Genomic DNA, 57,671 nt, shown 5'->3' on the forward strand with positions numbered 1-57,671 from the left:
CTACGCTGATGAATATCATCGGATGCCTCGACGTGCCGACCTCCGGCAGTTACTTGCTGGATGGGGAAGAAGTTCATACGCTGAATGAAGACGATTTGGCCCGAGTCCGTAACCGGAAAATCGGGTTTGTGTTCCAGAGCTTTAATCTGCTGGGACGGCAGACGGTGCTGCAAAACGTGACGCTGCCGATGATGTACGCGGGGACTTCCAGGGAGAAGCGTCAGGAGCGAGCGCTTGGCCTGCTGGACAAGGTCGGCCTGAAGGATCGCGTGAAACATCGCCCCAATGAACTGTCCGGCGGGCAAAAACAGCGGGTGGCGATCGCCCGGGCATTGACGATGGAAGCTCCAATTTTGCTTGCGGACGAACCGACCGGGAATCTGGATACGAAGTCCTCCCAGGATATCATGGCCTTGTTCAAAGAGATTCACCGGGAAGGAACGACGATTGTACTCGTAACGCATGAACCCGAAATCGCCGAACATGCGGATCGCGTGCTTCTGTTCGGGGACGGCAAGCTGCTCAAGGATACGCGCAAAGGGAGTGTCCGCCTATGAGCATTTGGGAGAGCGTATGGGTTGCTCTGGACAATTTGCGGATGAACAAGCTCCGTTCCTTTTTGACGATGATCGGCATCGTGTTCGGGGTTGCTGCGGTCGTAACGGTAGTGTCGATCGGGCAGGCCGGACAGTCGTCCATCATTTCGATGGTCTCCAATTACGGGGACGGCTATTTCGTGATTTATCCGAATTATAACGATGAAACCAACGTGGAAAAGGCCGATTTCCGGCAGCGGGATATGGCTGAAGTCCGCAAGGTGCCCGGCGTTCGTTATGTTTCAGCCTCCATGGGCTATGGGGTGACGACCATGCTAAAGCAAGAGAAGCTGCGCTTCACCGTAACGGGCACCACCTCGGAGATGCCTAAAATGCAAAAGATTGATATGGAGGCAGGAAGGTTTTTTAAAGCGGAGGAAGAAAGAGGCAGGCAGAAGGTCGTCGTAATCGACGCTAAATATGCTGAAAAGGCATTTGGGTCGGCCAAAGGAGCCGTTGGCAGAAGAGTCGTTCTGGGGAACGATACCTTCCGCATTGTCGGCGTATACAAAACCCAGGATAATATAATGAGCGGAATGGAGGGCGAACGGTATACCGGGTATGTGCCAATCACGACGCTTTCCTATGGTGATACCGAGAATGACGGGCGGCTCGGGATGCTGCAGATTATAGCCTCCTCTCCCGATCAGATGGATGAGACGATAAAGACGCTGAAGGATTGGCTGGCGGAACGGAAGAATGTGGAACCTGACTCGTATATCGCCGAAACCGGCAAAGATGCCGAAAAAATGGTATCCAGCACCTTCTCCATTCTTCAAACGATTATTGGATCTATCGCAGGAATCTCCCTTCTGGTCGGGGGCATCGGCGTCATGAACATCATGCTCGTATCGGTGACGGAACGGACACGGGAGATCGGAATACGCAAAGCGATCGGGGCGACTCCGGGGACGATTATGCTGCAGTTCATGATCGAGGCGGTCATCCTCTCGTTTATCGGCGGAACGCTGGGTGCGCTGCTGGGACTGTTTGCGGCATATATGTTCGCCCTCATCTCGGGATGGCCTTTCGTCATTTCGATTTGGGCTATCCTGCTCGCGTTCGGATTCTCGGCCGCGGTCGGCATTTTCTTCGGCCTGTATCCAGCGAACAGGGCTTCCAAACTGCATCCGATCGAAGCGCTTCGCTACGAATAGTGCAAAATAAAAAGAAGGGCCTTCCGCGGGGGAAGGCCCTTCTTTTTATTTTGCTTCCGCTGGTTGAACCGGGATGTAAATGTCAATTTGCTTGCCTTCCTTCGGCCAGCACCGCTGATCGTACCATTCGAAGTCGGGAGCGCAAGCCTGCTCGTAACCGGAGGAAGGGAACCATTCACTAAAAATTTGGTTCCATGTTTCCTGAATGGACGACGTGAAATCTTCCTGGCTTACGGGCGGAGTCGTGAAGATGGCGTAGGTGGCTTCCGGGATTACGTAGTCTACCATTCCTTCAGGCACCTCGGTAACGTTATCCGTCTCAAAACCGATGATGTAACGGAACATTCCGTCCTCGTCCATGGCGGTGCAAATGCCGAGCTCTACATCGGGACGCTTTTTGCCGGGCACTTTTTCGCCTAACCGATCCTTCATGTAAGCTTGCCAGAAGGCCGGAATCTCCGTGCTGTTCTGTCCTTCTACCGTGGTCGTTTGAATCCCATAACCGATAACTCTCATAGCTTGGCTAGTCTCAATCCGATATTCCATGTTAACTTCTCCCCGTTCCAAATAGATTTTTTCATCGAATAAAGGTTGCAGCTCGGCCTTGGCGACGATGTATGGAGGGCGTCCCAGCCTGCGGCAGGCCGACGGCAAAATACCGTACATTTTCCGGAATGCCCTCGTAAAAGCCTCATGGGAACCGAAGCCGCATTCCAGCGCGATGTCGAGCAGCTTTTTGTTGCTGAAGGCAAGCAACTCGGCCGCTTTGGACAGCCGCCGTTTCCGGATGTACGAGGTCACGGTATCGCCTACCATATACAGGAAGGTACGATGGAAGTGGTACTCCGAATAATGCATGGCCTGGGACACTTCCTTTAACGTCAACTCCTCGTCAAGCCGCGATTCGATATATTCGATGCTTTGCTGAATGGTTTCAAAATTGTTCATGAACTTCCTCCAGACCGGTCTATGGAATAAGTATAGCGGACGGGGGAGCGGTAAACTTGATCAATCTTGCTTTCCGTCATGGTGGGGAGATGATGACGCGCCAACGGTGGCTGCAATGAAGGACTGAGTGGCCTGGAGCGCCTCCGAGAAGGATTCCGTAAACCCTTGAAACGGATGGACGGTGCCGAAAGTATGATTGCCCCCCTGGATTTGGATCAAGGAGATATCCGGACGCAGCTTGACCAGTTCCGCCGATCCTTTGCGCAAATGTGCGCCGTCTTCCGAGCCTTGAATCAGGACGGCGGAGAAATCGGAACCGGAGCCGAGTGCCATACGGCCCAAAATATCGTATCGATCCCGCTGTGAATCCAGATCCTCAAGGATGACCCGGTCGAGAGGCATTTGCTGCCCGGTCCGCCCGTTGAGTACATAGCTTCGTCCGGCTTCGCGCATCTCTTCTTTCTGCTTGTCACTGAACAGGTTAAGGTTCGTAATTCCGTTCCAGGAGATGACCCCGCGGACCTGGCCGGGATGATCGAGGGCATAGACGAGGCAGACTCCGGCGCCCCGGCTGTGACCGAGCAAAAACAGCGGAAGCCCGTGGAACTGAAGATCGCTTTGTAAGTGAGCGATAAGGCTGTTCAAATCGGACAGTTCCCGGTCATAGGTGTTTACGGCGAATTTCTCCAGTTCGGTGAATTGGTCCGGTTCGTCGCCGATTCCGTTATGGGAGAAGTTGAACGTGACGATTTCATGATTGCGGCTTAAATATTCGGCGGCGTGCGGAAACATGCCCCAGTCCTTGAATCCTTTATATCCGTGCGCGATGACAATCAGGCTTTTGGAGGTGCCGGGGGATTGTGCCGGAAAGCGGGAACATCTCAGCACGGCCCCGTCTTTAAGCGGAATTTGGAAATCGATCGCCATATGTGATCCATCCTTTCGTAAGACCGTCATTATGCGCTAATTATAACATAGGAAATTTTACCGGACTCGCTTCATGAATGCTTCCCTGTTACAATGTGAATGTGTGATGCGGGGTAAGCAAACAAGCCGATCGGTGAATTTGTGAAGCAGTAAATTACTGGCTTACGTATGCGAATTACGAATAGAGAATTTGTTGAATAGCGGCCAAAGAAGACAAAGAGGAAGAAGGGCAGCCTTTTGATATATGGAATTGGTCATGATGTAGTGGAAATCGGACGCATGCACCGCATACTGGAAGGGGCAGCCGGTGAAAAGCTGAAGCAGCGGATATTGACACCTGCAGAGTTGCTTCTTCCTGGATGCGCGGCGCGGCCCGCGGAATTTCTGTCCGGACGGTTTGCCGCGAAGGAGGCGGTAAGCAAGGCGTTCGGTTGCGGTATAGGACAAGTGCTTGGATTTGCCGACATGGAAATTTTGCCGGACGACAAAGGCAAGCCCTCAATCGTGCTGTCTTCAGGGGCATGGGGCCGTCTGGGATTATTCCCTGGGGAATACGACATCCATTTGAGCATCACCCATGAGCGCCAGCTAGCTTCGGCTTTTGCCGTGGTAGAGCAATTGCGGTGAAATTCAATTTTTGAACAGGTATTTAAAGGAGAAACCGATGCAGGAAAGCATAGATAGCAAAAAATATTTCAGTACAGAGTTGCTTGAATGGTACGAACGTTCCAAAAGGGATTTACCCTGGCGCAGACAGCGTGATCCCTACTATATATGGGTATCCGAAATTATGCTGCAGCAGACGCGGGTCGACACGGTGATTCCGTATTTTCAGCGGTTTATCGAGCGTTTCCCGACGCTGAACGATTTGGCCGAAGCGCCGGAAGAAGAGGTGCTCAAATGCTGGGAAGGGCTCGGGTATTATTCCCGGGCCCGCAATTTGCAGGCGGCTGCGCGGCAGGTAGTGGAGCGCCACGGCGGGGTAGTTCCGGCGAATAAGGCGGATGTGGCCGCGCTTAAGGGAGTCGGTCCGTATACGACCGGCGCGATTCTCAGCATCGCCTTCAACCAGCCGGAACCGGCCGTTGACGGCAATGTGATGCGGGTGCTGTCGCGTTATTTTCTGATTCGGGACGATATCATGAAAACAGGTACGCGCACCTTGATGGAAGAATTGGCCGCCGGGCTGATTCCGCGGGGAAGAGCCGCGGACTTCAATCAGGCACTGATGGAACTGGGCGCGCTGGTGTGCACACCCAAGTCCCCGCAGTGCCTGGTCTGCCCGGTTATGGCTCATTGCGCGGCCCGAATTGAGGGCGCGGAGGATATCCTGCCGGTGAAGAGCAAGGCGAAGCCGCCGCGGCCGGAGTACCGGCTCGTCGCCCTTGTGGAGGGCGACGGGGAGCACGCCGGGCGCGTGCTCGTCCGCCGGCGGCCGGATGCGGGGCTGCTCGCACGGATGTGGGAGCTGCCCCACATCCCCGCAGCCGCGGTCGCCGGCGAAGGCGCCGGCCTGCCGGACGGGCCGGCGATGGACCGGCTCGCCGCGGGCCTTGCCGCCGCGGGCGTAGCCGCGGAGCCGGTGGAAGCGTTCATGGACGCGGAGCATACGTTCAGCCACATCCACTGGAACCTCCGCGTCTTCCGCTTCCGGGAAGCGGAAGACTCCAGTGTTAGCTCCGGCCTCGGCGCCGGGCTCGCCGCCGCCGAGGCATCGGCCGCCTACGAGTCAGACCCGGTTGCTGTTGAAACAACAACCGCCGAGGATTCTGCGGAATATCGCTGGATCACTCCGGAAGACATGGAGGAGCTTGCATTTCCCAATGTATTTCTGCGGATTTTGAAACAATACGCTCCATTATGGAAGTGAATCTAACTATAAAAAGGCTGGATGAGAGGCAAGTCTCTCGTCCAGCCCTTTTTTGCATACGTTAGCCATTCATTCTGCCTGAATTAACTGTAAAACCTCCAGTTATTTATCGGCGATTTTCTGCTTTCGAGAATTTAACTGTAAAACCTCCAGCTAAAATACTGCTTTATGTCCTCCAAGTGGGAGAAAGCTAAAATTAACTGCAAGTTTTCCATCTAATTTGCTCCACTGGCCCATACAGGGGAAATTAGATGTAGGAAATCCAGTTATTTTTGCCAAAACGGATGCTGCCCGACGCAACACTTAAAGTTGTGCCGGGCAGCATCTCTCAGCGAAGCGGTCTCCCACCTACGTGGGCTCAGATCATCCGGTTTTCCGTATCCTTCATGTTGTTTTGCTGATCGGGTTCATGGTGTTTGTCCGGCGAAACCTGACCATTGTCGACCGGAGTAGTGCCGCTGACGCTGCGCGCAAAGTTCGTGAATTGCTGCTTTTGCTTGTCGGCTTCATGTTTGTGCTTGAGCAATTCTTGCGGGTCGTTCGTCAATTCGTTTTGATTGTCCGTAGTCATGGAAATCCCCTCCAGAGTTTATTTTTTCGCGGCCTCATAACGTTTATTCACTTCATCCCAATTGATGATGTTCCAGAACGCGCCGATGTAATCGGGACGTTTGTTTTGATACTTAAGGTAGTAGGCATGCTCCCATACGTCGAGTCCAAGCACCGGAGTAAGTCCTTCGGATAGCGGATTATCCTGATTCGGCGTGCTGGTGACGGCGAGCTTGCCGTCTTTGCCGACTACCAGCCAGGCCCAACCGCTGCCGAAACGAGTCGTCGCGGCTTTGGTGAAGTCCTCCTTGAACTTCTCGAATCCGCCCAGTTCGCGTTCTATGGCTTCGCCGATTGCTCCGGTAGGAGTACCGCCTCCGCCCGGTCCGATAATCTGCCAGAACAAAGTATGGTTGGCATGTCCGCCACCGTTGTTCCGAACCGCCGTACGGATGCTTTCCGGGACACTGTCCAGGTCCGAGATGAGGTCTTCCACGCTTTTCTGCTGCAGATCCGGTGCGTTCTCAAGGGCTGCGTTCAGGTTGGTAACATAGGTATTATGGTGCCTGTCGTGATGAATATTCATCGTCTGTTCGTCGATATGAGGTTCCAATGCGTTTGCGGGATAGGGTAGGGCCGGGAGTTCATGAGCCATGTTTAAAATACCTCCGTCAATTTTGTTTTTTATTACCTTTAGTATTATTAACCTTTTAGAGGTTGATCAAAAAGTTACCGAGAAATCACCCGAGCGGTAATCATCCGTGGATTCCGAAAATGTTGTCGGAAAAGTCAACATAATGTAAAGCCAAGATTAACAATCCTATTATTGGAAGAGAAGCTGTTTTTATGCATTTACATTTCCAATATTAGAAAATTTTTTTAAAATAATAAATGTAAACGCTTCATATTAAGCGCTTTCAGAAGAAAAATGATGTATTCTGGAGATATATATGGTTTAATGGACAAGGAAGCAGTTTTTTTCTCGTTTTTGTCTGGATTCAACTATTCGGTTGGTGTAAAAATCATCGATCGTACATTTTACATGAATCTATCATATGTAGAAAAAAGGGAGATCATAGCATGCGTATTCGTTCCTTCCAGTTGAGCGATGTAAATCAAGTGATGGAGCTTTTGCAGGAAGCCTTAATGGAGGATTGCTACGAAGACACGAAGCGGGCGTTTGCCAGACAGCTGTCTTGGGATTCGGAATTAATTATGATAGCTGAGGTAGACGAGGAGATTGTGGGCATTTTGATTGGAACGATCGATCAGAATAATACAGGTTTCATTTACCGTACCGCAGTTCATCCGGATTACCGTCGTCAAGGAGTAGGCAAAAATCTCGTAACTGCTATGGAACAACGGTTTGAGCAGCGCAATATTCGTCAAATTATGATTGCCGGAGACCCGCACAACAAAGCGATTGCTCCGTTGTACGAGGCTATGGGCTATGGAGCCAGCAAATTTTTAGAGGCATTCCAGAAGCTCGGCATCGCTGCTGTAAGTTCGCTATCCGGATCCAGATAAAGAAGGAACACTTTAGTGCATTGCTTATTTTTGCAGATCTTAAGCATATCTTCCGCCCGTTGCAAATGGGCGCAGGATATGCTTTTCTATTATTAGACTGTTTTAAATTTAATGATAAGTTATTTTTTGATTTTTTTAAAACGCTACAGATGAGGTGCTTCATGGAGCCAGTATTTCCTTCCCGGCATGAGGAGGACTTGATAAATAATGAGCAAGTAAATAACAGCCCTGCAGAGAAACCGGTACTACCCAAGAAAGGCTGGGTGACCGAGCTTTGGGATATGCTCAAGACCGTGACGATCGCTTTTGCGGTGATGCTGCTTTTGAATGTATTCGTGTTCAATCTGTCCATGGTAAAAGGGCAATCGATGGAGCCGACGCTGGAAGAACAGGAGCGGCTGTTCGTTGATAAGATTGTCTATCGGTTTACAGAGCCGCGAGCGGGCGAGGTAGTTGTGCTTAGAGATCCAAGTACGGGTAACGACAAAAAACCGTTCCTTGTCAAACGGATCGTTGCCGTACCAGGACAAACGGTGGAAATCCGGGATCATCAGCTGCTGGTCGACGGACAGTCGCAGAGCGAGCCCTATACGGACACCGCAATCGAAGATAGCGATTTGGCCCCTGTAACTCTCGGGAAGAACGAGTATTTTGTGATGGGAGACAACCGCCATGCGGGGCGGAGTAAGGACAGCCGCTATTTCGGCAGTGTGAAAAAGGGGAGCATTGTGGGCCGGGCGGAATTCGTGTTCTGGCCGATTGCGAAGATACGAGGTCTGTAGTGGATTGTAGTCGAATATTGGAGGTAGCTAACTTGAAAGAAATTATGATTTACACGGATGGGGCCTGTTCGGGTAACCCGGGACCGGGGGGATGGGGCGCCGTGCTTCTATATCAAGGTCACCGCAAGGAAATGTCCGGCGGAGAGCCGATGTCAACGAATAACCGGATGGAGATCCAGGCTGTGATTTCGGCGCTGAGCCAGTTAAAAGAGCCATGCAAGGCGCAGGTCTATAGCGATTCCGCCTATGTGGTCAACTGCTTTCAGAAAGGCTGGATTCACGGATGGCTAAAGAACGGCTGGAAGAACAGCAAAGGACAACCGGTCGAGAATAAAGAATTGTGGCAGGAATTATGGCGGCTTATGGGCATTCATCAGGTGGAATATGTAAAGGTCAAGGGCCATAGCGATAACGAGCTTAACAATCATTGCGACCTGCTCGCGCGGGAAGCGATTAAACGCCTGTCCCTGAAATGATGGACAGCTACACCACGATTTACGCAAAAGGAGGAGAGAGCGATGGCGAGGGCCAACAACTTAACGAGCGAAACTTGGAAGCCGGGACAATCCGTATGGGACGAATTGAAACGGGAAATCAAGGCAGCCGCGCCATCGTTCGGTATTGATGATATCGGGTTTGCTTCCGCAGACCCGTTCTTGTCGCTGAAGTCCATTTTGCTGGATCGGCGCGAAAAGGGATATGAATCGGGCTTTGAAGAGCCGGATCTGGACAAGCGAATCTATCCGGAATTGTCTTTGGAACAGCCGGCATCGCTGATATCCATCGCCGTCGCCTATCCGTCCAAAATGGATAATCCGCCGAAATCGGAGCCGGGACGACGTCGCGGCATTCTCGCCAGGTCGGCCTGGGGACAGGATTATCACCAGGTTCTCCGGCAAGCGATGGCCAAACTGAAGGGATTTATTTTGGAACGGGTGCCGGACGCGCGGATCGAAGATATGGTTGACACGGGGGCTTTATCGGACAGAGCGGTGGCTCAGCGTGCGGGAATCGGGTTTCATGGCAAAAATTGCGCCATCATTTCTCCCGAATGGGGCTCTTGGATCTACCTGGGTGAATTGATTACGAATATACCGTTTCAGCCGGATACACCGGTAACAGAGGATTGCGGCGATTGTACAAAATGTTTGGATGCCTGTCCCACGGGTGCGCTGGTCGGTCCGGGGGTGCTCAATGCGCAGCGCTGCATATCTTTTTTGACTCAGACAAAGGGTTTTCTCGAAGAAGAATTTATGGTGAAGATCGGGAACCGGCTCTACGGATGCGATACTTGCCAGGTTGTCTGTCCCAAAAACAAAGGGAAGTCATGGTCACACCGCACGGAGCTGCAGCCCGATCCTGAAACGGTGAAACCGCTGCTTCTGCCCATTCTCGATTTGAGTAACCGGGAGTTTAAAGAGAGGTTCGGCGATAGCGCGGCGGCCTGGAGAGGAAAAAAACCAATTCAGCGAAACGCGGTTATTGCGCTCGGGAACTTCAAAGATCTCTCTTCCGTACCGAAATTAATAGATATCATGGTAAACGATCCGCGGCCGGTCTTGCGGGGAACCGCAGCCTGGGCTTTAAGCCGCATCGGCGGGGAGGAGGCGTTGGCGGCTGTCGCGAAAGCGGCTGAGAGTGAGGCTGATCCCGAAGTGCTCGAGCGCATCGAATCCGCCCGCATTAAACTGGAAGAAATCGTTACCTAGGGGGAGAAGGTATGAGATTTATCAGCATTGAGGATATCGAACCGGGTCAACTATTGGGAAAGACGGTATATTCATCTAACGGAACGGTGCTCTTGTCGTCGGGAGTTCAGCTTACGGTCTACATGATCAGCACGCTGAAACGGATCGGCGTTTCGATGCTTTACATCAAACACCCCGATTATGAGGATATCGAAATAGAAGACGTACTTAGCGAATCGACGAAACAGGCCGTATTTCGGGATATGAGCGAGACGCTGGAAGCGGTCCGGTCAGGCAAGGAATGGAGTCCACGGAAAATCAGCGCTTCCGTCGACAGTTTGCTTACGGACGTATTGAATCATAAAGAAGTGCTGGTTCAACTGAGTGAGATTCGTACGGCGGATAATGCGGCTTATCTGCATGCCGTAAATGTTTGCCTGATAGCTTCGATGATGGGGCTTAATCTGGGGCTGAATTACGGACAGCTCAAAGATTTGGCGATCGGGGCACTTCTTCATGATATAGGCAAGAACATTCCGCTGCCGGAGGACGCCGATCCCCAGGACGCCAAAAACCACCACACCTGGCGGGGGTTTGAAATCTTGAAGCATAAACGAGAGTTCAATTTGCTCATTGCCCACACGGCGTTCCAGCATCACGAGCGTTTGAACGGGACAGGCGTGCCGCGCGGTTTGAATGGTGAAGCGATCCATCAGTTTGCTAAAATCGTTGCGGTAGCCAATATGTACGATAATTTCATTGCCGATGGGAATGGGACCGGACGCGCAATGCTGCCGCACGAGGCATGCGAACAATTGATGGCCTGCTCCGAGCAGGTGCTTGACCGCGACGTGCTGGTGGAATTCACTCGCATCGTTTCCGTGTATCCGACCGGTACTGCGGTTCGGTTGTCAACTAAGGAGACGGGCGTCGTCGTACGCCAGCACCGCGGTCTGCCCGGACGTCCTGCCGTGCGCGTCGTTCAAGGTTCCGGGGAACTACTGGAAGTCAAAGAAGTAGATTTAGCCAACGAAACGACGGTGTTTATCGAAGCGGTTCTGGCTTGAATCGCATCTGCTTGAATGCTATGATATGTTGAGTGCGCTAGCTGTATGGCTTGACGCAAGGAGATTTTATACAGGGGTGGCTTAAGCATGGATATCGTAATTCCTATTATTACGTTAATCGTCGGTTTGGTCGGCGGCTTTGCGATCGGCGTCTTTTATTTGCGCAGACAAATGACGAAGATGCAGAATGATCCGCAAATGCTGCAAAAGATGGCGAAACAAATGGGGTATAATTTAAACGGCAAGCAAATGCAGCGTGCCCAGCAGATGATGAAAAATCAGAATCCAACGCCTCCGGCAGGGGGAAAACGCAAAAAGAAATAAGCTGCTTCAGATTGCGGCATAATTACTTGAAAGGAGGAGGCGCTAATGGCTGGAGTAAAAGATTATGTCAACACCCGGGTAGGGGATAACAGGGAGCAGATCGAGCATCACGTCCGCGAAATTCTCAAGCTCATCGGGGAAGATGTGGAACGTGAGGGACTGCTGGATACACCGGCGAGAGTAACCCGGATGTACGAGGAAATTTTTGGCGGATATGAAGTCGATCCCCGGGATGTTCTTGGAGTTACGTTTGAAGAGAACCATGAAGAGCTCGTAATTGTAAAAGATATCGTGTATTACAGCCAATGCGAGCACCATATGGCGCCTTTCTTCGGCAAGGTGCATATTGGATACATTCCAAGCGGCAGAATCGCCGGACTCAGCAAGCTGGCACGTCTGGTGGAAGCCGTGACCCGCCGTCTGCAAGTGCAAGAGCGTATCACGTCGCAAATCGCCGACATCATGGACGAGGTGCTTAAGCCTCAGGGAGTTATGGTCGTCGTCGAAGGGGAGCATTTATGCATGTGCGCACGAGGCGTCAAAAAGCCTGGGAGCAAAACGGTGACCTCGGCGGTAAGAGGAACCTTCCGCAAAGACGCCGCTTCACGGGCCGAGTTCCTTTCTTTGATTAAAGAGTAAGCAAAGAGAAATGGATTTAAAGTAAAGCCTTTGTTAAAGAGCGGTTGCGGCCGTCTTTAACAAAGGCTTTTTGGCGCACTTTCTTGAATTTCAGATCATGGGGACGGCGAGTAGTTTAGCGTCGCCGGGGAAATCGGGACGATGCTGATCGGAAAACCGTCCAATTGACCGGCTGCCAAAGGGACATATCGCGTGGGCAGCCGTTAAAACGGTTGCCATTTCAATTTTTTCGCCTTTTCGTAACGTTCCGCAACGGCCGGCCAATATACGACGTTCCACCAATCGGCGATGTAATCTTTGCGGTTGTTCTGATGCTTCAGATAATAAGCGTGTTCCCAGACGTCCAGCGGAAGGAGCGGCACGACGTCCCATTGCGACAGGTTCTGATGCTTCTCGGCCGTGAGAATTTCAAGGCGATGGCTGCGGGGGCTCCAGACCAGGATTGCCCAGCCGCCGCCTTCGACTTTTTCGGCAGCGCTGGAAAATTGCTTATGGAAAGCTTCATAGCTGCCAAAATCGCGTTTGATTTGCTCAAGCAGTTCGCCTTCCGGTTTGCCGCCGCCCTTAGGATTCATGATGTCCCAAAAAATCGTGTGCAGATAATGTCCCGCCCCGTTAAAGGCAAGCTCTCGTTCCCAGTGTTTGACCAACTCAAAATTGCCTGATTTGCGCGCTTCTTGAAGCTTTTTTTCCGCTTTGTTCAAATCGTCGACATAAGTTTTATGATGTTTGTCGTGATGGATGCGCATCGTCTTTTCGTCGATGTAAGGTTCAAGCGCGTTGTAGGGATAAGGAAGCGGGGGAAGCGTGTGCCCGCCGATAGGTACGGGGCGATTGTTGATCCGGTCTTGCTCCGATCCCGCGGGTTCCGCGGAATTTTCGATTTCGCTGCGGTCGTATTGCAATTGTTTCTGGGCGCCTGAAATGGTGAAGTAGGCTGGCTGCTGGCCGGAGACAAGTAGTGTTTCTGCTTGAGTGGAGAACGATGAAACCTGTGAGCCGGCATCAGGCCGATAAGGATCGATAACCGGAACAGCACCCTTCATAAGGTCAGCGAGCTTTCCGGGGTGGTTGAGAGTTTCCAATACCCCGAGAAAATACTCCGACTCGCGAATGATGTGAAGCAATACGGTTTTGGCCAACGGGATGGATTTCGCGGCCGCGCTTTGGTCAAGGATGAAGTACAACTGCCGGATAAACTCCTTGGACTGACGGAACGAAGCTTCCAGGATTCGCTCCGTTTCTTTGATCAGCTGGGGATCGCACGCCGCATCTTCAGAGGTGACCCCGTGTTGGAGCAAGCGGTCCGCCGCCTCTTGGGTGGAGGAGAAGACCTGCTTCCACTCATCCAGCAGCTTGACGAAGTTTGGCTCCAAAGTGGGGATGATCGCTTTAATAACATCGGTGTGTTCCGCTTCCTGCTCTTTCCAGAAGCGGATTTCTTCCAGAATGCGGACAGGCAAATAGGGCCCGTAAACGAACAGCATCGGGAAATACCTCCTCGGAATGTAATCGTTGTAACCAGTCTATTCCGGGAATGGGTTGACCTATGCCAATTCGAAACGGGCCTTGATGGTCAAGCGTAGGATACGTCCGACTGCCATTTGCCGAACGTTTGTCGAAAGATTTAGTTGCTGTTTCCCGCGGAGCTTTGGCCTCCGGCCGGGCCTGTTGCCTGGAACTGACCGACTTGGCTGAGGAACGTAGATACGATGCGCAGATATTCTTTAGGATGTTCGCGGAAAATCAGCTCATGATGCGATCCCTTCACAATCCAGACCCCGGATGCAGGATTGGTCTGGTTTTCCGCCAGTTTTTCGGCAATCGGGTAAGGGGCTTTTTCATCCTCCGTTCCGTGGATAAAGAGAACCGGGAACGGATAATCCTGTGATTTAACCGCGGGATATGGAATTTGCCGCAGACTCGTACCGTTTAGTACCGGCAGCAGCATTCCGATAATCTCCAGGGACGGATGCCGGGGGAGATCGATATGTTGGCGGATATTATGATACATCGTATCGGGCTCCAGCAGGAAGGTGCTATCCAGAATCATTCCGTCAATGTCTTTGCTGGTCAAGGCGGCCTGCAAGGCCGTACCGGCCCCCATGGAGAATCCCCAGACGATGATTTCCTGGCTGCCCTGCTGCTTCGCGAACTGAATGGCTCCCAGCAGTTGCTTTGCTTCCTTTTTACCGCCGGTGGCTACCTCTTTGCTGTTTTGAGAGGCGAATCCGTAATCGAACATCAACACATTGAAATTCAGGCGATGGGCGTAATGGGCAAGATCGTACATCGGAATCCAGGTTTCCTCGCGGTTAGCTCCGTAACCATGGCTGAATACGATCGTTTTGTTTGAATCTGCGGCGGGGATATACCAGCCCTGCATCACTCTGCTGCCGTCGGCAGCGGGGAAGGCAACATCTTCGTACTCCAGGTTCTTCGACAGCTTCGGGTTGGAATACAGCGGGGCCACCGTCGGATTGGACAGTACCCAGGCGATATATCCGTGCAGGGAAACGAAACAAAAGATCAGGAAAAACAGAACCGATAATAGCAGAGCTACGATGATATGTTTAAAGCTGATGTGCTTGATTTCGAGCGCGGGGGTCTCGTTCCCTTTTAGTCCTGCGGACAGGGGAAGATCGCTTTGGCTGCTCTGGCTCATGGTTCCCCCTCCTTATTCAAATCGTGTTTTATTATATGTTCGGGCAAGCAAGGCTTCCCCTTCAAAAAGAAATGTTCAAATATAATAATTAATACATAACCGAATTCAAACGAAATAATCGGAAAATGTCGAAACAGAACGAATGATGCATAAAAATATCCTATGACGAGGATGTCAATATGTCAATGCAGGGGGTATATTTGGCTAGGCTTTCATTGACGGAACCCCGTCTTGTTCATTATAATTTATGGTAACCGCGTTTCATGTAGTGAAACTTATAGAGGGGTGGTTTCCTGATGGAAGATCGGAAGCTGACTGTACGCGCCGTAGAAAGGGCGATTGATATATTGATGTGTTTCACCAAGGCTGACGATCTTGGTTTAACCGAGATTGCGGGGGAAATAGGGCTGCATAAAAGCACGGTATACCGTTTGTTGACCACGCTGGAGGAAAAAGGGTTCGTCATCCGCAATTCGGCGACGGAGAAGTACCGCCTCGGGCTGAAAATATGGGAGCTTTCGGCTCACTTGTCCCATAATGACGACCCGGCGATTTTGCTCTTGCCGCAAATGGAGCAGCTCCGCGACCGGCTCGGGGAGACGGTCAGCCTGTATTTGCGGGACGGGACCGACCGGCTGCGGATCCAGGCGGTGCAGAGCAACCAGGCGATTCGCCGGGTTGCTCAGGTCGGGGCCCGGCTGCCGCTGTATGTCGGGGCGTCCAGCAAGGTGCTGGTCGCCTACGAAGAGGAGGCGGTCATCCGCGCCGTGCTCGAGGTTGCCGACTGGCCCGCGGCGGTGGACCGGAATGCGTACGTGGCGCAGCTCCAGGAAATCCGCAAGCTGGGCTACGCCACCAGCTATGAGGAGCGGGAGCCGGGCGCTGCCGCGGTGTCGGCTCCGATCTTTGACCGGACCGGCAAGATTGCCGCGGCCCTGTCGGTTTCCGGGCCGGTCAGCCGGTTATCGCCGCAGACGCTGAAGGAATTCGCCCCGGTCCTGATCGAGGCGGCCCGGGAAATGGGAATGATGATTCATACTTAAACAGAAGAAGCAGGTTGTCCCTGGCGGCAGGTTCGGAGACAGCCTGCTTTTTGCATGCGTTCGTTGGCTGAACGGAGCGGTAGTGCGCGAAGCTTTTTGAAAATGCACGTTGGATAATCATCGCGGTTATCGATGACGAACTAGCCTGGATTCCAAATTTTTAGTTAAATTTACTGTATTTTCTACAGGTATTTTCCCTGAAAGTCCCCGAATCGGATAAATAGATAGAAAATATACAGCTAATTTACCGGATTTCATTCGAAATGGTCCCATACTTTGGAATTACCTGTAGGTTCTACAGTTAATCTTTAAAAAGGGACTTTTAGACGGGAATTAGCTGGAGGTTTTCCAGTTAATTTGACAAATAGTTAGTTGGCAGTAGTTGGTTTAGCAGCACTTGGGAAATGCTAGGAATAGTTGAAAAACGCAGCTACGAGCTTGGTGTTGTCAGGGGACGGAAAACAGACTGTTGAGTGGTCGATTTTACTGTCAATTTTGAAGTGCTTTATTAAACAGTAACCAAAGAAGCCCCGTTCGCGGGGCTTCTTTGGTTACTGAATGCTTATTTCGTCTTCTTCACCCAAGCGGCGATATCGTCGACGATTTCTTTGGAGACGTTGGATGGCTGATAGTACTCCGTACCGGTTGAGATACCGTCATACTCGGCCAACAGATGGTTGACCTTCGGGTAGGACTTGTATTCCACGCCGGTGCGGCTCTTCAGCGCTTGCTTCCAGCCGTCGAGCTGCTTGAGCGGAACCTGCCAGTCATTCTCTCCTTGCAGGATGAGAAGAGGCCCGGATTGCTTCTTGGCGAGCTCGGACGGCTTGTAATTTTTCTGCTCAAACCACCAGTATGCCGGTTGGAGCGGGAAGTTTGCGGGCATGTTATCGACCGTATATTGCGGGTCGTTCACCATGTCGGCGATCGCCGTATATTGGGCGGCTTGCTGTTCGTAAAGCGTGGCGTCCTGCCCGGATTGCTTAACGCGGGACACCAGTTCTTTCTGCTGCTCCGCCAGAATATCGGCAAATTTGCCGCTTGGGCCGGACAGCAGGATTGCGCCGGTGATATCACCGGCTTTGTCGCCGTCCAGAATCAGCGGCATCACGAACGCGCCTTGGCTATGACCGGCCACGAAAATCCGGGAACCGTCGATCTTGGCCGTTTCCTTCAGCAATTGCACCGCGGATAATGCGTCGTCCGCGCTTTCCCGCTTCAGGGTAAACTTCGGATTCGTCGACACCTTCAGGGAGTGCTCGTAAGTTACCTTGTCATAGCGCAACACGGCGATTCCTTGCGAGGCAAGGCCCGCGGCAAGATCGCGGAACGGCTTGGCGCCACCGATGGATGAATCGCGGTCATGCGGCCCGGAACCTTGCACGAGTACGACCGCAGGGAACGGTCCGTCTCCCTTGGGCAGAGTGAGCGTGCCCGGCAGAGCCAAGGTGCCTTCGCCTACGATGACTTCTTGCTCGGTATAAGCATCGCTGTTGTCATAAACCGGTTTTTGATATGGCGAAGGAGTGGCGGCTTCAAGATAGAAATCATCAACTTGTCCTTCCGGATTCATTCTCAGGATAAAGTTGAACGGAGCGGCGGCCGCTTGGAAAGTGTAGGTCACGTTCCGGTGAATGGCGTTTGTCTTTTCGGTCCGCGTGGTTTGCTCGCCGATTTGGCCGAATACGTTAGCATAATTGGACCAAAGTATGTCGAGGAGCTGAGGCGAAAGAACCGAAGCCGAGGATGGGCTGACATATTCCGCTGCTTTGGCGCCGTTGCCGGATTTAAGCAGCTCCATAAAGGCATCGGCAGGATCACCCGGCGTTTCGGCGTCCGCGAGTACTTTTGTGATAAAAGCGGAATCAACCAGCACATGGCCGGATGCTACCCGAACTGCTTCATTTAAATTTACTGCTTTTCCATCCAGCAAAGCCTGCTTTTTACCTACATGAAGAACAAGAACATAGCTTCCTTTCTTAACGGTAACGGTTTGTTCATGTTGATTCCATTCGACAAGCGCTTCCAGACCGGCAGCCGTCTCCCGGACAGGGACAAGGGCTGTTCCGCTTTGAGAAGCGGCGACAGGGGAAGCCGCAAGTGCCGATGCCCCTGGAAACGCCAGGCTCAGTGCCAGCGTTACCGCGGCCGCAGAATGCATCTTTTTCTTTCTGGACATGAAATTTCCTCCTAAAATATAAATATATGAATGTTGGTTTAAACCGAAAAAATAAGGGAGGCTACGACGGCGATCAAAATACCGCCAAGGATGATCCAGCCAGCCGGATGAGCGAAGTTCATCGTCCAGCCGATGCCCGACCTTTTTTCAACGAAGATCGAAGGATCTTGGGGATTAAAATAAATGCTGCCCAATTTCCAGTTGTCGTCGTCGTTTACCGGTTTTACATTGGAGCCGGGGCCTGTCTTGGAGCGGCCGATCCGGCTGCCCCCTTGACCCGTATTAAAAGCGAGAATTACTGCGAACAGCACGACAAACACGGGAATGAGGATGCTGACGAACAGCATGACGTCCGTGTCCATCGGATAGAGCATATTGAGCTGGATGAAGGAGAATAACAACACCATGGCAAACCCGGTTAAAATCGTATACAATGACCATCTTCGACGAAACAGGGTGTTTTGACGGATGGAACGCTCCGGATCTCCGGCGTAGGTCTGTTGTTTACTTCTCAAAATACTCCAGTTAATGAACAAAAACAATAAGGTCATAACAATCTGCGTGACATTAGGAAAAAGAACAGTCCAGTACGATTTGGTCGCGCTATTGACGATGTGTCCCTGGAAATCGAACTTCAGCGCGATCGTGGCAGGAAGCTTTTCGTAATTCAACAGCACTAGTAGCATGCTGGCCACAATGACGGTGCCATGGATAAGAAACCAATAGTGGGACAAGATCAGCTTGTTCCGCCGGAAGCCCGTATCCACGGCAAGCACGGATTTGACTGTCGGGGCCGATGGAAGGGAGGCGCGGAGGTTTTTCATTTTAAAGTGAAAAATCAAGTTTAAAGCGATGGAGACGGCGACCATGATCGAGATATAAATACCAATAGCGTCGTTTTGCGCCAAGCTTTCTTTCGAATCAACCGTATTGAAAATGCAAAGCAGGAACAGGACGGTATAGATGCCGAGGCTGGTCAAAGCGTATGCTTTGCGCATACGGCGCAGCGGCTCGCTGCGGTAGGTTTCTTCACTGACGGAAACGCCGAAGCTGACCGTCTCCCTCGTCAAATAGGGCATAAACGACAGGGAAGCCAGAACAGGCACGAACATCAGGGCAAGCAGCAGGACGGATAAAATTTGCATTATTTATTCCCCTCTCATTGTTGTGTAATATCGTTATAGAGGTGATTTACAATGTCCAGCAGTTGCTCTTTGCCCATCCCTCGGCAGATCGCTTCGGCAATGATGGGTCTAAGTTCACGGTGCTGTTTATCGGAAAATTCCTTCGTGACCGGCGGCATTCCGTCTGGATGAACGACGACGCCGCGCTGGCGGTGAATCTGGATGTAGCCGTCCTGTTTAAGCAGGGTATAGGCTTTATTGACCGTATGGAGATTCACTCCTATATCGGAGGCGAGGCTGCGTACCGAAGGTAAAGGTTCACCGAGCTGAAGCCGCCGGCTGGCGATTCCCTCGATAATCTGGTTGACGAGTTGCGTGTAAATTGGGACCTCGGCCTGTAAATCGAGCTCGATAATCAAGAGAATCCTCCCTATTCGTGTTCTATCTGTTATACATGTAATATAACAGTTGAAGATAAAGGTGTAAAGTGCTTAATATTAAATCAGCGAATTATTAATATGGGGTAGGATAGAACATATTGACGCTTCCATGATTAGTAAAATAAGAGATGCCGTGAATAAAATGATCACATCCTTACGTGGAAAGGAGAAGGGACGAGCGAGACAAGCGAGACAAGCGGGTGATTTTGATCCGTCTGACCGAAAAGGGAGAGCAACTGGGGTCGTCGTTTCACGCGGTTTTAAATCAATTGAACGAGGTCATCTACGGCGGTTTAACATTGTACGAACAGACACAAGGCTGCACCGTTCTTGGAAACCGGGCAGCCTTGTTATATGTTACCTGACGAGACAAGTGAATTACATTCTTATAATTGGAGAGGCTCTCCGCTGTATAGTTTCGCTTCCATAGGCGCGGCCAGAAATTCTTTAGCTTTTTGCGTAAAGGCAGTGAAGTGTTCACTCGCGTTATGCATCCCTACTGCTTCCGTGTTTTTCCATAATTCAACCATGGTATAGCGGTTCTCTTGCTGAGTAGATTTCAGGAGATCGTAACTGATGTTACCCTCTTCCGCTCTGGACGAAGCCACCAGTGAGCGTACTTCTTCCAAGAAGGCCTCTTCCTGTTGCGGTTTTATCTGCATGTGCGCGTGTATAATAATCATGATTAATTACTCCTTAGTAGTTAGAGATCTTTCAGGTTGTCATGCATACGATTAAGCATGTCCGTGAGAGAAACCAATTCCTCGTCATTAAAGCCTTGAAGCATCTGCTGGACAAAACTTCTCCGTTCTTCATTGTAATTGACGATATGACTGCGACCTTCGTCGGTCAAGCGGACAAAGGTAACCCGCTGATCTTCGGGGTTTCGCCTTCTCGCCACCATGCCGTCCACCTCAAGCTGCTTCAAGTGACGCGTAATTGCGGCACCATCAATATGAATAGCTTTTTGCAAGTTGCTCTGGGTTACTTCGTCCGTGATATAAAGTTGATACAGTAAATCGTATCTTGAAGAGCTGATACCCGTACATCGTTCAAACTTGGGACTTAGTTGATTGCTCATTATTTTAAGCAGATATATTATTTTTTCTTGTTCCAGCGAACATTTCATTTTTTTGCTCCCTCCTAATATGATGTCAAAGAAGGCTGATTTTCTTCTCATAAAGAACATCCGAACTGGTAAGGGCAGCAGAATCCGGTATGAATAATCCAGCGAAAACGTAAAGTAATCGTTCGTTTACGCCCAAGTAGTCGTTTTTTCCACCGGCAATCGGTAGGATGTGAAACCTTCACTGGTTGCTTTCCCGATCGTGATTAGCATGACAGGAACAAGACGGTCTTTATCCAATCCGAAAGCTTCTGCAATTTGGCCTTTTTCATAACCGCCGATCGGGTTCGTATCGTAGCCATGTGCACGCGCCACCAGCATAAGCTGCATGGATACCAGACCGGCATCGAGCATAATAATCTCGCGCATCACTTCATCGGGTATGTTTGCATAGAGCGGCTTGAATGCATTCAGCTGCATGTCTTTTACTTCTTGAGGCATATAGCCAAGTTCTACTGCCTTGCTGTAGATTTCTTCGGCAAAATCAAAGTTGTTTTTGTCGGCAAATACCGCGATAACTGCAGAAGATTGAAGTACTTTCTCTTTATTGAACCGAGAGAGGGGAGCCAGTTTTTGTTTGCCTTCTTCGCTGTCGATAACAAGGAACCGCCATGGTTGCATGTTAATGGAAGATGGAGCGGTGCTGGCTTCCTCAAGAATTTGAGTCATTTCCTCTTTGCTGATTTTTACATTCGTATCGTATGTTTTGATGGAACGGCGTCCATATACAATCTCGTTAAAATCGTTGGTTTGTTGAAACTTCTTCATGATGCATTCTCTCCTTAGAATGATTTATTTGATGTATCAATATTTGATGTATCAATGATTGACCTATCAAATATATATTAAAATCAGAGAAATTGCAATGGGGTCCGCTAAAGCAGTAAGCCTGGGGGAGGGTGGCTTTAGCTTGCCCATAATTTGCTAAAAAAGCCATAGTTCAAAAACCAAAAGTGGCCGTGCAGGTTTAATACCCGCACGGCCATATATGAGATATCTTTTGATGTTGGGACAGCCTGTTTATATGTTGCCGCGTTATTACTTGCCTTCCGCGATCATCTGCCGCAGCACGGTTTGAAGAATACCGCCGTTGTAGTAGTAGTCCACGTCAACCATGCTGTCGAGACGGGCGCTTACCGGGAATTCGAACTGCGTGCCGTCCGTGCGTGTAGCGATGACGGTCAATTGTTGACCTGGTCTCACGTCGTTGCTCAGGCCGAGAATGTCGAATGTTTCGGTGCCATCGATGCCGAGCGTATTCCAGCCATGGCCTTCCTGAAATTGCAGAGGCAGTACGCCCATGCCGACCAGGTTGCTGCGGTGAATCCGTTCAAAGCTTTCGGCGATAACGGCCTTAACGCCGAGCAAGTAGGTACCTTTGGCAGCCCAGTCACGGGAACTGCCTGTGCCGTATTCTTTACCGGCAATGACAACCAGGTTTTGACCGTCCGCCTGGTAGTTCATCGAAGCATCATAAATCGACATTAGGCTATCCGTCGGCAGATGTTTCGTTACGCCGCCTTCCGTACCAGGGGCAACTTGGTTGCGAATACGGATATTTGCGAACGTGCCACGCATCATGACTTCATGGTTACCGCGGCGGGAGCCGTAGGAGTTGAAGTCTTTGCGTGCGACGCCGCGGTCGCTTAGATAAATGCCACCCGGGCTGGTCGGCGAGATGTTGCCAGCTGGTGAGATATGGTCGGTCGTGACCGAATCGCCAAGCAGGGCAAGCACGCGGGCGCTGCGGATATCGGCGATATCCTGCAAGCCGTCGCTAATCTTTTCAAAGAACGGCGGATTTTGAATGTAGGTGGATTTCTCATCCCACTCGTACAATTCGCCTTCCGGAACCGGAATGGCGTTCCAGCGCTCGTTCTGGGTAAATACGTTTTCGTACTTGGCACGGAACATTTCCGGGCTGACGGACAAACCGATCGCTTCCTTGATTTCCGCGGAGGAAGGCCAGATATCCTTCAGGTAAACCGGCTGATCGTTTTGATCATAGCCCAGCGGGTCGTTTTGCAAATCGATATTAACCGTGCCGGCAAGTGCATAAGCTACAACAAGCGGCGGGGAAGCCAGATAGTTTGCTTTGACCTGGGCGTGAACCCGGCCTTCGAAGTTCCGGTTCCCGGACAATACGGCCGCAACGGTCATATCGTTCTCCGCGATCGCCGCGCTGACTTCGTCCGGCAACGGACCGGAGTTTCCTATGCAAGTGGCGCAACCGTAGCCGGCCACATGGAAGCCAAGCGCTTCAAGCGGCTTGATGAGATCGGCTTTATTCAGATATTCCGTAACGACCAGAGAGCCCGGGGTTAAACTGCTTTTAACATAACCCGGTTTCTTGAGTCCGCGTTCTACCGCTTTTTTGGCCAGCAGACCGGCGCCGAGCATAACGCTCGGGTTCGAGGTGTTCGTACAACTGGTGATCGCGGCGATGACGACCGCCCCCGTGCTCAGTACGCTGGTTTCGCCGTTCGGGTGCTTGACCGGTACTTTTTGCTCGATTTTTTCATCGCTGAGCCCGTATCCCCCTTTATCAACCGGGGTACGGATAATGCCGTTGAAGCTGTCCTTCATCTCGGTCAGTTCGATCCGGTCCTGCGGACGCTTAGGTCCGGCGAGGCTCGGTACGACGGAAGCCAGGTCCAGCTCGATCAGATCGCTGAATTCCGGATCTTCCGTTTGGCTCGTACGGAACATGCCTTGAGCCTTATAATACGACTCAACCAGCGTAATCTGCTCCTCGGAACGGCCGGTGCTGCGCAGATAGGCCAGCGTTTCCTGGTCGACAGGGAAGTACCCGACCGTTGCGCCGTATTCCGGTGCCATGTTGGCTACGGTTGCGCGGTCCGCAAGACTGATGTTGGCAAGGCCGGGTCCGTAGAACTCGACGAACTTGCCTACGACGCCTTTTTTGCGCAGCATTTGCGTTACCGTAAGCGCGAGATCGGTCGCCGTAGCGCCTTCGCTCAGGCTGCCGGTCAACTTGAAGCCGATGACTTCCGGCGCAACAAAGTACAGCGGTTGTCCCAGCATGCCGGCTTCGGCTTCGATACCGCCGACACCCCAGCCTACAACGCCTAGACCGTTGATCATCGTCGTATGGGAGTCGGTGCCCACGAGGGAATCCGGGAATACGACCGTTTCGCCGTCAACCTGCTTGGTAGCGGCAACGGAAGCGAGGTATTCCAGGTTGACCTGGTGCACGATTCCGGTCGCCGGAGGTACGGCGCGGAAGTTGTTGAACGCCGTTTGTGCCCAGCGCAGGAAACGGTAGCGTTCTTCATTGCGTTCAAACTCGACGTTCATATTATATTCGAGTGCTTCGGGAGTTCCGAAGGCATCAACCATAACGGAATGGTCGATAACCAGATCGACGGGAACAAGCGGATTGATCTGTTTCGGATCTCCACCCGCTTTCTTCACGGTATCGCGCATTGCGGCAAGATCGACCACGACCGGAACGCCGGTAAAATCCTGAAGGACGATCCGTGCCGGAATAAAAGGAATTTCCTTGTTCTCATCGCGGCCTTCGCTCCAGCCGGCGATTTGCTTCACATGTTCTTCGGTAATCGCTCTTCCGTCAAACTGGCGGACGGCGGCTTCAAGCAATACTTTAATGGAAAACGGCAGTTTGCTTATTTTTCCCAGCCCTAGCTGCTCCAGAGCCTGCAAGTCATAGTAGCGGTAGCTCTTGCCGCCGACTTCGAGCGTGCGGCTGCTGGAGAAAAAATCGTTCTTTGACATGAATGAACCTCCTTGTTTCGCTAGATGAAACACAATTTCAAAATCTCACTATTTCAAGTATACCGTCCTCCAGACGGGGAGTAAAGAACTTTTTGTTCCCATTTTATCGGCGGATTGCCTGAATTGGCGCGGGTGAATGGGCTTACAGTACATCCGGTACATACTCGATCTATCGGACTCATATAAATCTTATGATGGGTACGGTTATGGACTAAAGGAGGTCTACTGATGGCGGATGAATGGAAAAAAACGTTGTCCCTCTATGTGAACGAGTTCAATCAGGATGAGGTCGATTATCGGGTCCGCAGCGAGAGTACCTTGATTACGGATCTGGATTATTTGATGCGTCGCGGAGAACAGAAGCGGAGGCTGGAATCGTGGTATCAGGGACGCGGTGCCGTTCCGCTCCGCTGCGAAACCCGGGCACGCTTGCTGCGGGAGATCGAGAACCGCGAAGGAGAACTGGAAGTGGAGATGCTCCTGGCGCAAAAAGTGGACTATGAAAAAGGCGGTGCCCGCCACCAGGAAGAGCGGATCGTCAAGCAGCGCCTGACGCTGCAGCGCGAAGGCGACGAATGGAGCATCACGCGAGTGATCCAGCCCGTACCTGAACGGAGCGCTTCTGCGGCTTTGCCGGCAGGATTCCAAAGCGACGATTCCGGCGGAAAATCACGTACGCCCCGCCCGTTTCTGAACCGTGAAGTGCTTGGCGGGGGCGGGCTGCGCAGCTCGCCTTACCGACGCGAAGATGCCGTCTTGTATGCGGACCGGTGGTGGGATGGATTCAATCCGGAATTCGCCGCTTTTGAGGTGGATTGCACCAATTATATCTCCCAGTGCCTCTTTGCAGGCGGTGGCCCAATAAACTATACTGGAAAAAGAGAATCGGGCTGGTGGTATAAGGGATACGTCGGCGGCCGCGAAGCCTGGAGTTACAGCTGGTCGGTCGCCAACGCCCTGGAACGCTTTTTGGCAAACAGCGGATTAGGACTGCGTGGGGAACTCGTGAGCCGGCCGGAACAGCTGGAGCTTGGGGATGTCATCATTTACGACTGGGACGGCAACGGGTCCTACCAGCACAGCACGATCGTGACGGCATTTGATGCGGGCGGCATGCCCTTGGTGAATGCCCATACGGTGCCAAGCAAGCACAGGTACTGGGATTATCGGGATTCTTACGCCTGGAACGAGAATACGGTGTATCGTTTTTTCCATATTGCGGACCGGTTCTGACCATACTATGAGGGACGCGCTTTTGGTTCCGTTACAATTATTGAAAAGAGGTTGCACATGGGACAGGAAAAATTGACTGTAGGGCTGATTTACGGCGGAAAGTCGGGCGAACATGAAGTTTCGCTGCAGACAGCCTTTGCGGTTTCCAAAGCGTTCGATTACGCGAAATATGAATTACTTCCTTTTTATATTACGAAGCAGGGAAAGTGGAGAGTCGGCAGCAGACTGACCTCGCCATTCACAGCGCTGGATCAGTTGCAACTGAGTGCCGAGAACGGCGACGGTACGAATGAAGCGGTCAACCTGCTGTTCAGCGGACTTTCCACCGGCAAACCGGAGATTGACGTCGCTTTTCCACTGCTTCATGGTACGAATGGGGAAGACGGGACGATTCAGGGATTGTTTGAAATGGCGAACCTGCCTTATGTAGGTGCCGGGGTGTTGGCTTCGGCGGCGGGCATGGATAAAGTGATTATGAAAAAACTGTTCGCTGAGGCAGGGCTCGAGCAGTGCAAATACTGCTATTTCACCGCCACGGAATGGGAACGTCACGGTCATTCTCTCCTGCAAGGCATGGAGGAAAAGCTAGGGTATCCTTGCTTCATCAAGCCGGCGAACCTGGGATCCAGCGTGGGAATCTCCAAAGCGAGAACGAGAGAGGAATTGAAGCAGGCGATCGCCTTCGCGTTCCGTTATGACGTGAAGGTCATCGTCGAAGAATTCGTCGACGCCCGCGAAGTGGAGGTCGGCGTACTGGGCAATGATGAGCCGCTGGCGTCGGTTCCGGGAGAAATCGTCTCCTCCGGTGAATACTACGACTATCAGGCGAAGTACTTGGACGGGAAATCGCAGATGCTGATTCCGGCTCCTCTGGATACGGAACTGGCCGACCGGGTCCGCGAACTGGGAGTCAAAGCGTTTAAGGCGATTGCCGGCAGCGGGTTGTGCCGTGCGGACTTTTTTGTCAAAAAATCCGATGGCAGTATCTGGATCAATGAAGTCAACACGATGCCCGGCTTCACTCCATTCAGCATGTATCCGTTGCTCTGGCGCGAGACCGGCGTATCCTACGAAGCTCTTCTAGACCGGCTGATCGAACTTGCCTTGGAACGCTACGAGATGCGGCAAAATCTGAACTTCGAAAACGGGGTATAATTTCACCTTCGTTTCATTACGTCCAGATTCCAAAGAGAAAGAAGGAGAGACGATGGGCTTTCAAACGGAATTCAATTCGGTATGCAAATTTAAGAATGAACAGGAACTGTACGATCTGCTGGAATACGGACGCGGCAAAATGCGGAAGCAAGGGCTGCGGATATTCCCGACCGGGCAGAAGGTCATAGCCTACACGCCGGATAATAAAGCGGTAGCCATCGTCAAGATCACGGCCTGCGTGGCTGAGATCAATTTTAACGGTGAAGAAGTCACTGCGGTGGAGCTGGATCTGGTTCGTCAATTGACCGAAGAAGAATCTGCCGTCCAGACGGCACTCGCCTATGAGATGTTTTTCGGGGAAGCCGGTTCCAAGTGATCGTCCGGTTCGGCTATGTCGCTATGTCCACGGTGGTTGGAAATGCTTCGCCATCCCGGACAATGACTTACAAAACCTTCAGCGGCCTGTCGGACCGGGAAGCTGCGGTTCGCCGGCTGGAGTCGATTGCAGCGGAAAATTTGCACAATACGCTGCGGCTGCTGCGGCACAATGTGGCCCATGACATCCGGGTGTACCGCTTTTCTTCGAAGCTGATTCCGCTGGCCACCCATGAAGCCCTTCGGGACTGGAATCCTTTTGAAGCGCTGCGCGAGCCGTTTGCCAAGGTTGGGGAGTTTGTTAAGCGGCACGGAATTCGAGTGTCGTTTCATCCGGACCATTTTACCGTATTTAGCACGCCGCGCCCGGAAGTGCTCCGCAGTTCGGTGCGGGACCTGCAGTACCATGTCGATATGCTGGAAGCGATGGGGCTGGACGGCAGGGCGAAGAACAACATCCATGTGGGCGGAGCCTACGGGGACAAGCCTTCCGCAGGGGAGCGTTTTAAGGAACAGGTTTCGGCCCTGCCGGACCGGTTTAAACAGCGGTTGACGCTGGAGAACGACGACAAGACGTTCAACGTGCCGGAAACGCTGGAAATTTGCGAAGCGCTGGGCCTTCCGATGGTGCTCGATATTCATCATCAGTGGGTGAACAATGAGGGCGAGGACCCGGCAGAACTGTGGCTGCGGATCCTGCAAACCTGGACAAGTCCGTTTGCCCAGGCGGGTTCTGCGGAAGAAGAACCCCTTCCGCCAAAAATCCACGCCTCCAGTCCGAAAAGCGCGAGCGATTCCCGCGGTCATGCGGATCATGTGATTGCCGCGCCGCTGTTGCATTTTCTCCGGAACATCGCCGCAAAAGGAACGGAAGCGGTTGACGTCATGCTGGAAGCGAAGTTGAAGGACGGTGCGCTGTTCGCACTGATGGAGGACCTCGCCCGCTACCAGGGAGACGGCGTTGAAATGCTGGACGGGGCCAGCGTGCGGATTCAACCTTGAATCTACACCTCCCCACCCTTGAAATTGTTGGGGAAATAAGGTAAGTTGAACAAAACGAAACGGCTTGATTTAAAAGGAGGCCTTTTATTCATGGGAGATTTGTTGGCAGGTAAAAATATCATCGTCATGGGCGTTGCCAATGACCGCAGCATTGCTTGGGCGATTGCCCAAAGCCTGGCGGAACAAGGTGCCCGCCTCGCGTTTACATACGAAAGCGAACGGGTGGAGGGACGCGTGCGCAAGCTGGCGGAAACTATTCCGAACTCGCTTATCCTTCCTTGCAATGTGACGATCGATGAAGAGATTGACAAACTGGCGGATACGCTGCGCACGGAATTCGGCGTGTTGCACGGGATGGTTCACAGCATTGCTTTCGCCAAAGCCGAGGATTTGGCGGGCGGGTTCGTGGATACGTCGCGCGAAGGGTTTGCGCTGGCAAACGATATCAGCGTATACTCGCTCGTGGCAGTGTCGCAGCGGTTGGCTCCGCTGATGACCGAAGGCGGAAGCATTATGACCATGACTTATATGGGCGCGGAACGCGTTATGCGTAACTATAACGTCATGGGCGTTGCGAAGGCGGCGCTGGAGTCGGCCGTCCGCTATCTGGCGAATGACCTTGGGCCAAGCAATATCCGGGTCAACGCGATTTCCGCAGGACCGATCCGGACGCTGGCTGCCAAAGGCATCAGCGATTTCAACTCTATCCTGAAGCAAGTTGAGGAAAAGGCGCCGCTTCGTAAAACGACGGAAACGGCGGAAGTGGGCGATACAGCTATGTTCCTGCTCAGCCATCTGGCCCGCGGGATTACCGGCGAAGTCATTTATGTGGACGGCGGATACAATATCGTCGGGGCCTAAACCGAGACCATGAAGTTCTTGAAAGTTCGTTTCCGGCTTTGCTGCTTGTCAGCAGGCCGGGTACGGACTTTTTATATAATGGCTATAGGGTTCCCGGACAGGCCGCCCGTTTCTGCAGCCTGAAAGCGAAAAAGGCGCAACTTTGCATACCGGGTGGCGTATAGTTTAAAAAAGGGAAATTTTACAAGATTCATAGAGGACGAATAGAAAAAAACAAAGAAAGTAGAGTGAAAGAAGTGGAATCCAAACCTAGTATTCCTTATGTAGTAGGCAGCAAAAGCTCGATGGCCGTGGCGATCAACTGCGCGGCCAAGGCGGGGGAATGGATTAAGAGCCGGCTAGGCCTGGTGAAGGATTTAGCGACCAAATATTCCCCGCAGGACCTGGTAACCGATGTGGACAAGGGAGCGGAAACGATGATCCGCAAGCTGATTCTGACCCATTTTCCCGACCATGATATTCTGGGAGAAGAGGGAGTCGCGCCTGGAGCGGCGGCTTCCGCGCAGGCGGTAGCGGAAGCCAAGAAATGCGAATATTTATGGATCATCGATCCGGTGGACGGAACGACTAACTTTGTGCACGGATTTCCTTTCTTCTGCGTGTCTATTGCGCTCGCTTACAAGGGTGAAGTGATCATCGGGGTCATTTACGACCCGGTGCGGGACGAAATGTTCGTCGCCGAAAAAGGAAAGGGAGCGTACATGCACGGAAATCCGACCCGGGTTTCGGAGGAGAAGCTGCTTGCGGAAAGCGTGATTGCCGTCGGCTTTAATCCGGACCGCGAGGTTGCGGCTCCTATAAATCTGAAAGGCATTACGGCGCTGTCCGAGCAGACCCGCAGCCTTCGCGCCGGAGGCTCGGCCGCGCTGCATCTAGCGTATGTAGCGGCCGGACGGCTGAGCGGCTACTATGAAGTGAACCTGAATGCCTGGGATACGGCAGCGGGGGCGCTGCTGGTTATGGAATCCGGCGGAATAGTGACGGATACCGCAGGCGATCCTTATCATATCGGAGTCCGGAACGTGATCGCCAGCAACGGCAAAATCCAGGAGCAATTGCTGAACGCAGTTACAGCTGCCGGTGCAACGGGGTTATAGAAGATAGGAGCGGACTCGTCAGAATTCACTCGGAAGGAGCGTCCACGTAATGAGTGATAACAAAGATCTCGAAAGAGAGCTTAGCGAAATGTTGGAGGACCAGCCGTACGGCAGTGAGGAAGAACGCCGGGAAGAAGAGCGGAGAAGGTTATCCCCGAAATATGAAATCCGGGTGCAAACCACCCTCGATCCGATCGTGGAAGAGACGCGCAAATATCGCAGTATGGCTAAGGAAGTTGAAGGTCGTTATGACGACTATTTAAAGAAAACGGAACATACGGATAAGGAAAAAACCTCTGATTAACGTATGATTCGGCTTTACGGTTTTTAAGTCCCGGGGCACCCCAAGTGAACGCGGGGTGCTTTTTTTGATGTTCTGTTAGGGATTACGGTTTATTCTCAAGTGAGATGAACTAAAGAATATGATGCAAGCAAGGAAGTAAAATGATTCCGAAGAAACGGCCGTGGTTGCCTTTGTGACCGGATTTCTATCGCAATCTATTATTTTATTTCATAGAAGGAGTAAATTTATGAATTACAATAAGTTCAAAAATAAAAGCCGCATCCTGGCTTCCGGCATGCTCACGGCTGCTCTGGTGCTGGGAAGCGGGGCATCGGCGTTGGCGTCGTCATCCCTGCCTCAAGGAGACGTCACAACGGGAAGCGCGGCTCTTGCTAGCGCAATCCAATCAGGCAGCCAATTGATCGTGGCGCTCGGCGATTCCATTACGGCGGGATATGAGCCGGGCATGAGCGAGGCCTCCGTGCCTTACGGTTATGTGGACCGGTTGAAGGAGCAGGCTTTGTTCCATGGCCGGGCCGAGGTGGTGAACTACGGGATTTTGGGGTTGAAGACGGACGGATTGCTTAACTACGTATCCGCCATTAAAGCGGGCAACGCGGTTACCGCAAACGATATTCAGGATGGGCTGCGCGATCCGCGCCTGGCCGGTCTTGCCGCCGGGACGGCTGAAGCCAAGTCCAAATTGGAGCAGGCCGATGCCATTGTGATCACGATCGGCGGCAACGATGTGTCGGCGCTGATCTTGGAAGCGAAGAATATGACGAACAACGAGCTTGCCGCCAAAGCCGCAGAACTGCTGAATTCATACCGGACAAATGTGCAGCAGACCTTGACTCTTTTGACGGAGATCAACCCGAATGCACAAATCGTGCTGGCCGATCAATATCAGCCTGTACCGAAGGTGGCGGGAACGGCGGTCTATGATCAGTTAACAAAAGCATCGGGCAGTTTTACCGCCGGTGTGGATGAACTGGCAAGCGCGTTGGCGAAAGAAGGCAAGCAGGTGAAGGCGGTTCATGTGGCCGAAGCCTTTGTCGGGAAGGAATTGTCGCTGACCCATATTTTCAATGAGGATGTGCATCCCAATCAGGCCGGCTATGAAGTGATCGCCAAGATCATGGCCCAAAATATATGGGGAAGCTACCTGGAGACGGCGGCCAAATTGGGCAAAGCCGAAATCTCGATCGTCGTAAAAGGCAAGGAACTGTCTACGCCTTATGCACCGGTACTTAAAAAGGGCCAGACTTTCCTCGCATTGAAAGATATTACGGACGCTGTCGGCGGCCAGTCCCGTTGGGACTCGCAGGCGGGCACCGCGACGATTACCTATGCCGGCCGGACCGTGGTGATCCCGGTAGGCGCGAAGCAGATTACGGCAGACGGAGTCAAGGTGGATACGGCGACGCCTGCATTTTTGCACAAAGTGGGCAAAGAGCAGAAAACTTATGTTCCGCTGGCCGTGTTAGTAGCAGGCCTTGGTCTTGATGTCCAATACAGCCCGAAAATGAAGACGGTATTTATTAACTTATAATCTATGCATATCAAAAAACAAGGCGATCTGCGGGTGCGGAAAGCCTTGTTTTTTTGAGTGGGGAGAAGCTTGCGGTGCAACCTGTAATTTATGGATGCTTTACGGCCACGATCCGCAACCGTACATAATCTGCGAACCATTCGCCGTCCCGGAACAACTCCCTTTTCGCTAGCTTTGCCACCTTATGAAGAACGTTAGCTTTTTCGGCCTCCTTAAAGCCTGCCAAAAACGAGCCGGCGGCGAATCCGTTCAGCCAATGGATCAGACCGTCTTCGCCTTCTCCCAGCTTGGTGGGCCGGTCGAAATGCGCTGCATAGGCGATACGGAAGCCAAGCTCCTCTAGCAAAACGCTGTATTCCCCCAGGCTTGGGAAATACCAGGGATTGAGCGGCCCGGCATCTATTCCGTAATCTTGTTCCAGAACCGTCTCCAAGCTCTGAACAATCGCCGCTACATTCCCTTTCCCTCCGAATTCCGCCACGAAGCGTCCCCCGGGCCTCAAGGCGTTCCAAACCGAGCCGGCTGCACCCCGGGCATTTTTCATCCAGTGCAAGGCCGCATTGGAGAACACCGCGTCAACCGAACCGTTTAACTCGAAATCTTCAGCATTTCCCACTTTGAAATTCAAATGAGGATATTTAATCCTTGCCTGCTCAATCATCGTTACCGCCAAGTCCATGCCCAGCACTCCGGCGCCAGACTTGGAAATTTCCTGAGTCAGATCCCCGGTGCCGCATCCCAGATCGAGAATCTGTTCGCCAGGCTTGGCACGAAGCAATTCCACGACGCCTTTTCCGTATTCCGCTACATACCCCAGTTTTTCATCGTACATCCCGGGATGCCAAACCTGCTTTCCGCTCATTCCCGTTTCCTCCTCGGCCATGTCATGAGTTCATTATGCGGCATGAGCTGGAATTGTTGAAATATATAGTTCGAATCATCTTAATAGGTTAATCCTATAGACGTCTAATTTTAGACTGGATCTGTCGATCGAAGGACCGTGGACTTCCGTATCCCTAACGGTAATTTGACCGTGAAACTAGGGGTCCAGGCCGGCGATCAGCTTGCGCAGTGCGCTCTTTCCGCAGCAGTTTTACCATCTCCGTATGATCGCACATAAGGTCATTAGAGTTGGACATTGGGCCGGTAAGTCCTCATAGGCTAATCTGGAGAAGAACTGACTGCCTTGGCTTAGGTTTATCGGAAGATAGCATAGAGATGCAAAGTAAAACTGTAAAGGAGTGGGAGCGGAACATGCCGAAAATCGCGGATAAATACTTGGTGGTTGATCCCTGGAAAGTGGTGGAGGAAGGATTCGATCCGGCGCGCAACCGGGTTTCCGAATCGATTTTTTCACTGGGGAATGAATATATGGGGGTCAGAGGGTACCCGGAAGAAGGATATGGCGGGGATACGCTGCTCGGGAGCTATTTTAACGGCCTGTTCGAAGAGAGCAAGGTCGAGGCCCATTATAAAGGCATCATTAAATCGCTGCGTTTTATGGTAAACGCGGTGGATTGGCTGTATGCCCGGATTACGGTGGATGGGGAAACGCTTGATCTGGCCGAAAGCCGGTTTTCCGATTTCCGCAGGGAACTGGATTTCAAGAGCGGAGCTTACACCCGTGAATTCGTATGGCATCTGTCAAACGGAAAAAGCATGAAGCTCAAGTTCGAGCGGTTTGTCAGCATGACCATCTCCCATCTGGGCTGCCAGCGGATACTGTTCGAGCCGCTTAATTTCTCCGGCACGGTGCAGGTCAAGACCGGTCTTGATTTTTCCGTCTTGCACGAGGATCAGGGCCGCAGTTATTGGGGGACGCTGAAACGGCAGGAAATAGACGGAATGGCGGGCATTCTCGGCCAAACGGTAAATACAAAGAACCGGTTGTTCTCCGCCTTCCGGGTGGAGGCACCGGGTCAGCTCGACAATAAGCTGGTGGAGAGCGACCGTTTCATAGGCCGCGACGTGCTGCTCAAGCTGGAACAAGGCAAATGTACTGCACTGGACAAACTGACCGTGAATTATGCGGAAAAAGACCTCAGCCTCGATCATGAGAGCGTATGGCGGAAAGGCATGGAGCTTGCGGGGCAATACGCGGACCTGAGCTATGATCAGGCGGCCTTGCAGCAACGCGAGTATTGGACTGGAGTCTGGAACGCCTCCGATATAGCAATTGAAGGGGATCCGGAAAACCAGCAAGGGATCCGCTTCTGTATTTTCCAAATGTATCAGACTTATCACGGCGACAACCCGGGCTTCAACATCGGAGCGAAGGGGCTGACGGGCGAAGCTTACCGCGGCCTGGCGTTCTGGGACACGGAATCGTACTGCCTGCCGTTCTATATTTTCAACAATCCGAAGGCGGCCAAGAGTCTTCTTGAATTCCGCTACAAATCGCTTCCTTATGCGCTGCAGCGGGCGAAGGAGCTGGATTGCGAGGGCGCGTTCTATCCGATCGCTACCATCGACGGCACGGAGAGCTGCGATTTGTGGCAGCATTCCAACCTGCAATTGCATGTAGGCACCGCGGTCGCTTATGGCATCCGTCATTACGTCAACATTACGAGCGACACCACCTTTTTGTATGAAAAAGGCCTGGAAATGCTGATTCAAATCAGCCGTTTCTACGCCACGCGGGGACAATTCGGGCAAAAGACCGACGAGTACGGTTATTTTGGCGTCATGGGTCCCGATGAATTCCAACTGATGGTCAACAACAATTGCTATATTAACCTGATGGCCAAGAAAATGTTTGAATATACCCTGGAGTCGATAAGCCGAATGCGCGGCGAGGAAGCGGCCGCTTTTGGCGAGCTTGCGGAGCGGTTGGGATTAACGGAGGAGGAGCAAGCCGATTGGGCTAACAAGGCCGAGCGCATGAAAATCCCTCAAGACCAAGCAAGCGGAATTTATGAAGAGCATGATGGCTTTTTCGATATGCCGCATCTGGATATTCACTCTATTCCGGTAACTGAGTTTCCGCTCTATTCGCACTGGTCTTACGACCGCCTGTACCGGTACGACATGATCAAGCAGCCGGATGTGCTGATGTTCATGTTCCTGTACAGTGGACAGTTCCCGCTAGAGGAAAAACGCGCCAATTATGATTATTATGAATCGAGATGTATTCATGAATCTTCGTTGTCGCCATCGATCCACTCCATCATCGCCGCCGAGATCGGCCGGCCGGAGGAAGCGTACAAGTTCTTCGAATTTGCGACGCGTCTTGATCTGGATAATTATAACCGCAATACCCGCGAAGGTCTGCATACCACGTCGATTGCCGCCGCCTGGATGAATATCGTGTATGGCTTCGGCGGTATGCGCTCGGACGGGGAGAAGCTGGTGTTTAACCCGAGCATCCCTGAGCGGTGGGGGCAATACCGCTTCCCGATCACTTTCCGCGGAACGAAGCTGGCCGTGGAAGTGAACAAGGAGTATGCGTATTTCCGTGCCGATTCGGGAGAACCCGTGGAAATCTCGCTGTACGGTCAATGTTACCGGGTAGGGGTCGAGGGTATCAAGGTCGCTTTGGATCAAGTAAAGGTAGGGTGACAGGGTGAACTGGAGAATACGGGAGCAAGGATTCGATAAGGACCGGATAGCCGCGAACGGCAACAAATTCATGATTGGCAACGGATATATGGGTTACCGGGGAACGATGGAAGAATTCACGCGGGAAGAGCTGACGGCCACAACGCTGGCCGGGCTGTACGACCGGGTCGATGGGAAGTGGCGCGAGCCGGTGAACGCGCCGAACGGGCTCTTTACAGTCGCAGAGTATGAGGGGACGCCGCTTGGCGTCCTGTCCTCGGATGCGGAGGTTCTTGAGCATGAGCAGGAGCTTGATATCCGGCAGGCGGTGCACCGCCGCGTGACGGTGTTCGGGATACCCGGCAGAGCGGAGGAACGCCGGGTCACGGTTAATGCGGAGCGGTTTGCGAGCGCGGAGCGGCTGAACCTGCTCGCCGCCAAAATCTCGATTACGTCCAGTGCGGACGGCGAACTGGTGATCCGCACGGGGATCGACGGCGAGGTGTGGGACATTAACGGCCCGCATTTGGAAGGGCTGGCCGGACGCCAGGCCGAAGGGAGCTTGCTGCTTTCCGGAACGACGCAGGAACTGAAAGTGCCTGTGGCTGTAGCGGAAGCGGCAAGCTATGAATTTGACGCTGAAGCAGTCATAGAGGATACGGCAACCCCGGGATTAATGGCCCGGGAACTTCGCGTGCCATGCCGCGCGGGCGAGACGTATACGATCTATAAGTACGTAGCGGTGTTTACCGGCCTCGACGGCGCCGGCGATCCCGGCGAAGCGGCGCTGCGACTCAGCCGGGAGGCCGCCGTCCTCGGATATGAAGCTCTGCTGCGGGAGCACGCGGCAAAATGGGAGGAAAAGTGGAGCCGCGCCGATGTAGTGATTGAAGGCGATGAAGAGGCTCAACTGGCGCTGCGGTACAGCTTGTACCAGCTGTTGATCATCGCGCCGGAACATTCCGAGAAGCTGTCGATCCCGGCGCGCGGCTTGTCGGGCCAGGTGTATAAAGGCGCGGTGTTCTGGGATACGGAAATGTTCATGCTTCCGTTCTTCTTGTACAGTCAGCCGGAAGCGGCACGCAATCTGATGATGTACCGGGTCCATACGCTTGACGGCGCGCGGAGAAAAGCGGCGGAATACGGCTATGAAGGTGCGTTTTACGCCTGGGAAAGCCAGGAGAGCGGCGATGACGCCTGCACGCTGTTCAACGTCAACGACGTGTTTACCGGGCGGCCGATGCGTACTTATTTCCGCGACAAGCAGGTGCATATCAGCGCGGACGTGGCTTACGGGATCTGGCAGTATTACAGCTTCACCGGAGACGGTAGCCTGCTGTTGAACGGAGGAGCAGAAACGGTATGGGAATGCGCCAGATTTTTTTACACTTATGCCTATTTTAATCCCGGCAAACAACGCTATGAAATTCTCGATGTCACCGGGCCGGACGAATATCATGAGCGGGTGAACAACAATGCGTTTACGAATGCCCTGGTCAAACGATCCCTGTACGTCGCTCTGGAGGCGATGGACTTCCTGCGCACGAATGACCCGCAGCAATATGAGGCGCTCGTTAAGGGAAGCGCGATTCAGCCGGAACATATCCGCGATCTGCATGATCGCCTGTACGTACCGCAGCCGGACGCCGAGACCAAGCTGATTGAGCAGTTCGATAGATACTTTGCGTTAGAAGACGTTCCGCTGCCGGAGCTGAAATCGAGAGTGTTGAACAAGAACGAATATTGGGGCGGCGGGAACGGCCTGGCAACGACCACGCAAATATTGAAGCAGGCCGATGTGGTGCTGATGCTGCATCTGTTCCAGAATCAATACGACCGGGAAACGAAGAAAGCGAACTGGGAGTTTTACGAACCGCGCACCGAGCACGGCTCAAGCCTGAGCTCCTGCATCTATGCTCTGGTGGCCGCGGATATCGGTTCTTCAGAATGGGCTTATCCCTACTTCCTGCGAACGGCGACCATTGACCTGACCGGGGATTCCAAGCAATACGTTGGAGATTTGTATATCGGCGGCACGCATCCAGCAGCGAACGGGGGCGCCTGGATGGCGGCGGTGCTAGGGTTTGCCGGGATATCCTTCGACGGAAAGACGGCAAGCATTAAGCCGTCGATGCCGCAGAAATGGCAGGCGGTGGAACTTTCGCTGATCCTGAGAGGCCAATCCTTTAAGGTTCGCGTCATGCCGACCGGCGTTGCCGTAGAAGCCGGGGCGGGTAACGGCGAAACGGTGGCGTTCAAGATCGGGACTCGTGATATTCAGGTCGCGCCCGGTGAGACGGCTAGGGTCGATCTATAAAAAATAGAATCAAGCAAGGAGAGAATATCATGCTGGAAACGATGAAAGGCGCAATCTTCGATTTGGACGGGGTGATCGTGGATACCGCGAAATACCACTACCTGGCTTGGCGCTCATTGGCGCAGCGGCTCGGGTTCGAATTCACGGAGGAAGACAACGAACGGCTTAAAGGGGTCAGCCGGATGGAATCGCTGCAAATCTTGCTGGAGGTCGGCGGTGTGGAAGCCGATGAGGCTGAGCGGCTTGAAATGGCCGACGCCAAGAACAAGGAGTACGTGGACTACATTTCCCGGCTGGAGCCGTCCGAAATTTTGCCGGGGGCGAGAGCGTATTTGCTGTTGCTGAGAAGCAAGGGAGTCAAGGTAGCGCTCGGCTCGGCGAGCAAGAATGCGGAGTTCATTCTGAATCGGCTCGGGATTACGGAGTTGTTCGACGCCATCATTGATGGTACGAAAGTGTCCAAAGCCAAGCCGGACCCTGAGGTGTTTCTGGCGGCCAGCGCTGCGCTGGGGCTGGAGCCGTCCGAATGCGTCGTGTTCGAAGACGCGGCGGCCGGAGTGCAGGCCGGCATATCCGCCGGCAGCAAGGTGGTCGGCATCGGCAGCGCCGATATTTTGGCGGAAGCCGACCGCGTGATTGGCGGCTTATACGAACTGGTTTGATAAAGGCAAGCTACCGTTCAGCCAAGCGATAAAGTGATTATGAATTTCAGCGAGTAGAAATCAAGCTGGACTAGAAATGAGACCTGAGGCGAAGCCTGCCTCAGGTCTTTTTCATGTCTTCCGTGTAATTTTTGCTGGCAAGCCGTCCGAAATCCTTTACACTAGGGAGGGAAACGGCACGCGGAGCGAAAGATCTCATCGGAGAAACGCTCATGATGTGCGTAGAAATGCGCATACCTGCAGGTTTCATTCTTGTTATAGTTAAAGTGCCGGGGGTGCAAAGAGATTGAGACAGAAATTCAGGAATCCGCTCAACAAAATGAATGTGAAGCAGCAGCTATTCCTGCTGTTTTTGGTCATTATTATTCCGCTATTGGTCTTGAACGCCTATGGCAACTTCCGGGCGGACCAAATCTTGAAGCGGCATGTTACGAATGCCTATATCGAATTGAACAAGCAAAATTTCCGGCTCATCAACCGGGATATCGAAGCGGTCAACAAAGTTACCTCGACGGTGTTTCAAAATTCGCTGTTGCAGCAATTGAATCCGGTTTCAACAGGGGAGACGGTGCTGGAACGGGTGAAAAACTACGAGAAACTGGAAGACCTGCTGACAAACTATTCGCAGGAAACGGATGAACGAGAGCCGTTGTATTATTCGCTCTATGTTTATGATCCAAAGAATACGTATTTTTTCGCGCCGTATTATCCGGGCAAACGAACATCCGGGGTATATTTTTTCTCGGAACAGGAGAAGCCAGATTGGTTTGATGAAGCGGTAGCGAAAAAAGGGAAGGGCTACCTGAGGCTGGTCGAGCATTTATCGCCTCCGTCCAAGGGACAGGGAGACCAGAGGACACTGGCTTACATCCGGGCGATCAACAATATCTACAAAAACGGAACGATTGGGGTGCTGGTCGTGACGAATCTGGACGGACGGATCGGGGAATCCTTGCAGACCGTTTCCTTGCCGGAAGGGGAGCTATATTTTACGGATTTTGAAAACCGGATCTTGACCGCCCGGACAAAGGATCACAGCGCGATATTGGAGCTGCCCCCGGAGGCGGAGATCGGCGATTCCGCCATCGGCGTGAAGGATATCATCACCGACAAATTTATTTATGTCATTAATTATAATCGCGTTCTACAGCAAAAGCTGGTTTACAAAGTGCCGGTTCAAGCGCTGCTGCAGCAGCAGAATGAAATCAAGCAGGTCATTCAGCTGATTTCGGTCGTTTTTTTCGCCGGAAGCCTAATCTTCATGCTATATTTTTGGCGCTCGCTCATGACGCCGATTCAGAAGCTGGTTTATTTCGTCAGGCGTTATGAACCCGGGAACGTGGTGCCGGAGACGCCGCGGCGAAACAAGAACGATGAGATCAGCGTGCTGATGTCCACGATTTACGACATGGCCCGGCGCCTGAACGATCTGGTTCATTACAAATACACGATGGATCTGAAGCAGAAGGAGTCGCAACTGCAAATTCTTTATCAGCAAATTAATCCCCATTTGTTATACAACACCCTGGAAAGCATCTACTGGAAAAGCTCCATGGAGGGGAACCACGTCTCCACGGAGATGATCAAGGAGCTGTCCAAACTGATGAAAATCAGCCTTAGCCGGGGCAGGGAACTGATTACGCTGGAGGAGGAACTGGAGCATGCATCAGCTTATATCAAACTTCAGCAGCACCGATATGACTATCAATTCCGGGTTTTGATCAACATCCCAGAGGATTTGCTTCCGGTCGTCATTCCCAAGATTTCGCTTCAGCCGTTGATTGAGAACGGAATAATTCACGGGGTGAGGCATATGGGCGAGGACGGGGAAATCGGGATCAGCGCCCAAGGAGATGAGGAGAACATCTATCTCTATATCGAAGACAACGGATATAAGCCGGTAGATTATGACATGATCAACCGGCTGCTGGAAGAGGAAAGTCCGAATCCGGCGTTCGGATACGGCATTCGCAACATACACCAGCGTATTCGGCTGCATTTCGGGCCGGGCTACGGTCTGTCCTACGCGGAGCGCCAAGGGGGCGGGACGAAGGCGACCCTTCATCTTCCCAGATCGCTTCAGTCGGAGGAATAAGCAACCAGGAGGAATCTAACATGTACAATATTTTGGTCGTTGACGACGAACCGTTGATTTGCAAAGGCCTGGCCGGACTATTAACCTCGTCTGGACTAGGAATCGGGACGATTTACACCGCCTATAGCGGCCACGAGGCGTTGGACTATATTCGGATGGAAGAGATCGATCTGCTCGTCACGGATATCCAGATGGGAGAGATGAATGGCATAGAGCTGATGCATCAGGCAAAAATGATCAAACCTTGGGTGCAAACCATCATTATTTCCGCACACGAGACTTTCCAATATGCACAAATGGCGCTCCGGCTCGGAGCCAGGGATTATCTGATCAAACCGCTGGGCCGGGAACAGTTCCTTGATTCGGTCCGAAACACCTTGCTGAAGATGGATAAACCGGTGCCGCAAATCGACGATTTTTTGTTGCAGGATACCGAGCATTTCCATATGGAGGAGCTTGAACCGGAACAAAATGAACGGTTGAAGACATTGCTCGCAGCCAATATGCCTGCGGGGGAAGATGCCGGATTACGGGAACTGGAGAACGAATTGGGGGTCCGGGGGCCTTATTTTTCTATCATCAAACTGAGTCTGGATCACCGCAAAACGGGCGGAGGAGATCGAGAGAACGCCTATACCGACAGGGACGCCAAGCTGTTCCGGTATGCGTCCTTGAACGTAGCCAAAGAGCTGCTGTACAAAGAGTGGAATGCGCTGGCCTGTTATTCCGCCGATTGGGAAATCAGTATCCTGCTGCAATGGAATGAAGCGGAGTATGCCGAGTTGGACGTGAATAAAATCAACCAGCTTGAGATGATCGGACGCAGCCTGCACCATCATGTGAACAAGTATCTTGGAATCGAGGCGACGGTCGGCATCAGCCAGATTTTGAGGGGCGCCGAGTTTTTGAGCGTACTGAGCCGGCAAGCGGAGAAAGCGATTCTTTGGGGCGCGGAACAAGGGGATTACCACGTTTTTTATTACGGCGATTTTAATTGGAATAACTTTACCCAGGATCCTTCCGCCGAAGAATTGTCTTCGCAGAACAACCGGATCGTCCAGAGCGCCAAACAATATATCGAAGGAAACTACAGCCAGAAGGGACTCACCATTCATGACGTGGCCAAGAAAAATCATGTCAGTCCCAATTACCTGAGCTACCTCTTCAAGAAAAATACCGGCTACAATTTATGGGAGTATGTAATCAAACTGCGGATGGAAGAAAGCAAATCGCTGATATTGAATACCGACTTGCGCCGTTATGAAATTGCAGAGCGAGTCGGATATGAATCCCCGGAACATTTCAGCAAGATTTTCAAAAAACACTTCGGTGTCAGCCCCTCCGACTTGAAGAAGTAAGAACGGTTATACTTCACATAGTTTTAGACATGTTCGGAGCCCCTGCATTTTCTTAAAATGAAAGCTGGACACTAAAGAGGAATGAGGGAGACTCATGGAGGAATCAGTGGTTTCACCAGCACGCAGGGCAAAGGGGCCTGAAAGAGAGACAAAGAAGCACACTCGGACATCAAACTGGAAAAAGCATATTTGGGGATATCTTTTTCTGGTTCCGGCAATCGTCATTTTTATTATTTTTTTATGGGTTCCGATCATTAAAGGAATGGTTTACAGCTTCTACAATATCGATTTTGTAAAAGGAAACACGTTTGTCGGATTCGATAACTACATCAAAATTTTTCATAATCCGGACCTGTGGCTTTCCGTCAAGAACACGCTATATTTTATGTTCCTTACGCTGATTATGGGGTTCTGGGTGCCGATTGCGGCAGCTATCGCCATTTCGGAGTTGAAGTTCTTTCAAAGCTTTGCCCGGATCGCGGCCTATTTGCCTTTCGTCGTACCGGGAGTCGTTTTGTATGGCATGTGGAGATGGATGTATGACCCGGTAGGGCCGATTAACGCGATACTAGGCTGGTTCGGAGCCGACCCGGTCTCCTTTATTTCGGATGGGCGCTTCTCGATGATTTCCATCGTGTTCATGGAAACCTGGCAGCAGTTCGGCTCGGCGATGCTGATCTATTTGGCCGGGGTACTCAGCATTCCGAAAGACTGGTACGAAGCGGCCGAGATCGACGGCGCGGGAGTTTGGAACCGGATCAAGCACATCACGCTGCCTTCCATGCGCAGCCTGATCGTGCTGATGCTAATCTTGCAAGTCATCGGTACCTCGCAGGCGTATCAATCCCAACTGGCCTTGCTGGATGGCGGCCCGAACAAGGCTACGCTGACTTATGCGCTTTTTACGGTGAAATATGCGTTTACCCAATTGGATTATGGTGCCGGTACGGCGCTGGGCGTGCTCATGTTCATCGTGTTAGGCATTCTCGGCATCATTCAATTCAAGGTCAACAGGGAGGAATACTAAAATGGAAGAAAGAGGCATCTTATCGCGTTCAGACCTGCGGAAGCCGGGGAATAAAATCGTTTATGCCTTCATGGTTTTATGCATTGCCGTTATGGCCGTTACCATGCTGTATCCGATTCTAATGACGATGTTTAACGGGTTAAAAAGCAATCCCGAGATCAACACGTTCCCGCCGAAGTTCTTTCCAACGACATGGCACTGGGAAAACTTCACTAAGGGCTGGAATTATATCGAGTTGCCGGTGTTTCTCAAAAATACGATGTTTATATTCCTGGGGAACCTGGTCATGACCATTATGGTGCTTGGCTTGGCGGCGTTCAGTATTTCACGAATTCGCGTTCCTCATAGCCGGGCGATTTACTTCTTTATCCTGTTGACGCTGTTTATTCCGGCGACCAGCTATATGATTCCGAACTTCGTCAACCTCAAGGAATTGGGACTGTTAAATTCCTATTGGGCCTTTTGGCTGCCGGCCGGTGCGAATGCCTACTATTTTCTGCTCATGAAAAATTTCTTCGACGGGATCCATCCGGAAATTTTTGAAGCCGCCCGGATTGACGGTGCCTCGGAGCTGTCCAGTTATTTGAGGATTGCGATTCCGCTTTCGGTTCCCATCTTTGCGACATTGGCGATCTTTATTTTCTCCACCGCCTGGAACGATTGGTTCTGGCCGTCACTGGTTATGCACACGGAAGACAAGTACACGCTGGCAACCGCCATTTATAAATACGTAATCAATGCTCGGAGTTTGGATAGCAGCATTAAGTTTTCGATTCTGTTTATGGTCATGGTACCGCCGATCTTCGTATTCCTGGTATTCCAGAAGTTTATCGTCCGCAGCGTCAGCCTGTCGGCGGTGAAGGGATAGGATAGCGTTTTCATTTAGCGTAGCGCTGCACATGATCGCCATATGAATGCACATCGTCTTAGCCAGGGTTCGACTTTAAGATAGAAACGTAACTAAAAATAATATTCATTGAAAAGGGGAGTATCAATCAATGCGCAAGTTTTCAGCAGTCCTGATGTGCCTCATGCTGTTCGGTTCGCTGCTTGCTGCGTGCGGCGGCAAGAACAATGCGGAGGTCAAGACCAATGAAGGAGCGGTCACCAATTCGGGCGGAAATAATGCCACTCAGGCCGAAGGAACCACGGAAGATATTACGCAGAAAAAAATAACGTTGAAAATCCATTATCCGTTGCCGGATGAAACTACGCTTCGTGCGCAAGAGGACGATAAAATCGCCCGGTTCCAGGAAAAATATCCGAACGTAACGATCGTTAAGGATGACTGGAAATACGACATTAACGAAATCGGCGTAAAAATGGCGTCCAACGAAGCCCCCACTTTCTATAATACTTGGGCAACGGAAGCGAATTTCCTTGTAGAGCGCGGATGGGTCGCAGACATTACGGATCTCTGGAACAACTGGGAATATAAAGACGAGATCAACCCGGTGCTGCAAAATCAGTTTATCGTGGACGGAAAAGTATTCGGGGTAACTCAAAACGGTTATGTTACCTCCACGGTTGTGAACAAGAAATTGCTTGATGCGAAAAGCGTTACCGCCCCTGCCCTCGACTGGACCTGGGACGATATGTATAACACCGCTAAAGGCGTTGCCGATCCGAAAAAGGGCATTTCCGGGATTGCTCCGATGGGGAAAGGGAATGAAGCAGGCTGGAACTGGACGAATTTCCTGTTCGAAGCCGGTGGAGATATCGAAACGAACGTAGACGGCAAAGTAACGGCTGCATTCAACACCGAAGCCGGCGTCAAAGCGCTTGATTTCTATAAGAAGCTGAGATGGGAAGCCAATGCGATTCCTCAAGACTGGGCGCTTGGTTGGGGAGATGCGGTAAGTTCGTTCCAACAAGGGCGTACGGCCATGGTTATCGCCGGAGCTTTTGACGTAGTTCAAGCGGCTTTGAATGAAGGTGGCATGAAGCCTGAAGACGTGATCGTTTACCCGATGCCGGCTGCGGAGAAAGGCGGCAAGCATTACGGGATTCTGGGCGGCAACTATCTTGTAGTCAACCCGAACGCCACGAAAGACGAACAAGAAATGGCTTTCCGTTACATTACATTTGACTACTTTACCGACGATGCGTTGAAATCCGTAGAAGATACGATTCAAGCCCGTAAAGCGGAAGGTAAATACTATATCCCGACGCCGCTTGAATACTTCAGCGAAGATTCCGACTACGCTACGAAAGTAAAAGCGATTTACGACAAGTACGACAATGTGTACAAATATGATCCGAACCTCTTCACTTTGCTGGAAGGCAAGCCGGAAGCGCAGTTCGGCACCCAGGACTTCTACGCGACGATGTCCAACGTGGTGCAGGAATCGTTCTCCAAGAAAGGTACGGATTCCAAGAAGCAGCTGGATACAGCTGCACAATATGTGCAAGAGAACTACTTTGATAAAATTGAAGCCAAATAAGTAACGCAATAATTAAAGGCTGCCCGACGTAGTTTTGCTACGTCGGGCAGCCTTTTTATTGGCGCTTATTTTGAACTTATTTCATTGAACGACGCCTCGGCAGCATCCAGCGTGAAGTAGATATCTTCTTCCTTATGAGCCGTCGTCAGGAACCAGGCTTCGTACTTCGACGGGGCAAGATTGACGCCCCGGTTCAGCATGGCGCGGAAGAATGCGGCAAATACTTCGCCGTCGGTATCCTGCGCTTCGTCGTAATTCGTGACCGGATGGTCGCAGAAATGGGTGGAGAAGGAGCCGCGGATCCGGTTGATCGTAAGCGGGACGCCATGGCGGCTGGCGGATTCCGCCAGGCCGTTCGTCAGCTTGACGGTCAGGCGCTCCATCACTTCGTAGACGCCTTCGGCTTTCAGCACCTCGAGGCAGGCGATGCCCGCGGAAATGGATGCGGGGTTACCCGCCATCGTCCCGGCCTGGTACGCCGGTCCGAGCGGAGCGACCTGCTCCATGATTTCCTTGCTGCCGCCGTAAGCCCCGATCGGCAGGCCGCCGCCGATGATTTTGCCGAGTGCGGTCAGATCCGGCTTGATCAGATCATGATTGGCAAGTCCGGCATAGGTTTGAGCCGATCCGTAATGGAAGCGGAAGGCGGTGATGACTTCGTCATAAATGACGAGTGCCCCGTACTGCCGAGCCAAGCGGCAAAGATCTTCAAGAAAGCCGGGTTTCGGCATCACCATGCCGAAGTTGCCGACGATCGGTTCAACCATGACGGCAGCTACGTCATCGCCCCATTGTTCGAGAGCATCCCCCAGTGCCTCCGCGTCGTTGAACGGCACCGTGATTACTTCTTGGGCGATGCTCGTCGGGATGCCGGCGCTGTCCGGAATGCCGAGCGTGGACGGCCCGGAACCGGCAGCCACCAGCACCAAATCGGAATGGCCGTGGTAGCACCCGGCGAATTTAATGATTTTGTTGCGCTTCGTATAAGCGCGGGCTACCCGAATCGTCGTCATTACCGCCTCGGTGCCGGAATTGACGAACCGGACCTTGTCCATCGAAGGAATGGCTTCCTTCAGCATGACGGCCAGCTTGATTTCCAATTCGGTCGGAGTTCCGTACAACGTGCCGTTTGCGGCCGCTTCCTGAATCGCTTTGGTCACATGCGGATGGGCATGGCCCGTAATGATCGGTCCGTAGGCGGCGAGGTAGTCGACGTAACGATTTCCGTCCACGTCCCAGAAATACGCGCCTTCGGCATTTTTCATAAAGACGGGTGCCCCGCCCCCGACCGCCTTGAATGAGCGGGAAGGGCTGTTGACGCCGCCGACAATGTGTTTCAATGCTTCTTCGTAAAGAAGTTCCGATTGCTTTCGGTTCATAAAAGTAAAACGTCCTTTCAGAATAGGTTCGGTTGAACAAGATGTTGTCTTGTTCATCGCAAGGAGCGGCAGCTTAAATCACAACTTAAGGCTTATGCCACTTCCGCCGGCTCAAGGTCCGGTGGAAGTGGTTTGCCCGTTATCGCCGTCTCCCGAACCGTTTGCGCTTCCGTCAGCCGAGTTGCCGCCGCCGTTCTCCGTTCCGGAAGTGCCGCTATCGGTTTCAGTACCCGTATTGGTTTCGGTTGTTCTATTAAATACCTCTTCCACGTAAGCTTTGAGCTCCTCCTCGCTGCGAACGCCCAATACGGCCGAGCCTCCGACTGTTTTTTCCACGAGCAGTTCCATCGGCGGAATCTGTTCGCTGGAGCTCATGTCACTGGAGTAGCCTACTGTGGCGAGCTTCCACATATCTTCGACGGACAGGTTGGTGTCGATGTACGGATTCACTTTATCCAGAATCGACGGGAGCTTCATAATCGAGGTGGTCGATTTCAATTTATCCGCCACGGCCTTCAGGAAATTCCGCTGGCGCTCCGTCCGGGTAAAGTCGGACATGGCGTCATGACGGAAACGCACGTATTGCAGCGCAGTATTTCCGTCCAGGTGCTGCTGACCTTTTTTAAGATCGATATCAAATTCGTGCTTATCCGCTTTGCTGGTATAGTGCATATCTTTTTCAACGTAAAAATCAACCCCGCCAACGGCATCGACCAGCTCTTTGAACCCCTGGAAGTCGGTGTATACATAATATTGGACCGGAATGCCAAGCAGATCGGATACCGCCTTCATGGCCGTGTTCGGTCCATGCGTAATCGCCGTGTTAATGCGGTCCGAACCGTGTTCCGGAATTTCCGTATAAGTGTCGCGCATGATCGAGAAGAGATAGATCTTTTTGGCGACAGGATCAAGCGAAGCGACAAGCATCGTATCGGAACGAGGGATCTCCCCCTTTTTCAGGCCGCGGGCATCGACGCCCATCAGCAGGAGATTAACGCGTTCGGTTCCTTCCCATTTCGGAGGCTCGGGAACTTTTGTTTCGGTGGGTTGTACCTTATAAAAAGGAGAGTCTTCGCCGGTCTTTTGGAAGTCGTCGACCTGGTTGTAAATGGCGATGAAATAATAAGCCACGAAAGCGGCGACGGCGACCAGAACTCCTGCCACAGACCAGATGATCGCTCGTTTTGTGCGTTTTGTCATTTTGTTCGTCCTTTCAGAGAAAAACGAATAGATTCGCTTCAAAAATGGATGTCTTCATATCATTACATTATAATTTCTTTTATAATTACAATCAATTTATCATATTTAGACAATTGCATATGTAACGGCCCATGTATTTGCAGCTATACACGGGACTGTAATTGGATAAGGAGAGAAACCTATCATGGCAAAGAAACAAGTTCGACTGGGGCAGCCCGTGCCCGATTTCAAGCTTCCGGCAAGCGGCGGGGGAGAGGTGTCGCTGGAAGATTTCCGCGGGCGCAAGGTCGTCATTTATTTTTATCCGAAAAATATGACCCCGGCCTGCACGCAGGAAGCTTGCGATTTCCGCGACCGCAGCGGGCAGCTTCAGAAGGAAGGAGCAGTCGTGCTGGGCATCAGCGGCGATCCGGTGAAATCTCATGACCGGTTCAAAGAGAAGCAAAGTCTTCCATTTCCGCTGTTGTCGGACGAAAACCATGAGGTCTGTACTTTGTTCGGCGTCTGGCAGCTCAAAAAACTGTATGGCCGCGAATATGAGGGCATTGTACGCTCCACCTTCCTGATCGACGAGGAGGGGACGCTAGTTAAAGAATGGCGCGGAGTCCGGGTTAAAGGGCATGCGGATCAAGTGGTTGAGGCCGTTAGAGCACTGCAGTAATAGAGACTGTAATGATCCTTTTATGATTTTTTCGGGGAATTGTTTTCCTTCCTTCATTTGAGGAAGTCTATTTTCTTTTCTACCTTCATACAATCTACCAGAAAGCAAAATGATTGATATAAACGGCGGAGGTAGAAATAAATGAGAAAAAGACGGATGTCGAGTTTAAAAAAGTTTCGGATAGCAGCCATCGCAATCATCATGATCATCACTGCAGCTTCGATCTATGGGGAAAAGGAGACGTCCATGCCCGCGGTATCTGCTAATTCCTTAACGGCAGTCCATGACCCGGAGAGCTCGGCCGCTACCGAGACTCCTGCAGCGCCTTTGGCATCCCAAGTGGAGCTTGCCGCGTTACCCGAGGAGAAGACGGAAGCAGCGGCTACACTTTTGTCCGCCGTCTCAACCGTCAAGTCCGACAAGGCTGTGTCCGGGAAGAAGGAAGAAGAAAAGATCGTTTATCTTACTTTTGACGACGGTCCCAGCAAGCTGACGGATGAGGTATTAAGCATATTAAAGGAAGAGGAAGTCACTGCTACATTTTTCGTGTTGGGTGAGCATGCCAAGCAATCCCCGGAGATTATTTTGCGTACGGCGGAAGCCGGACATGCCATTGGAAATCATACCTATGATCATGAATATAGCGATTTGTACAGCAGTTTCCCCCGGTTTTGGAATCAGATCAAGCAGACGGAAGAAGTGTTGCGGGAGATTACGGGGGATCGTCCCGTCTTGCTGCGGGCCCCGGGAGGAACTTACGGCCATTTTGATGAGACTTATTTCAAGTTATTGGAACAGGCTGGATATAAAGTGTTCGATTGGGACGTAGACAGCGGGGATTCTAGACGAAAAGGGGTACCAGCCGCAGAAATCGTCAAAAATGCAACCTCGGAGAAACTAAAAAATGAAATGATCGTTTTGCTGCATGACGGAACGGGACATGGAGAGTCCGTGAAGGCATTGCCGGAAATCATCAAATTTTATAAAAACCATGGATACGGGTTCCGCGCGCTTACTCCGGAACAGAACCCCGTACAATTCAGTCTGGCCGCTTCGGTCAAGAGCAAGACAAAGCCTGCGCCTTCAGCCGCCTGGATCGAAAATCATGTCTTGCCGAATGCGGCGCTATTCGGACCGGGGCAGCCGCTGTACGTAGAAGCTGGAGGAGTCGAAACAAAGCTGGAGCCGGGGGAATACGAACTAAGCGACGGCCAGTACATGGTACCGCTGCGGTCGATGATGGAGCGCCTGGGAGCCAAGGTGATGTGGGACGGGCCGACCCAATCGGCGCTGCTGCTTTGGGGGGACGCTACGGTCACGATAGATCCGCGCAAGGAAACTCTAGTGTCCCAAAGTGTGAATCAGCCTATTGAGACCCTGCCGGTGACTTTCAGCCGGAAGTACGATTCGCTTTGGATATCCCTGAGGCCGCTGCTGGAATCGACGGGACATTCTATCGTTTCATTTAAATCCGGCCGGCAGGAACGGAGAGTCAAGGCTTTATAATATCAAGGAAGGCATGATGAGACAGTCCCTTTCTTTTCTCTCTGGCGCATGTCTATGACGACTAGTTTTTGGGAAAACTGGTTGATAGATTTGCTGTTTCTATGGAGGGATGAGAGATGATTCACGAGCAGGCTCGGGAAATCTTGGAGAGACTGGTGGGGCGCGTGGAGACCGTTGTTGTCGGGAAACGTGATGAAATTGAGCTTGCGGTCGTATCCATGCTTTACGGCGGGCATATTTTGCTCGAAGACGTACCCGGGGTGGGCAAAACATTGCTGGTCCGGACGCTTGCCGCCTGCATGGGCGGTTCATTCGGACGGATTCAATTTACTTCCGATCTGCTGCCTACGGATGTAACCGGCGTTACGGTATATCAGCCGCAAACCGGTCAGTTCGAGTTCCGGCCGGGTCCGGTACATGCCAACTTCGTGCTGGCGGATGAGATCAACCGCGCGGCTCCGCGGACGCAATCGGCGCTTCTGGAAGCCATGGAGGAACGCAAGGTAACCGTGGATGGCATCACCAGGGCGCTGCCGCAGCCCTTTTTGCTGCTAGCTACGCAGAACCCGCTCGAATACGAAGGGACGTACCGGCTTCCGGAGGCCCAACTAGACCGTTTTTTGATGCGTTTATCCCTGGGGTATCCGCAGCCGGAGCAGGAGATCCAAATGTTGAGCAGAATGCAGGAACCGGTCGCGGAGATCAAACCGGTATTGCTGCCTGAAGAGATCAAGCTTATGCAACACAAAGTAAGATCCGTGCTGGTGGATGAGCGGATCAAACAATATCTGGTCTCGGTCGCTCAAGCTTCCCGGCGCCACTCCCAACTCTCGCTCGGCATTAGTCCGCGCGGTACGCTAGCCTGGATGGGAGCCTCGCAGGCGATGGCCTACTATCGCGGGAGAACCTATGTAATCCCGGATGACGTAAAAGCAGTGGCCGAAGCCGTGCTTGCCCATCGGGTCGTTTTGAAGACGGAGGCGGCGTTTTCCGGTATTCGCGAAGCGAAGGTCGTTACCGACCTGCTTAATCGCACGGAGGTGCCTATGTTCAGCAGACCCCAGGCTTCAGGAGGATCTCTATGAAGAACGGGCTTTGGACATGGCTGGTTTGTGTTCTGGCTGTAGGCTCGCTTGGCGCGCTTTATGGTTGGAAGGGTGGCAAATCGCTGCTTTTTCTGCTGCTGCTATTGGTCATTGTGATTGTTCAGGGCGCGGTAGCCCAGTTGTTCGGACCCAAACATGCCAAAGTAGAGCGCTCTTGGTATCCCTTGAACCCGCGGGCCGGAGAATCCGTGGTCGTTACGTTGACCATAAAGCTTTCCGGAGGATTTCCTTTATGGGTGCAAGCCGAAGATGCCTGGTCGGTTTCTCAGGAAACGGGGCCGGACAAAGATGGGGAGCGGCAAGGAAGCAAGCTGGTTTTTGGCGGTTGGAAACGTGAATTTACAGGCACTTATTATATGGAAAAAACGAGCCGGGGGATCTATACCGGAGAGCCCGTGCTGATTACTTGGGGGGATTCCTTCGGGTGGTTCAAGCGTTCTTTGCGCGCAGCGGCGAATGACGTCCTTGTCATTCACCCTGCGCCGCTGCCCGTTGATCCCGCCGGGCAGGAGATACTCCAGCCGGACGGAGAGGGGGTGCGCTCCGGGCGAGCCGCGACGAATCAGGGCTCCCTCGACACGGGACTGCTGCGGACGTATGAACCGGGAGATCCGCTTCGCCGGATTCACTGGAAGAGTTCCGCCAAGAAAGGGGCGCTGCTGACGCGTATTCCCGATCTCCCCGAATCGCCTTCCCGTTTTCTGATTTTGGATACAGATGAAGCATCGTATCCCCGCGACGGGAACCGGGCGGGAAGCGCCGCGAACCAGCGCGGACCCGGCAGCGGGTTTGAGCTCGCCGTTTCGGCTGCGGCCGTCTGGTTTGGCCGGGAGCTCGAGTCCTCCCGCGAAGTAGGCTTCAGTTACGGAGGAATGGGCCGAAGCCGCGAACCGGGTTCTCGGGCAGCCAAGATTTTTTCGGGCAGTCGCGGACTGAAGGCGGCGCTCGACCTGCTGGCCGGCGCGACTACGGCACCTGGCCTTTCGGGTGCGGAACTCCTGCGTTTCGTCCAGGCTTCGGAACAGGTGCATGCCCTGACCTTCATTACGGGGCGTTTGACGCAGGAGTTGACCGAGGCCTCGATGCACTTTGCGGGACACGGCAAGACGCTGGAAATTTGGTGCGCCTGCGGAAACGGTGAACACGCGGATTCAGCCTCCCTGGCGATGACTTTGCGGGAATGCGGTCTGTCCGTTGTCGATCTGCGTAATTATTCCAGCTTGCCGGCAATGACGCATAAGGGAGGGGACAGGCATGATATCGCTTAGTTCGCAAGGCGAGGGCTCGGCTATGGCCCCAACGGCAGGCCCGGATACAAGTTCCGTTGCGGGCCCGACTTCGGACTCATTATCGAGTCGGGGTTCCGGGTTATTTAATGAGTCCTCCATGGCTTCCTCTGTGGCAGGCAATCGAGGAAAGCTCAGGCAAATTGGACAGCGATTCTTTCTTTCCGCGCTCCTGCTCGCTATGTTCGGAGAATGGCTGTACCCTTTGCATTCCTTTTTGGGAGGGGAGCCGACCAAGTTAATCGTCCTGTTTATGAGCGTTACCGGCATCTTGCTAGTCACAGGCTGCTTGCGGCTCCCGCCATTTCTGGCTGCTCTGCTTCCTTCGTTCCTGGTGGCCGGCTCGCTATTATTTTTGCATGGGCAAGAAGAAGGCGTTTCATGGTTCGTAGGATATGCCCAACTATTTGCCGCAGATTTTATGGAGATTGTTCAGTCCGGAAGGCTGTACGGAATCAGTGAGGAGTCCCGTACGCTATTGCTGTTGGTCGGGTGGACGTTGTTGGTGGTGTCGGTGCAGATGCTAGCGCTCAGTAAGCATAGTGTTTTGCTCTTTTTTTCGGCAACTTTGCTATATCTGATAGCTCTCGAAACAGTTGGGGAAGTGCCGGTATATCCCGGACTGTTGCGTTCCGCTGCGTTGGGGCTCGTGCTTCAAACCCTATTGCTTCGCAATCATCTGGGCGAGGATGCCCCCGGCAAATCGAAAGGAATCGGGGCCGGTGCTGTCGTGGCGGCAGGATGCGTAATGGGCGCTCTGCTGCTGAGCTCGCTGCTTCCGGTGCAACCGGCAAGGGATATTCCGTGGAACCGGGTTGTAGCGGCTTTGGAAAGATGGAGCGGCTCGGAACTGACAGGCCGTTCCTCGGAGAGCTATGCCGTGTCAGGATACAGTAAAGACGACTCCCGGCTAGGGGCTCCGCTGCGCCTTCGCCACGAGACCTATTTTACGGCGGTATCGCCACAAAATACTTATTGGCGCGGCGAAAGCAAAAGCATATATACAGGCCAAGGCTGGATCTCGTCACCGGTGAATGCCCCGGACATCACGGAAGCGGTCGAAATGGAGGTTGAATCCATGCCGGCCGTCTCTGTAACCGCGGGAGTCAGCGAGTCTCCTAATGGCACGGATGCAGCGGGAGTAGTCGAGTTTGCCGAAACTGCGGAAGAACTGGAGGCTAACGGAATTTCGGAAACGGATTCTGGACGCTCAACCGCTGTCATTAAACAAAGAGTGTTATTCAAGCAGCCGGTGACAGGAACTGTACCATTCTTTAGCGGGGGAAGCCCCGTGAAGATTGAGCATATTTTTGCGGGACATCCGGAATCGGGATCAAAGCAAGTCAGTACCCGCCAAGATCCGGATTCGGATGCGGTTTACTTTGAACGGGCATTTTTGGAACAGGAGATTTACGGATATGAGCTGACCGCCAGATTGCCGTCCATCTCCTCAGACCGGTTGCGTCTGATCCAGGGGGAAGATCCTGCGGAAATCAGTAACCGCAATCTCGAACTTTCCGACCACTTGCCGGACCGGGTACGCAAGCTAGGCACAAGCCTCGTGGAGAACCGGCCGAACCGGTACGACGCCGTAATGGCTGTGATGGACTATTTGGAGAAGCATCATATTTACAGTTTGGATACGGAGTCTCCGCCGGAAGGAGCCGATTTCGTCGACTATTTCCTGTTCGGACAGAAAATAGGCTACTGCGATCACTTTTCAACGGCAATGACCGTGCTGCTCCGGAGTGGAGGAATTCCTGCCAGATGGGTCAAGGGATTTGCACCGGGAACGCCGGTTACCGGGGAGGAGAATCGTTACAACGTCAGTTATGCGGATGCGCATGCCTGGGTGGAAGTCTATTTTCCGGGAGAGGGCTGGATTCCTTTTGACCCGACCCCGGGGTATGAATCGGTCGTTGCCGCGGGTACGGCAGAAACTTCGGGCGCAAGCGCCGAAGATCAAAAATCGGATTTGTGGCGGAATCTGCGGGTTACCGCGAAAGTGCTCATGACCGGAATCGGCGATTTGATCTTACAAGGCTGGACTGTGGTTCAGGGAGCCCTGTTTCTTTGGACCAGTATCGTGTTGGGGGCGGGGTTTGCGTTATTTGCGGCTGTCATTTACCGGAAAACATGGTTTCGGGAAAGCCGTTATCTTCTATGGCTCTTTATGCTGAGGCGGAGCCGGAAGTTTCCTTCAAGGAGCGAATTGCTGCTGGCCGCCGACCGCGTCTGGCAGGAAATGCACCTTGCCTTTGGACCGAAGGCAAGCGGTATGACCGCAAGGGAGTATACGGAGATGATCGCTGCCCGGAATGGTGGTCAAAACGGAAATTTGGAAAGCTTTGTCTCGATTTGGGAAACCCTCTATTATGGGAGGGCCGGATTGGACCGGACCGAGAGCAGGGACTTCTTGAAACTTTGCCGGAATTTGGCGTTTCAAAGCCGATGATTTGCCGCCGGGTCTTCCTTGACGAGCTCTTTTGTCGTTTCGTATAATTAGTTTCATGAATTAAGGGAGGCTCGGTAATGAATAAGCCAAATGAAATAATTGTCGTTCTTGATTTCGGTGGACAATACAACCAACTGATAGCAAGACGAATCCGGGATTTGGGCGTATACAGCGAATTGCTGCCGTTTAACACGCCGGTAGAGAAGATTCGCGAACTTGCGCCGAAGGGAATCGTGTTTTCGGGCGGACCTTCCAGCGTTTACGCGGAGGATGCTCCTCATAGCGATCCGGCGATTTATGATGTCGGCGTGCCCATCTTCGGAATTTGTTACGGCATGCAGCTTATGGCCCAGCAGCTTGGGGGTAAAGTGGAACGCGCGGCAAAACGCGAGTACGGGAAAGCGGATGTTGATTTTGCCGAGCATTCGGCGCTGACGAAGGGTCTGGACTCGAAGCAAACGGTATGGATGAGCCATGGAGACCACGTGGTTGAGCTACCGGAAGGCTTCGTAGTGGATGCTTCGACCGACCATGCCCCGATAGCGGGTTTTGCTAGTGAGCAGCGTAAAATTTACGGGGTACAATTCCATCCGGAAGTGCGTCATTCCGTTCATGGCAATGAAATGATCAAGAACTTCATCTATGATATCTGCGGTTGCGAAGGTAACTGGAGCATGGAGACGTTTATCGAAGATAAGGTCCGCGAAATCCGCGAGCAAGTCGGAGACCAGAAGGTGCTTTGCGCGCTTAGCGGCGGCGTAGATTCTTCCGTGGTAGCCGCGCTGATTCATAAAGCGATCGGAGATCAGCTCACCTGCATGTTTATCGATCATGGATTGCTTCGTAAAGGGGAAGCCGAAAGCGTGATGGAAACGTTCGGCGGCAAATTCGATATGAAGGTCGTCAAGATCGACGCCCGCGAACGGTTCCTGTCCAAGCTGGCGGGAGTCGATGATCCGGAACGTAAGCGGAAAATTATCGGCAACGAGTTTATCTATGTCTTCGATGAAGAGTCGGAGAAGTTCGACGACTTTAAATTCCTGGCTCAAGGTACGCTGTACACGGATATCGTGGAGAGCGGCACGGCTACCGCACAAACGATCAAGTCTCACCACAATGTGGGCGGCTTGCCGGAGGACATGAAGTTCTCGCTGATTGAGCCGCTGAATACCCTGTTTAAGGATGAGGTTCGCAAGGTCGGCGAAGAGCTTGGTCTGCCGGGTGAAATCGTCTGGAGACAACCGTTCCCTGGACCGGGTCTGGCCATCCGGGTGCTTGGCGAAGTAACCGAGGACAAGCTGAAAATCGTTCGCGATTCCGACTTCATCCTGCGTGAGGAAATCGCCAAGGCCGGACTTGACCGTGAGATTTGGCAATATTTCACCGCGCTTCCGAACATGAAGAGCGTCGGCGTCATGGGCGATGCAAGAACCTATTCCTATACCGTAGGCATCCGTGCCGTAACTTCCATCGACGGCATGACCGCCGACTGGGCACGTATCCCTTGGGATGTGCTGGAGAAAATCTCCGTGCGCATCGTCAACGAGGTGGACAACGTCAACCGGATCGTGTACGACGTTACTTCGAAGCCGCCGGCTACGATCGAGTGGGAGTAGGAACGGGAAAACTTAACGCCGCCAATCGCTTGGAATCCTTGATGCGAATGGGTTTCCAGCGTTGGCGGTAGTGAATATCCCGCGACGTCTGCAACAATAGAGTACAAAAATTACTCTCTTTTATCTGCGTTGTTTAGCAAATAAAAGGGAGTATTTTTTTATGACCGATATCAGGATTTGACCGAGGACTTCAACAAACTGCATTTACGAGTTTGCTTCATTACGCCACTTCTCAAATTTGTGGCAATTTACTTTTTTCCTACATAATCAATAGAAGAATTGATAAAATGTTTCTGACTAATTATCTAGCATTTACGGAGTTGAATAAGTTTGAAGAAAAAGAAAAATAGTGATGGTTTCTTCGAGAAAGCGGGCAAACTAAATATTAGAAAGTTAATATTGAATTTATTTATCATTTTATTGGCGCTCATTTTATTAGTCGGTGTCCCTATTTTTATTAATGAACTTTACAAGTCAGAGCCAAAATATGTTACAAGATGGGAAGCCAGTGATGTATTGGCTTATTATTCTACAATTCTTGGCGCACTTGCTACTATTTTTGCAGTAGTTATTACAATATTATATACTGAACGTTCTAAAAGGATCGACAGGATCCAACAGATAAAGCCATTAATCGATTGTAGAATAGAACCTATGTCTGCCGATGATTTCAAACTGCATGGTTTAGATGATCAAGTAATCGTTCTAGATTTTATGAATGTAAATATTGTAAGAAAAATCGAAAAAAGCATGGTAGATCAGGTTCGGAAAAATAAAGCTTACTATTTCGAATATAGATTAACTAACGTAGGTGCTGGGAATGCGCTACTGATAAAAATCAACATCAATGGTTATAACTATCGGGAATTTAATTTATTAGTAAATCAAAGCGAAATATTTCGATTTTATGTCGCGCCTAGTTATTATGATGAGGAAGGCAACACAATCTCGTTTAGAATTAAGTATCTTAATATGGATCAATCTCAATACTATCAGCAAGACGAATTTTTCCATCTTCAAAAATATCAAAACAAGTCCATGTTTATAAATGTTACGG

General features: G+C 52.1%; 50 protein-coding genes and 1 pseudogene (2 of these 51 running past the window's edge). 35 read left to right on the forward strand and 16 right to left on the reverse strand.

Annotation, left to right across the window (positions count from 1 at the left end; all coding sequences use genetic code 11):
• On the forward strand, positions 1-557 hold the 3' portion of the coding sequence (locus DFP94_RS21420) for an ABC transporter ATP-binding protein (RefSeq protein WP_114498513.1). Its footprint begins 133 nt before the window's first position; 557 of the gene's 690 nt are visible here — the last part of the coding sequence; its start codon lies beyond the left edge, outside the window; it ends in the stop codon at positions 555-557.
• Positions 554-1,753: an ABC transporter permease gene (locus DFP94_RS21425; protein ID WP_114498514.1), complete on the forward strand. Its 1,200-nt coding sequence runs from the start codon at positions 554-556 to the stop codon at positions 1,751-1,753. The genes DFP94_RS21420 and DFP94_RS21425 overlap by 4 nt, the downstream gene beginning before the upstream one ends.
• A gap of 45 nt (positions 1,754-1,798) precedes the next feature.
• Here the strand turns inward: DFP94_RS21425 and DFP94_RS21430 are convergent, their stop codons facing one another.
• Positions 1,799-2,701 carry an AraC family transcriptional regulator gene (locus tag DFP94_RS21430; RefSeq protein ID WP_114498515.1) on the reverse strand — a complete coding sequence of 301 codons (903 nt, stop codon included), beginning with the start codon at positions 2,699-2,701 and terminating at the stop codon, positions 1,799-1,801.
• Positions 2,702-2,761: 60 nt separating this feature from the next.
• On the reverse strand, positions 2,762-3,628 hold the full coding sequence (locus DFP94_RS21435; RefSeq protein ID WP_114498516.1) for an alpha/beta fold hydrolase: 867 nt from the start codon (positions 3,626-3,628) through the stop codon (positions 2,762-2,764).
• Between the two features lie 237 nt (positions 3,629-3,865).
• On the opposite strand from DFP94_RS21435, the gene acpS reads away from it, so the two are divergent.
• A complete protein-coding gene (acpS, locus tag DFP94_RS21440; protein WP_114498517.1) occupies positions 3,866-4,255 on the forward strand; it encodes a holo-ACP synthase in 390 nt (129 codons plus the stop codon).
• Positions 4,256-4,292: 37 nt separating this feature from the next.
• Positions 4,293-5,498, forward strand: coding sequence for an A/G-specific adenine glycosylase (mutY, locus tag DFP94_RS21445; protein ID WP_114498518.1), 1,206 nt, complete (start codon positions 4,293-4,295; stop codon positions 5,496-5,498).
• 358 nt (positions 5,499-5,856) lie between these two features.
• Here mutY and DFP94_RS21450 read toward each other — a convergent pair whose 3' ends face one another.
• The gene (locus DFP94_RS21450) at positions 5,857-6,069 is read right to left on the reverse strand and encodes a hypothetical protein (protein WP_114498519.1); all 213 of its coding nucleotides are present in this window, start codon (positions 6,067-6,069) and stop codon (positions 5,857-5,859) included.
• A gap of 18 nt (positions 6,070-6,087) precedes the next feature.
• Positions 6,088-6,702: a superoxide dismutase gene (locus DFP94_RS21455; protein WP_114498520.1), complete on the reverse strand. Its 615-nt coding sequence runs from the start codon at positions 6,700-6,702 to the stop codon at positions 6,088-6,090.
• A gap of 425 nt (positions 6,703-7,127) precedes the next feature.
• Here DFP94_RS21455 and DFP94_RS21460 point away from each other — a divergent pair, with 425 nt between their 5' ends.
• The 7 genes and pseudogenes from DFP94_RS21460 (at position 7,128) to folE (ending at position 12,074) form a co-directional block, all read left to right on the forward strand.
• Positions 7,128-7,574 carry a GNAT family N-acetyltransferase gene (locus tag DFP94_RS21460; RefSeq protein WP_114498521.1) on the forward strand — a complete coding sequence of 149 codons (447 nt, stop codon included), beginning with the start codon at positions 7,128-7,130 and terminating at the stop codon, positions 7,572-7,574.
• Positions 7,575-7,735: 161 nt separating this feature from the next.
• Entirely contained in the window at positions 7,736-8,356 is a 621-nt protein-coding gene (lepB, locus tag DFP94_RS21465; RefSeq protein ID WP_114498522.1) for a signal peptidase I, read from the forward strand.
• Between the two features lie 32 nt (positions 8,357-8,388).
• A complete protein-coding gene (gene rnhA / locus DFP94_RS21470) occupies positions 8,389-8,832 on the forward strand; it encodes a ribonuclease HI (protein ID WP_114498523.1) in 444 nt (147 codons plus the stop codon).
• A 42-nt stretch (positions 8,833-8,874) separates the two neighbouring features.
• Positions 8,875-10,053: pseudogene (queG, locus tag DFP94_RS21475) on the forward strand (tRNA epoxyqueuosine(34) reductase QueG); the annotation flags it as partial.
• Positions 10,054-10,076: 23 nt separating this feature from the next.
• Complete coding sequence (locus tag DFP94_RS21480) at positions 10,077-11,111, forward strand: HD-GYP domain-containing protein (RefSeq protein WP_114498525.1); 1,035 nt, start codon at positions 10,077-10,079, stop codon at positions 11,109-11,111.
• A gap of 87 nt (positions 11,112-11,198) precedes the next feature.
• A complete protein-coding gene (locus DFP94_RS21485) occupies positions 11,199-11,435 on the forward strand; it encodes a YneF family protein (protein ID WP_114498526.1) in 237 nt (78 codons plus the stop codon).
• Between the two features lie 45 nt (positions 11,436-11,480).
• Entirely contained in the window at positions 11,481-12,074 is a 594-nt protein-coding gene (gene folE / locus DFP94_RS21490) for a GTP cyclohydrolase I FolE (protein WP_114498527.1), read from the forward strand.
• Between the two features lie 203 nt (positions 12,075-12,277).
• Here the strand turns inward: folE and DFP94_RS21495 are convergent, their stop codons facing one another.
• Together DFP94_RS21495 and DFP94_RS21500 are read right to left on the reverse strand one after the other, a co-directional pair.
• Positions 12,278-13,561 (reverse strand): Fe-Mn family superoxide dismutase, encoded by a 1,284-nt coding sequence (locus tag DFP94_RS21495; RefSeq protein ID WP_114498528.1) that lies wholly within the window; start codon positions 13,559-13,561, stop codon positions 12,278-12,280.
• A 140-nt stretch (positions 13,562-13,701) separates the two neighbouring features.
• On the reverse strand, positions 13,702-14,739 hold the full coding sequence (locus DFP94_RS21500) for an alpha/beta hydrolase (RefSeq protein ID WP_114498529.1): 1,038 nt from the start codon (positions 14,737-14,739) through the stop codon (positions 13,702-13,704).
• A 296-nt stretch (positions 14,740-15,035) separates the two neighbouring features.
• Between DFP94_RS21500 and DFP94_RS21505 the strand changes: the two genes are divergently transcribed.
• Positions 15,036-15,782, forward strand: coding sequence for an IclR family transcriptional regulator (locus DFP94_RS21505; RefSeq protein ID WP_114498530.1), 747 nt, complete (start codon positions 15,036-15,038; stop codon positions 15,780-15,782).
• A gap of 562 nt (positions 15,783-16,344) precedes the next feature.
• Here DFP94_RS21505 and DFP94_RS21510 read toward each other — a convergent pair.
• The 7 genes from DFP94_RS21510 to acnA form a co-directional block, all read right to left on the reverse strand.
• Positions 16,345-17,961 (reverse strand): alpha/beta hydrolase family protein, encoded by a 1,617-nt coding sequence (locus DFP94_RS21510; RefSeq protein ID WP_114498531.1) that lies wholly within the window; start codon positions 17,959-17,961, stop codon positions 16,345-16,347.
• A 38-nt stretch (positions 17,962-17,999) separates the two neighbouring features.
• Positions 18,000-19,106, reverse strand: coding sequence for a DUF1648 domain-containing protein (locus tag DFP94_RS21515; RefSeq protein ID WP_114498532.1), 1,107 nt, complete (start codon positions 19,104-19,106; stop codon positions 18,000-18,002).
• Positions 19,107-19,120: 14 nt separating this feature from the next.
• Positions 19,121-19,504, reverse strand: a complete 384-nt coding sequence (locus DFP94_RS21520; RefSeq protein WP_114498533.1) for a GntR family transcriptional regulator — start codon at positions 19,502-19,504, stop codon at positions 19,121-19,123.
• 407 nt (positions 19,505-19,911) lie between these two features.
• Positions 19,912-20,208 (reverse strand): putative quinol monooxygenase, encoded by a 297-nt coding sequence (locus DFP94_RS21525; RefSeq protein ID WP_114498534.1) that lies wholly within the window; start codon positions 20,206-20,208, stop codon positions 19,912-19,914.
• A 20-nt stretch (positions 20,209-20,228) separates the two neighbouring features.
• Entirely contained in the window at positions 20,229-20,654 is a 426-nt protein-coding gene (locus DFP94_RS21530; protein ID WP_114498535.1) for a MarR family winged helix-turn-helix transcriptional regulator, read from the reverse strand.
• Between the two features lie 126 nt (positions 20,655-20,780).
• A complete protein-coding gene (locus tag DFP94_RS21535) occupies positions 20,781-21,419 on the reverse strand; it encodes a nitroreductase family protein (RefSeq protein WP_114498536.1) in 639 nt (212 codons plus the stop codon).
• A 270-nt stretch (positions 21,420-21,689) separates the two neighbouring features.
• A complete protein-coding gene (gene acnA / locus DFP94_RS21540) occupies positions 21,690-24,407 on the reverse strand; it encodes an aconitate hydratase AcnA (protein WP_114498537.1) in 2,718 nt (905 codons plus the stop codon).
• 228 nt (positions 24,408-24,635) lie between these two features.
• Between acnA and DFP94_RS21545 the strand changes: the two genes are divergently transcribed.
• The 8 genes from DFP94_RS21545 (at position 24,636) to DFP94_RS21580 (ending at position 31,965) form a co-directional block, all read left to right on the forward strand.
• On the forward strand, positions 24,636-25,640 hold the full coding sequence (locus DFP94_RS21545; protein WP_114498538.1) for an amidase domain-containing protein: 1,005 nt from the start codon (positions 24,636-24,638) through the stop codon (positions 25,638-25,640).
• A gap of 57 nt (positions 25,641-25,697) precedes the next feature.
• A complete protein-coding gene (locus DFP94_RS21550) occupies positions 25,698-26,795 on the forward strand; it encodes a D-alanine--D-alanine ligase (protein ID WP_114498539.1) in 1,098 nt (365 codons plus the stop codon).
• A 52-nt stretch (positions 26,796-26,847) separates the two neighbouring features.
• Positions 26,848-27,171, forward strand: coding sequence for a hypothetical protein (locus tag DFP94_RS21555; RefSeq protein ID WP_114498540.1), 324 nt, complete (start codon positions 26,848-26,850; stop codon positions 27,169-27,171).
• A complete protein-coding gene (gene uvsE / locus DFP94_RS21560; RefSeq protein ID WP_114498541.1) occupies positions 27,168-28,172 on the forward strand; it encodes a UV DNA damage repair endonuclease UvsE in 1,005 nt (334 codons plus the stop codon). The genes DFP94_RS21555 and uvsE overlap by 4 nt, the downstream gene beginning before the upstream one ends.
• Positions 28,173-28,262: 90 nt before the next feature.
• Positions 28,263-29,033 carry an enoyl-ACP reductase FabI gene (gene fabI / locus DFP94_RS21565; RefSeq protein WP_114498542.1) on the forward strand — a complete coding sequence of 257 codons (771 nt, stop codon included), beginning with the start codon at positions 28,263-28,265 and terminating at the stop codon, positions 29,031-29,033.
• A gap of 236 nt (positions 29,034-29,269) precedes the next feature.
• Positions 29,270-30,130, forward strand: coding sequence for an inositol monophosphatase family protein (locus DFP94_RS21570; RefSeq protein ID WP_425459273.1), 861 nt, complete (start codon positions 29,270-29,272; stop codon positions 30,128-30,130).
• Positions 30,131-30,179: 49 nt separating this feature from the next.
• Positions 30,180-30,434, forward strand: a complete 255-nt coding sequence (locus DFP94_RS21575) for a hypothetical protein (RefSeq protein WP_114498543.1) — start codon at positions 30,180-30,182, stop codon at positions 30,432-30,434.
• A gap of 226 nt (positions 30,435-30,660) precedes the next feature.
• Positions 30,661-31,965: a stalk domain-containing protein gene (locus tag DFP94_RS21580; RefSeq protein ID WP_114498544.1), complete on the forward strand. Its 1,305-nt coding sequence runs from the start codon at positions 30,661-30,663 to the stop codon at positions 31,963-31,965.
• Positions 31,966-32,053: 88 nt separating this feature from the next.
• On the opposite strand, the gene DFP94_RS21585 is transcribed toward DFP94_RS21580, so the two are convergent.
• Positions 32,054-32,827, reverse strand: coding sequence for a class I SAM-dependent methyltransferase (locus DFP94_RS21585; protein ID WP_114498545.1), 774 nt, complete (start codon positions 32,825-32,827; stop codon positions 32,054-32,056).
• Positions 32,828-33,219: 392 nt separating this feature from the next.
• Between DFP94_RS21585 and DFP94_RS21590 the strand changes: the two genes are divergently transcribed.
• From DFP94_RS21590 to DFP94_RS21625, 8 genes are all read left to right on the forward strand, one after another.
• Positions 33,220-35,523 (forward strand): glycoside hydrolase family 65 protein, encoded by a 2,304-nt coding sequence (locus tag DFP94_RS21590; RefSeq protein ID WP_114498546.1) that lies wholly within the window; start codon positions 33,220-33,222, stop codon positions 35,521-35,523.
• 4 nt (positions 35,524-35,527) lie between these two features.
• Positions 35,528-37,819, forward strand: a complete 2,292-nt coding sequence (locus DFP94_RS21595; protein ID WP_114498547.1) for a glycoside hydrolase family 65 protein — start codon at positions 35,528-35,530, stop codon at positions 37,817-37,819.
• Between the two features lie 29 nt (positions 37,820-37,848).
• Complete coding sequence (pgmB, locus tag DFP94_RS21600; protein ID WP_114498548.1) at positions 37,849-38,481, forward strand: beta-phosphoglucomutase; 633 nt, start codon at positions 37,849-37,851, stop codon at positions 38,479-38,481.
• A 286-nt stretch (positions 38,482-38,767) separates the two neighbouring features.
• Positions 38,768-40,576: a sensor histidine kinase gene (locus DFP94_RS21605; RefSeq protein WP_114498549.1), complete on the forward strand. Its 1,809-nt coding sequence runs from the start codon at positions 38,768-38,770 to the stop codon at positions 40,574-40,576.
• A gap of 20 nt (positions 40,577-40,596) precedes the next feature.
• Positions 40,597-41,934, forward strand: a complete 1,338-nt coding sequence (locus tag DFP94_RS21610; protein WP_114498550.1) for a response regulator transcription factor — start codon at positions 40,597-40,599, stop codon at positions 41,932-41,934.
• 94 nt (positions 41,935-42,028) lie between these two features.
• Entirely contained in the window at positions 42,029-42,961 is a 933-nt protein-coding gene (locus tag DFP94_RS21615; protein ID WP_114498551.1) for a carbohydrate ABC transporter permease, read from the forward strand.
• Position 42,962: 1 nt separating this feature from the next.
• Positions 42,963-43,829: a carbohydrate ABC transporter permease gene (locus tag DFP94_RS21620; protein ID WP_114498552.1), complete on the forward strand. Its 867-nt coding sequence runs from the start codon at positions 42,963-42,965 to the stop codon at positions 43,827-43,829.
• Between the two features lie 130 nt (positions 43,830-43,959).
• Positions 43,960-45,405: an ABC transporter substrate-binding protein gene (locus tag DFP94_RS21625; RefSeq protein WP_114498553.1), complete on the forward strand. Its 1,446-nt coding sequence runs from the start codon at positions 43,960-43,962 to the stop codon at positions 45,403-45,405.
• Between the two features lie 65 nt (positions 45,406-45,470).
• Here DFP94_RS21625 and DFP94_RS21630 read toward each other — a convergent pair whose 3' ends face one another.
• Entirely contained in the window at positions 45,471-46,784 is a 1,314-nt protein-coding gene (locus DFP94_RS21630) for a glutamate-1-semialdehyde 2,1-aminomutase (protein ID WP_114498554.1), read from the reverse strand.
• Positions 46,785-46,895: 111 nt separating this feature from the next.
• Positions 46,896-47,984, reverse strand: a complete 1,089-nt coding sequence (locus DFP94_RS21635) for an LCP family protein (protein ID WP_114498555.1) — start codon at positions 47,982-47,984, stop codon at positions 46,896-46,898.
• 184 nt (positions 47,985-48,168) lie between these two features.
• Between DFP94_RS21635 and bcp the strand changes: the two genes are divergently transcribed.
• The 7 genes from bcp to DFP94_RS21670 form a co-directional block, all read left to right on the forward strand.
• Positions 48,169-48,645 (forward strand): thioredoxin-dependent thiol peroxidase, encoded by a 477-nt coding sequence (gene bcp / locus DFP94_RS21640; RefSeq protein WP_114498556.1) that lies wholly within the window; start codon positions 48,169-48,171, stop codon positions 48,643-48,645.
• Positions 48,646-48,786: 141 nt separating this feature from the next.
• On the forward strand, positions 48,787-50,151 hold the full coding sequence (locus DFP94_RS21645; RefSeq protein WP_114498557.1) for a polysaccharide deacetylase family protein: 1,365 nt from the start codon (positions 48,787-48,789) through the stop codon (positions 50,149-50,151).
• Positions 50,152-50,267: 116 nt separating this feature from the next.
• A complete protein-coding gene (locus DFP94_RS21650) occupies positions 50,268-51,236 on the forward strand; it encodes an AAA family ATPase (protein ID WP_114498558.1) in 969 nt (322 codons plus the stop codon).
• Positions 51,233-52,525 carry a DUF58 domain-containing protein gene (locus DFP94_RS21655; protein ID WP_114498559.1) on the forward strand — a complete coding sequence of 431 codons (1,293 nt, stop codon included), beginning with the start codon at positions 51,233-51,235 and terminating at the stop codon, positions 52,523-52,525. Before DFP94_RS21650 ends, DFP94_RS21655 begins: the two co-directional genes overlap by 4 nt.
• Complete coding sequence (locus tag DFP94_RS21660) at positions 52,512-54,998, forward strand: DUF4129 domain-containing transglutaminase family protein (protein ID WP_114498560.1); 2,487 nt, start codon at positions 52,512-52,514, stop codon at positions 54,996-54,998. The genes DFP94_RS21655 and DFP94_RS21660 overlap by 14 nt, the downstream gene beginning before the upstream one ends.
• Positions 54,999-55,075: 77 nt before the next feature.
• The gene (gene guaA, locus DFP94_RS21665; RefSeq protein ID WP_114498561.1) at positions 55,076-56,614 is read left to right on the forward strand and encodes a glutamine-hydrolyzing GMP synthase; all 1,539 of its coding nucleotides are present in this window, start codon (positions 55,076-55,078) and stop codon (positions 56,612-56,614) included.
• Positions 56,615-56,944: 330 nt separating this feature from the next.
• Positions 56,945-57,671, forward strand: the 5' portion of a protein-coding gene (locus DFP94_RS21670) for a hypothetical protein (RefSeq protein WP_114498562.1). It continues 53 nt past the right edge of the window; 727 of the gene's 780 nt are visible here — the first part of the coding sequence; it begins with the start codon at positions 56,945-56,947; its stop codon lies off the right edge, out of view.

It is taken from the genome of Fontibacillus phaseoli, from assembly GCF_003337355.1.
Classification (GTDB): Bacteria; Bacillota; Bacilli; order Paenibacillales; family Paenibacillaceae; genus Fontibacillus; species Fontibacillus phaseoli.

Bases quoted from the DNA above. Each gene is read 5' to 3' on its own strand.
- DFP94_RS21425 (WP_114498514.1), top strand. From the start codon at position 554: ATGAGCATTTGGGAGAGCGTATGGGTTGCTCTGGACAATTTGCGGATG.
- DFP94_RS21430 (WP_114498515.1), bottom strand. From the start codon at position 2,701: ATGAACAATTTTGAAACCATTCAGCAAAGCATCGAATATATCGAATCG.
- DFP94_RS21435 (WP_114498516.1), bottom strand. From the start codon at position 3,628: ATGGCGATCGATTTCCAAATTCCGCTTAAAGACGGGGCCGTGCTGAGA.
- mutY (WP_114498518.1), top strand. From the start codon at position 4,293: ATGCAGGAAAGCATAGATAGCAAAAAATATTTCAGTACAGAGTTGCTT.
- DFP94_RS21450 (WP_114498519.1), bottom strand. From the start codon at position 6,069: ATGACTACGGACAATCAAAACGAATTGACGAACGACCCGCAAGAATTG.
- DFP94_RS21455 (WP_114498520.1), bottom strand. From the start codon at position 6,702: ATGGCTCATGAACTCCCGGCCCTACCCTATCCCGCAAACGCATTGGAA.
- DFP94_RS21460 (WP_114498521.1), top strand. From the start codon at position 7,128: ATGCGTATTCGTTCCTTCCAGTTGAGCGATGTAAATCAAGTGATGGAG.
- lepB (WP_114498522.1), top strand. From the start codon at position 7,736: ATGGAGCCAGTATTTCCTTCCCGGCATGAGGAGGACTTGATAAATAAT.
- DFP94_RS21480 (WP_114498525.1), top strand. From the start codon at position 10,077: ATGAGATTTATCAGCATTGAGGATATCGAACCGGGTCAACTATTGGGA.
- DFP94_RS21485 (WP_114498526.1), top strand. From the start codon at position 11,199: ATGGATATCGTAATTCCTATTATTACGTTAATCGTCGGTTTGGTCGGC.
- folE (WP_114498527.1), top strand. From the start codon at position 11,481: ATGGCTGGAGTAAAAGATTATGTCAACACCCGGGTAGGGGATAACAGG.
- DFP94_RS21495 (WP_114498528.1), bottom strand. From the start codon at position 13,561: ATGCTGTTCGTTTACGGGCCCTATTTGCCTGTCCGCATTCTGGAAGAA.
- DFP94_RS21500 (WP_114498529.1), bottom strand. From the start codon at position 14,739: ATGAGCCAGAGCAGCCAAAGCGATCTTCCCCTGTCCGCAGGACTAAAA.
- DFP94_RS21505 (WP_114498530.1), top strand. From the start codon at position 15,036: ATGGAAGATCGGAAGCTGACTGTACGCGCCGTAGAAAGGGCGATTGAT.
- DFP94_RS21510 (WP_114498531.1), bottom strand. From the start codon at position 17,961: ATGTCCAGAAAGAAAAAGATGCATTCTGCGGCCGCGGTAACGCTGGCA.
- DFP94_RS21515 (WP_114498532.1), bottom strand. From the start codon at position 19,106: ATGCAAATTTTATCCGTCCTGCTGCTTGCCCTGATGTTCGTGCCTGTT.
- DFP94_RS21525 (WP_114498534.1), bottom strand. From the start codon at position 20,208: ATGATTATTATACACGCGCACATGCAGATAAAACCGCAACAGGAAGAG.
- DFP94_RS21530 (WP_114498535.1), bottom strand. From the start codon at position 20,654: ATGAAATGTTCGCTGGAACAAGAAAAAATAATATATCTGCTTAAAATA.
- DFP94_RS21535 (WP_114498536.1), bottom strand. From the start codon at position 21,419: ATGAAGAAGTTTCAACAAACCAACGATTTTAACGAGATTGTATATGGA.
- acnA (WP_114498537.1), bottom strand. From the start codon at position 24,407: ATGTCAAAGAACGATTTTTTCTCCAGCAGCCGCACGCTCGAAGTCGGC.
- DFP94_RS21545 (WP_114498538.1), top strand. From the start codon at position 24,636: ATGGCGGATGAATGGAAAAAAACGTTGTCCCTCTATGTGAACGAGTTC.
- DFP94_RS21550 (WP_114498539.1), top strand. From the start codon at position 25,698: ATGGGACAGGAAAAATTGACTGTAGGGCTGATTTACGGCGGAAAGTCG.
- DFP94_RS21555 (WP_114498540.1), top strand. From the start codon at position 26,848: ATGGGCTTTCAAACGGAATTCAATTCGGTATGCAAATTTAAGAATGAA.
- fabI (WP_114498542.1), top strand. From the start codon at position 28,263: ATGGGAGATTTGTTGGCAGGTAAAAATATCATCGTCATGGGCGTTGCC.
- DFP94_RS21575 (WP_114498543.1), top strand. From the start codon at position 30,180: ATGAGTGATAACAAAGATCTCGAAAGAGAGCTTAGCGAAATGTTGGAG.
- DFP94_RS21580 (WP_114498544.1), top strand. From the start codon at position 30,661: ATGAATTACAATAAGTTCAAAAATAAAAGCCGCATCCTGGCTTCCGGC.
- DFP94_RS21585 (WP_114498545.1), bottom strand. From the start codon at position 32,827: ATGAGCGGAAAGCAGGTTTGGCATCCCGGGATGTACGATGAAAAACTG.
- DFP94_RS21590 (WP_114498546.1), top strand. From the start codon at position 33,220: ATGCCGAAAATCGCGGATAAATACTTGGTGGTTGATCCCTGGAAAGTG.
- pgmB (WP_114498548.1), top strand. From the start codon at position 37,849: ATGCTGGAAACGATGAAAGGCGCAATCTTCGATTTGGACGGGGTGATC.
- DFP94_RS21610 (WP_114498550.1), top strand. From the start codon at position 40,597: ATGTACAATATTTTGGTCGTTGACGACGAACCGTTGATTTGCAAAGGC.
- DFP94_RS21615 (WP_114498551.1), top strand. From the start codon at position 42,029: ATGGAGGAATCAGTGGTTTCACCAGCACGCAGGGCAAAGGGGCCTGAA.
- DFP94_RS21620 (WP_114498552.1), top strand. From the start codon at position 42,963: ATGGAAGAAAGAGGCATCTTATCGCGTTCAGACCTGCGGAAGCCGGGG.
- DFP94_RS21625 (WP_114498553.1), top strand. From the start codon at position 43,960: ATGCGCAAGTTTTCAGCAGTCCTGATGTGCCTCATGCTGTTCGGTTCG.
- DFP94_RS21630 (WP_114498554.1), bottom strand. From the start codon at position 46,784: ATGAACCGAAAGCAATCGGAACTTCTTTACGAAGAAGCATTGAAACAC.
- DFP94_RS21635 (WP_114498555.1), bottom strand. From the start codon at position 47,984: ATGACAAAACGCACAAAACGAGCGATCATCTGGTCTGTGGCAGGAGTT.
- bcp (WP_114498556.1), top strand. From the start codon at position 48,169: ATGGCAAAGAAACAAGTTCGACTGGGGCAGCCCGTGCCCGATTTCAAG.
- DFP94_RS21645 (WP_114498557.1), top strand. From the start codon at position 48,787: ATGAGAAAAAGACGGATGTCGAGTTTAAAAAAGTTTCGGATAGCAGCC.
- DFP94_RS21650 (WP_114498558.1), top strand. From the start codon at position 50,268: ATGATTCACGAGCAGGCTCGGGAAATCTTGGAGAGACTGGTGGGGCGC.
- DFP94_RS21655 (WP_114498559.1), top strand. From the start codon at position 51,233: ATGAAGAACGGGCTTTGGACATGGCTGGTTTGTGTTCTGGCTGTAGGC.
- DFP94_RS21660 (WP_114498560.1), top strand. From the start codon at position 52,512: ATGATATCGCTTAGTTCGCAAGGCGAGGGCTCGGCTATGGCCCCAACG.
- guaA (WP_114498561.1), top strand. From the start codon at position 55,076: ATGAATAAGCCAAATGAAATAATTGTCGTTCTTGATTTCGGTGGACAA.